This window comes from Rhodanobacter sp. IGA1.0 (genome assembly GCF_040208325.1).
GTDB classification, from domain to species: domain Bacteria; phylum Pseudomonadota; class Gammaproteobacteria; order Xanthomonadales; family Rhodanobacteraceae; genus Rhodanobacter; species Rhodanobacter spathiphylli.
Genome location: NZ_CP157948.1, coordinates 3,400,408 through 3,456,494 on the forward strand (window position 1 = coordinate 3,400,408; position 56,087 = coordinate 3,456,494).

General features: G+C 66.7%; 53 protein-coding genes (2 of these 53 only partly in view). 33 read left to right on the forward strand and 20 right to left on the reverse strand.

Annotation, left to right across the window (positions count from 1 at the left end):
- Together purH and ABNK63_RS15340 are read left to right on the forward strand one after the other, a co-directional pair.
- A protein-coding gene (gene purH, locus ABNK63_RS15335) for a bifunctional phosphoribosylaminoimidazolecarboxamide formyltransferase/IMP cyclohydrolase (protein ID WP_007806620.1) crosses the window boundary here: on the forward strand, window positions 1-896 show its 3' portion. It extends 715 nt beyond the left edge of the window; 896 of the gene's 1,611 nt are visible here — the last part of the coding sequence; the start codon falls outside the window, past its left edge; its stop codon occupies window positions 894-896.
- A gap of 81 nt (window positions 897-977) precedes the next feature.
- Window positions 978-1,688: a glutathione S-transferase gene (locus ABNK63_RS15340; RefSeq protein WP_007806621.1), complete on the forward strand. Its 711-nt coding sequence runs from the start codon at window positions 978-980 to the stop codon at window positions 1,686-1,688.
- A gap of 115 nt (window positions 1,689-1,803) precedes the next feature.
- Here the strand turns inward: ABNK63_RS15340 and ABNK63_RS15345 are convergent, their stop codons facing one another.
- A complete protein-coding gene (locus ABNK63_RS15345; protein ID WP_350016117.1) occupies window positions 1,804-2,334 on the reverse strand; it encodes a DUF2782 domain-containing protein in 531 nt (176 codons plus the stop codon).
- 159 nt (window positions 2,335-2,493) lie between these two features.
- Here ABNK63_RS15345 and polA point away from each other — a divergent pair, with 159 nt between their 5' ends.
- The 3 genes from polA (at window position 2,494) to ABNK63_RS15360 (ending at window position 8,111) form a co-directional block, all read left to right on the forward strand.
- On the forward strand, window positions 2,494-5,256 hold the full coding sequence (gene polA / locus ABNK63_RS15350; RefSeq protein ID WP_007806623.1) for a DNA polymerase I: 2,763 nt from the start codon (window positions 2,494-2,496) through the stop codon (window positions 5,254-5,256).
- Window positions 5,257-5,570: 314 nt separating this feature from the next.
- The gene (locus ABNK63_RS15355) at window positions 5,571-5,789 is read left to right on the forward strand and encodes a hypothetical protein (protein WP_350016118.1); all 219 of its coding nucleotides are present in this window, start codon (window positions 5,571-5,573) and stop codon (window positions 5,787-5,789) included.
- Window positions 5,790-5,861: 72 nt separating this feature from the next.
- Window positions 5,862-8,111, forward strand: coding sequence for an ATP-dependent DNA helicase (locus ABNK63_RS15360; RefSeq protein ID WP_350017229.1), 2,250 nt, complete (start codon window positions 5,862-5,864; stop codon window positions 8,109-8,111).
- Between the two features lie 5 nt (window positions 8,112-8,116).
- Here the strand turns inward: ABNK63_RS15360 and ABNK63_RS15365 are convergent, their stop codons facing one another.
- From ABNK63_RS15365 to ABNK63_RS15375, 3 genes are read right to left on the reverse strand one after another with little or no spacing between them, the layout of a single operon-like run.
- Window positions 8,117-9,373, reverse strand: a complete 1,257-nt coding sequence (locus ABNK63_RS15365; protein WP_350016119.1) for a heme biosynthesis HemY N-terminal domain-containing protein — start codon at window positions 9,371-9,373, stop codon at window positions 8,117-8,119.
- Window positions 9,370-10,521, reverse strand: a complete 1,152-nt coding sequence (locus tag ABNK63_RS15370) for a uroporphyrinogen-III C-methyltransferase (protein ID WP_350016120.1) — start codon at window positions 10,519-10,521, stop codon at window positions 9,370-9,372. The genes ABNK63_RS15365 and ABNK63_RS15370 overlap by 4 nt, the downstream gene beginning before the upstream one ends.
- 58 nt (window positions 10,522-10,579) lie before the next feature.
- The gene (locus ABNK63_RS15375; protein WP_007806633.1) at window positions 10,580-11,350 is read right to left on the reverse strand and encodes a uroporphyrinogen-III synthase; all 771 of its coding nucleotides are present in this window, start codon (window positions 11,348-11,350) and stop codon (window positions 10,580-10,582) included.
- Between the two features lie 375 nt (window positions 11,351-11,725).
- Here ABNK63_RS15375 and ABNK63_RS15380 point away from each other — a divergent pair, with 375 nt between their 5' ends.
- The 3 genes from ABNK63_RS15380 to ABNK63_RS15390 all read left to right on the forward strand — a co-directional run bounded on the left by ABNK63_RS15380 (window position 11,726) and on the right by ABNK63_RS15390 (window position 13,354).
- Window positions 11,726-12,196 carry a YiiD C-terminal domain-containing protein gene (locus ABNK63_RS15380; protein ID WP_350016121.1) on the forward strand — a complete coding sequence of 157 codons (471 nt, stop codon included), beginning with the start codon at window positions 11,726-11,728 and terminating at the stop codon, window positions 12,194-12,196.
- A gap of 56 nt (window positions 12,197-12,252) precedes the next feature.
- Window positions 12,253-12,669 carry a hypothetical protein gene (locus ABNK63_RS15385; protein ID WP_007806638.1) on the forward strand — a complete coding sequence of 139 codons (417 nt, stop codon included), beginning with the start codon at window positions 12,253-12,255 and terminating at the stop codon, window positions 12,667-12,669.
- A 238-nt stretch (window positions 12,670-12,907) separates the two neighbouring features.
- The gene (locus ABNK63_RS15390) at window positions 12,908-13,354 is read left to right on the forward strand and encodes a rhodanese-like domain-containing protein (protein WP_007806640.1); all 447 of its coding nucleotides are present in this window, start codon (window positions 12,908-12,910) and stop codon (window positions 13,352-13,354) included.
- Between the two features lie 61 nt (window positions 13,355-13,415).
- On the opposite strand, the gene ABNK63_RS15395 is transcribed toward ABNK63_RS15390, so the two are convergent.
- A complete protein-coding gene (locus ABNK63_RS15395; protein WP_350016122.1) occupies window positions 13,416-14,477 on the reverse strand; it encodes a 2Fe-2S iron-sulfur cluster-binding protein in 1,062 nt (353 codons plus the stop codon).
- 62 nt (window positions 14,478-14,539) lie between these two features.
- Between ABNK63_RS15395 and ABNK63_RS15400 the strand changes: the two genes are divergently transcribed.
- From ABNK63_RS15400 to ABNK63_RS15430, 7 genes are all read left to right on the forward strand, one after another.
- The gene (locus tag ABNK63_RS15400) at window positions 14,540-14,980 is read left to right on the forward strand and encodes a hotdog fold thioesterase (RefSeq protein ID WP_007806642.1); all 441 of its coding nucleotides are present in this window, start codon (window positions 14,540-14,542) and stop codon (window positions 14,978-14,980) included.
- An 88-nt stretch (window positions 14,981-15,068) separates the two neighbouring features.
- Entirely contained in the window at window positions 15,069-16,013 is a 945-nt protein-coding gene (locus ABNK63_RS15405; protein WP_007806645.1) for a serine/threonine protein kinase, read from the forward strand.
- A gap of 102 nt (window positions 16,014-16,115) precedes the next feature.
- Complete coding sequence (locus ABNK63_RS15410; RefSeq protein WP_007806646.1) at window positions 16,116-16,655, forward strand: DUF1190 domain-containing protein; 540 nt, start codon at window positions 16,116-16,118, stop codon at window positions 16,653-16,655.
- The gene (locus ABNK63_RS15415) at window positions 16,655-17,833 is read left to right on the forward strand and encodes a glutathionylspermidine synthase family protein (protein WP_350016123.1); all 1,179 of its coding nucleotides are present in this window, start codon (window positions 16,655-16,657) and stop codon (window positions 17,831-17,833) included. The genes ABNK63_RS15410 and ABNK63_RS15415 overlap by 1 nt, the downstream gene beginning before the upstream one ends.
- 221 nt (window positions 17,834-18,054) lie before the next feature.
- Window positions 18,055-18,489 (forward strand): hypothetical protein, encoded by a 435-nt coding sequence (locus tag ABNK63_RS15420; protein WP_007806653.1) that lies wholly within the window; start codon window positions 18,055-18,057, stop codon window positions 18,487-18,489.
- 174 nt (window positions 18,490-18,663) lie between these two features.
- The gene (locus tag ABNK63_RS15425) at window positions 18,664-18,999 is read left to right on the forward strand and encodes a VOC family protein (RefSeq protein ID WP_007806655.1); all 336 of its coding nucleotides are present in this window, start codon (window positions 18,664-18,666) and stop codon (window positions 18,997-18,999) included.
- Between the two features lie 52 nt (window positions 19,000-19,051).
- A complete protein-coding gene (locus ABNK63_RS15430) occupies window positions 19,052-20,224 on the forward strand; it encodes a class I SAM-dependent rRNA methyltransferase (protein WP_007806657.1) in 1,173 nt (390 codons plus the stop codon).
- Window positions 20,225-20,243: 19 nt separating this feature from the next.
- On the opposite strand, the gene ABNK63_RS15435 is transcribed toward ABNK63_RS15430, so the two are convergent.
- Window positions 20,244-21,437, reverse strand: coding sequence for an FAD-dependent oxidoreductase (locus ABNK63_RS15435; protein ID WP_007806659.1), 1,194 nt, complete (start codon window positions 21,435-21,437; stop codon window positions 20,244-20,246).
- A 123-nt stretch (window positions 21,438-21,560) separates the two neighbouring features.
- Between ABNK63_RS15435 and rmuC the strand changes: the two genes are divergently transcribed.
- Complete coding sequence (gene rmuC / locus ABNK63_RS15440; RefSeq protein WP_350016124.1) at window positions 21,561-23,006, forward strand: DNA recombination protein RmuC; 1,446 nt, start codon at window positions 21,561-21,563, stop codon at window positions 23,004-23,006.
- A 28-nt stretch (window positions 23,007-23,034) separates the two neighbouring features.
- Here the strand turns inward: rmuC and ABNK63_RS15445 are convergent, their stop codons facing one another.
- Window positions 23,035-23,232 carry a helix-turn-helix transcriptional regulator gene (locus ABNK63_RS15445; protein ID WP_202946795.1) on the reverse strand — a complete coding sequence of 66 codons (198 nt, stop codon included), beginning with the start codon at window positions 23,230-23,232 and terminating at the stop codon, window positions 23,035-23,037.
- Window positions 23,233-23,243: 11 nt separating this feature from the next.
- A complete protein-coding gene (locus ABNK63_RS15450) occupies window positions 23,244-23,591 on the reverse strand; it encodes a hypothetical protein (protein ID WP_350016125.1) in 348 nt (115 codons plus the stop codon).
- 232 nt (window positions 23,592-23,823) lie between these two features.
- On the opposite strand from ABNK63_RS15450, the gene folE reads away from it, so the two are divergent.
- Window positions 23,824-24,426: a GTP cyclohydrolase I FolE gene (gene folE / locus ABNK63_RS15455; RefSeq protein WP_007806666.1), complete on the forward strand. Its 603-nt coding sequence runs from the start codon at window positions 23,824-23,826 to the stop codon at window positions 24,424-24,426.
- A gap of 29 nt (window positions 24,427-24,455) precedes the next feature.
- Window positions 24,456-24,758, forward strand: a complete 303-nt coding sequence (locus ABNK63_RS15460) for a hypothetical protein (protein WP_350016126.1) — start codon at window positions 24,456-24,458, stop codon at window positions 24,756-24,758.
- A 160-nt stretch (window positions 24,759-24,918) separates the two neighbouring features.
- Here the strand turns inward: ABNK63_RS15460 and ABNK63_RS15465 are convergent, their stop codons facing one another.
- From ABNK63_RS15465 to ABNK63_RS15495, 7 genes are read right to left on the reverse strand one after another with little or no spacing between them, the layout of a single operon-like run.
- Window positions 24,919-26,124 carry an ABC transporter permease gene (locus ABNK63_RS15465; RefSeq protein ID WP_350016127.1) on the reverse strand — a complete coding sequence of 402 codons (1,206 nt, stop codon included), beginning with the start codon at window positions 26,122-26,124 and terminating at the stop codon, window positions 24,919-24,921.
- Window positions 26,121-26,855, reverse strand: coding sequence for an ATP-binding cassette domain-containing protein (locus ABNK63_RS15470; RefSeq protein ID WP_007806673.1), 735 nt, complete (start codon window positions 26,853-26,855; stop codon window positions 26,121-26,123). The genes ABNK63_RS15465 and ABNK63_RS15470 overlap by 4 nt, the downstream gene beginning before the upstream one ends.
- A complete protein-coding gene (locus ABNK63_RS15475; protein ID WP_040673002.1) occupies window positions 26,852-28,411 on the reverse strand; it encodes an alpha/beta hydrolase in 1,560 nt (519 codons plus the stop codon). The genes ABNK63_RS15470 and ABNK63_RS15475 overlap by 4 nt, the downstream gene beginning before the upstream one ends.
- A 9-nt stretch (window positions 28,412-28,420) precedes the next feature.
- Entirely contained in the window at window positions 28,421-28,615 is a 195-nt protein-coding gene (locus tag ABNK63_RS15480) for a helix-turn-helix transcriptional regulator (RefSeq protein WP_007806678.1), read from the reverse strand.
- The gene (locus tag ABNK63_RS15485; RefSeq protein ID WP_007806679.1) at window positions 28,608-29,018 is read right to left on the reverse strand and encodes a hypothetical protein; all 411 of its coding nucleotides are present in this window, start codon (window positions 29,016-29,018) and stop codon (window positions 28,608-28,610) included. The genes ABNK63_RS15480 and ABNK63_RS15485 overlap by 8 nt, the downstream gene beginning before the upstream one ends.
- A gap of 43 nt (window positions 29,019-29,061) precedes the next feature.
- A complete protein-coding gene (locus tag ABNK63_RS15490; protein WP_007806681.1) occupies window positions 29,062-29,679 on the reverse strand; it encodes a hypothetical protein in 618 nt (205 codons plus the stop codon).
- A gap of 8 nt (window positions 29,680-29,687) precedes the next feature.
- Entirely contained in the window at window positions 29,688-30,509 is an 822-nt protein-coding gene (locus tag ABNK63_RS15495) for an alpha/beta hydrolase (RefSeq protein WP_350016128.1), read from the reverse strand.
- Window positions 30,510-31,077: 568 nt separating this feature from the next.
- On the opposite strand from ABNK63_RS15495, the gene ABNK63_RS15500 reads away from it, so the two are divergent.
- From ABNK63_RS15500 to ABNK63_RS15515, 4 genes are all read left to right on the forward strand, one after another.
- On the forward strand, window positions 31,078-31,626 hold the full coding sequence (locus tag ABNK63_RS15500) for a fimbrial protein (protein ID WP_350016129.1): 549 nt from the start codon (window positions 31,078-31,080) through the stop codon (window positions 31,624-31,626).
- 78 nt (window positions 31,627-31,704) lie between these two features.
- Window positions 31,705-32,451 carry a fimbria/pilus periplasmic chaperone gene (locus tag ABNK63_RS15505; protein WP_350016130.1) on the forward strand — a complete coding sequence of 249 codons (747 nt, stop codon included), beginning with the start codon at window positions 31,705-31,707 and terminating at the stop codon, window positions 32,449-32,451.
- A complete protein-coding gene (locus tag ABNK63_RS15510) occupies window positions 32,451-35,213 on the forward strand; it encodes a fimbria/pilus outer membrane usher protein (RefSeq protein WP_350016131.1) in 2,763 nt (920 codons plus the stop codon). The genes ABNK63_RS15505 and ABNK63_RS15510 overlap by 1 nt, the downstream gene beginning before the upstream one ends.
- A 55-nt stretch (window positions 35,214-35,268) precedes the next feature.
- Window positions 35,269-36,333: a fimbrial protein gene (locus ABNK63_RS15515; RefSeq protein WP_350016132.1), complete on the forward strand. Its 1,065-nt coding sequence runs from the start codon at window positions 35,269-35,271 to the stop codon at window positions 36,331-36,333.
- 303 nt (window positions 36,334-36,636) lie between these two features.
- Here the strand turns inward: ABNK63_RS15515 and ABNK63_RS15520 are convergent, their stop codons facing one another.
- Window positions 36,637-36,978 carry a hypothetical protein gene (locus ABNK63_RS15520; RefSeq protein WP_350016133.1) on the reverse strand — a complete coding sequence of 114 codons (342 nt, stop codon included), beginning with the start codon at window positions 36,976-36,978 and terminating at the stop codon, window positions 36,637-36,639.
- Between the two features lie 857 nt (window positions 36,979-37,835).
- Here ABNK63_RS15520 and ABNK63_RS15525 point away from each other — a divergent pair.
- From ABNK63_RS15525 to ABNK63_RS15545, 5 genes are all read left to right on the forward strand, one after another.
- Complete coding sequence (locus ABNK63_RS15525) at window positions 37,836-38,729, forward strand: hypothetical protein (protein WP_350016134.1); 894 nt, start codon at window positions 37,836-37,838, stop codon at window positions 38,727-38,729.
- Window positions 38,730-38,739: 10 nt separating this feature from the next.
- Window positions 38,740-39,234 (forward strand): DUF11 domain-containing protein, encoded by a 495-nt coding sequence (locus ABNK63_RS15530; protein WP_083845953.1) that lies wholly within the window; start codon window positions 38,740-38,742, stop codon window positions 39,232-39,234.
- Window positions 39,235-39,576: 342 nt separating this feature from the next.
- Window positions 39,577-40,710, forward strand: coding sequence for a hypothetical protein (locus ABNK63_RS15535; protein ID WP_007806695.1), 1,134 nt, complete (start codon window positions 39,577-39,579; stop codon window positions 40,708-40,710).
- Window positions 40,711-40,788: 78 nt separating this feature from the next.
- On the forward strand, window positions 40,789-46,632 hold the full coding sequence (locus tag ABNK63_RS15540) for a hypothetical protein (protein ID WP_350016135.1): 5,844 nt from the start codon (window positions 40,789-40,791) through the stop codon (window positions 46,630-46,632).
- The gene (locus ABNK63_RS15545) at window positions 46,629-49,442 is read left to right on the forward strand and encodes a CshA/CshB family fibrillar adhesin-related protein (RefSeq protein ID WP_350016136.1); all 2,814 of its coding nucleotides are present in this window, start codon (window positions 46,629-46,631) and stop codon (window positions 49,440-49,442) included. The genes ABNK63_RS15540 and ABNK63_RS15545 overlap by 4 nt, the downstream gene beginning before the upstream one ends.
- A gap of 29 nt (window positions 49,443-49,471) precedes the next feature.
- Here the strand turns inward: ABNK63_RS15545 and ABNK63_RS15550 are convergent, their stop codons facing one another.
- Window positions 49,472-50,233, reverse strand: a complete 762-nt coding sequence (locus ABNK63_RS15550) for an FAD-binding oxidoreductase (protein WP_350016137.1) — start codon at window positions 50,231-50,233, stop codon at window positions 49,472-49,474.
- A 105-nt stretch (window positions 50,234-50,338) separates the two neighbouring features.
- Here ABNK63_RS15550 and ABNK63_RS15555 point away from each other — a divergent pair, with 105 nt between their 5' ends.
- From ABNK63_RS15555 to ABNK63_RS15565, 3 genes are all read left to right on the forward strand, one after another.
- Complete coding sequence (locus tag ABNK63_RS15555; protein WP_350016138.1) at window positions 50,339-51,301, forward strand: ABC transporter ATP-binding protein; 963 nt, start codon at window positions 50,339-50,341, stop codon at window positions 51,299-51,301.
- Window positions 51,298-52,074 carry an ABC transporter permease gene (locus tag ABNK63_RS15560; protein WP_350016139.1) on the forward strand — a complete coding sequence of 259 codons (777 nt, stop codon included), beginning with the start codon at window positions 51,298-51,300 and terminating at the stop codon, window positions 52,072-52,074. Before ABNK63_RS15555 ends, ABNK63_RS15560 begins: the two co-directional genes overlap by 4 nt.
- 163 nt (window positions 52,075-52,237) lie before the next feature.
- Window positions 52,238-52,957, forward strand: a complete 720-nt coding sequence (locus tag ABNK63_RS15565) for a pseudouridine synthase (RefSeq protein ID WP_007806707.1) — start codon at window positions 52,238-52,240, stop codon at window positions 52,955-52,957.
- 171 nt (window positions 52,958-53,128) lie between these two features.
- Here the strand turns inward: ABNK63_RS15565 and tsaD are convergent, their stop codons facing one another.
- Window positions 53,129-54,160 carry a tRNA (adenosine(37)-N6)-threonylcarbamoyltransferase complex transferase subunit TsaD gene (gene tsaD / locus ABNK63_RS15570; protein WP_007806709.1) on the reverse strand — a complete coding sequence of 344 codons (1,032 nt, stop codon included), beginning with the start codon at window positions 54,158-54,160 and terminating at the stop codon, window positions 53,129-53,131.
- A 101-nt stretch (window positions 54,161-54,261) separates the two neighbouring features.
- Between tsaD and rpsU the strand changes: the two genes are divergently transcribed.
- Together rpsU and ABNK63_RS15580 are read left to right on the forward strand one after the other, a co-directional pair.
- The gene (gene rpsU, locus ABNK63_RS15575) at window positions 54,262-54,477 is read left to right on the forward strand and encodes a 30S ribosomal protein S21 (RefSeq protein ID WP_007081639.1); all 216 of its coding nucleotides are present in this window, start codon (window positions 54,262-54,264) and stop codon (window positions 54,475-54,477) included.
- Window positions 54,478-54,679: 202 nt separating this feature from the next.
- Window positions 54,680-55,126: a GatB/YqeY domain-containing protein gene (locus ABNK63_RS15580; protein WP_007806711.1), complete on the forward strand. Its 447-nt coding sequence runs from the start codon at window positions 54,680-54,682 to the stop codon at window positions 55,124-55,126.
- A 24-nt stretch (window positions 55,127-55,150) separates the two neighbouring features.
- Here the strand turns inward: ABNK63_RS15580 and ABNK63_RS15585 are convergent, their stop codons facing one another.
- Window positions 55,151-55,447, reverse strand: coding sequence for a hypothetical protein (locus tag ABNK63_RS15585; RefSeq protein WP_007806713.1), 297 nt, complete (start codon window positions 55,445-55,447; stop codon window positions 55,151-55,153).
- 145 nt (window positions 55,448-55,592) lie between these two features.
- Between ABNK63_RS15585 and ABNK63_RS15590 the strand changes: the two genes are divergently transcribed.
- Window positions 55,593-55,763, forward strand: a complete 171-nt coding sequence (locus tag ABNK63_RS15590; RefSeq protein ID WP_040673033.1) for a DUF1328 domain-containing protein — start codon at window positions 55,593-55,595, stop codon at window positions 55,761-55,763.
- On the opposite strand, the gene ABNK63_RS15595 is transcribed toward ABNK63_RS15590, so the two are convergent.
- A protein-coding gene (locus tag ABNK63_RS15595) for an N-acetyltransferase (RefSeq protein ID WP_007806715.1) crosses the window boundary here: on the reverse strand, window positions 55,760-56,087 show its 3' portion. It continues 311 nt past the right edge of the window; only the last 328 of its 639 coding nucleotides appear in the window; its start codon lies beyond the right edge, outside the window; the stop codon is at window positions 55,760-55,762. The two genes, ABNK63_RS15590 and ABNK63_RS15595, sit on opposite strands and share 4 nt — an antisense overlap.

Consider the following 56,087-nt stretch of genomic DNA (forward strand, 5'->3'; position numbering starts at 1 on the left):
TCTACAGCGACCTGCACCCCGCTGCCGGCACGCTGGCCACCTTCCGGCAGCTGCAGGGCAAGGAGCTTTCGTTCAACAACATCGCCGATGCCGATGCTGCGTGGGAATGCGTGCGCAGCTTCGTCAAGCCGGCCTGCGTGATCGTCAAGCACGCCAACCCCTGCGGCGTGGCGGTGAGCCTGGACGGCATCGGCAAGGCCTACGACCTGGCCTTCCAGACCGATCCCACGTCCGCCTTCGGCGGCATCATCGCGTTCAACCGCGAAGTGGATGGCGCCACCGCGAAGGCGATCGTCGAGCGCCAGTTCGTCGAGGTGGTGCTGGCGCCGGCGTATGCGGACGAAGCGCTCAAGGCGTTCCACAAGAAAGGCAACGTGCGCGTGCTGGTCATTCCGATTCCCGAGGACGGCAACCTGCTCGGCGCGCATCCGGGCGGCCATTCCAAGCGCGTGGGTTCGGGCCTGCTGATCCAGAGCGCCGACACCGGCATGATCACCGCCGCCGACCTCAAGGTGGTGACCCGCAAGGCGCCCACCGAGGCGCAGATCCACGACCTGATCTTCGCCTGGAAGGTGGCCAAGTTCGTCAAGTCCAACGCCATCGTCTACGCCCGCGATCGCCAGACCATCGGCATCGGCGCCGGCCAGATGAGCCGCGTGTACAGCGCGAAGATCGCCGGCATCAAGGCCGCCGACGAGAATCTCGAAGTGCGTGGTTCGGTGATGGCATCGGATGCGTTCTTCCCGTTCCGCGACGGCATCGACGCGGCGGCCGCCGCCGGCATCAGCGCGGTGATCCAGCCGGGCGGCTCGATGCGCGATGCCGAAGTGATCGCCGCTGCCGACGAGCACGACATGGCGATGGTGTTCACCGGGATGCGCCACTTCCGTCACTGAACATGACGGAAGCAGATCCGGCATTGAGTCCGGGCGCGGACGGGCGCACGCTCGGCATCCACCCTCACGCGGGAGGCTGCCATGCATTATCAGCTGTTCTACTGGAGCGGCATCCAGGGTCGCGGCGAGTTCGTGCGGCTGGCGCTGGAGGATGCCGGCGCCCCGTATGACGACATCGCCCGCGAGCAGGGCGACGACGTCATGGTGCAGTATCTCGACGGTGTCCACGACGGTCCACTGCCGTTTGCACCGCCCTTCCTCAAGGCCGGCCGATTGCTGATCGCGCAGACGGCGAACATCCTGCACCATCTCGGGCCGCCGCTCGACCTGGTGCCGGACAGCGAGAGCCGCCGGCTGCTTGCGCAGCAGTTGCAGCTGACCATCGCCGACCTGGTCGCCGAAGTGCACGACTCGCATCATCCGATCGCGGGCAGCCTGTACTACGAAGAGCAGCGCAGCGAAGCCGTCCGCCGTGCCGCGGACCTGCGCGAGACCCGGCTGCCGAAATACCTCGACTACTTCGAACAGGTGCTGGAACGCAGCGGCGGGCATCACCCCCTGCATGCGCACTCGTACGTCGACCTGTCGCTGTTCCAGCTGATGAGCGGGCTGGAGTATGCGTTTCCGCGGGCGATGCTGCGCATCGGCCGGCAACTGCCGCTGTTGCGGGCACTGAAGGAGCGGGTGGCGCAACGACCTCGCGTCGCCGCGTATCTCGCCTCGCCACGACGCCTGCCGTTCAACGAGAGCGGCATCTTCCGGCACTATCCGGAACTGGACGACCCGGCCTAGGCGACCCGGGCGAACAGCGCCGAGCCCGGTGCGAACAGCAACCAGCCTTCACGCAGCTGCCCAGGACATCCTCACGACCGGCACCGGCCTGGCCGGGTGCCGGTGGAGCGCGCCGTCAGTGACCGCTGTCGTTCGGCGTGGCTTCGTCCGACTCTGCCGGGGGCCGCGCCTTGCCCCACTCCAGCACCTTGTACATCACCGGGCCCACCGGTTTCTGGCCATGCTCGTCGACCAGCCGACCCTGCGGGTCGACCATGTAGGTCTGGGCGATGCCGCTTTTCGGCGTGATCACCACCATGTAGACACGGCCGTTGCGGCTGTATTCCTGGATGCTGTTGTCGCCTTCCTGGTGCACCCGCACTTCCGGCGTCACTTCGTCGCGCGGATGCCGCGCGCCGTCGTCGTGCATCGCCGGCAGGGCCTGCGGCTTCAGGTTGAGGGACTTTGCGGGCGCGCTGGCGGCAGCGGCGCTCTTCGTCGCGGTCTTTTTTGCCGTCGGCGGACTGACGGCTTTCACTCCCGGGTCGTTGAGGCCAGGCGGCGGTGGCACGTTCGTCGATGGAGCGGATTGCGCCAACGCACTCGAGCCCGGCAGGCTCACTGCGAACAGGAAGCTGGCGGCAGCCAGCACGGCAACGGTCTTCATGGCGGCAACCTCGTTCGGGGAGGGCAGCATAGCAGCGCGATGCACCCGCTTTCGTGAAGCGCGGCGTTTCGCCCTGCATGCGAGAATGGCCGGCACTCTTCCCCGGGCCCGCCGGCCTGCAACGCCGGTGCGGCTGTTCCGCCCAGGTCACCATTGCCCATGCCCAAGCTCATCCTCATCGACGGCTCTTCCTATCTGTACCGCGCCTTCCATGCGCTGCCGCCGCTGACCAATGCGCAAGGCGAGCCCACCGGCGCGCTGTTCGGCGTGGTCAACATGCTGCGTGCCACGCTGAAGGCGAAGCCGGAGTACCTGGCTTTCGTCAGCGACGCACCCGGGCCGACCTTCCGCGACGCGCTGTACGACCAGTACAAGGCGAATCGCCCGCCGATGCCGGACGACCTGCGCGCCCAGGTCGAGCCGATGCTGGCAATCGTCGGCGCGCTGGGCTTTCCGATCCTGCGCGTGGGCGGGGTCGAGGCCGATGACGTGATCGGCACGCTGGCGATGCAGGCGCATGAGCTGGGCATCGAGGTGGAGGTGTCCACCGGCGACAAGGACATGGCCCAGCTGGTTGGCCCCCACGTCACCCTGGTCAACACCATGAGCAACACGGTGATGGACAGCAACGGCGTGATGGAGAAATTCGGCGTGCGGCCGGATCAGATCATCGACTTCCTCGCGCTCACCGGCGACGCCATCGACAACGTCCCGGGCGTGCCCAAGTGCGGCCCCAAGACCGCCGCGAAATGGCTGGCCGAATACGATTCGCTGGACGGCGTGATCGCCAACGCGGACAAGATCGGCGGCAAGATCGGCGAGAGCCTGCGCGAAGCGCTGCCGCGGCTGCCGCTGTCGCGGGAGCTGGTCACCATCAAGACCGACGTGCCGCTGGAATTCGGTCCCACCGAACTGGCCCAGCGCGACGCCGACGTGGCGCAGCTGCGCGAGCTGTACACGCGCTACGAGTTCAAGGCCGCGCTGAAGGAGCTGGATGGCCAGGAGCCGGGCATCGGGCATCCCGCAGGGGGACTTCCTGACGGTCGCCCGGCACCCGGCATCGATCAAGCCACGGCCGCCGGGAGCCCTGCCGCGCCTGATGCGGCATTGTCCGCGCCGGGTGACTACGAACTGGTCACCACCCGGCCGCAGTTCGACGCCTGGTTGGAAAAACTCCGCGGTGCCGAACTGATCGCCTTCGACACCGAAACCACCAGCATCGACGCGATGCGCGCGGACATCGTCGGCATCAGCTTGGCGGTGGAGCCGGGCAAGGCCTGCTACATCCCGCTGGGCCACGACTATCCCGGCGCGCCGAAGCAGCTCGACCGCGAAGAGGTGCTGGCTGCGCTGAAGCCGGTCTTCGAGGATCCATCGCGGCCCAAGCTCGGCCAGCACGCGAAGTACGACATCAACATCCTGGCGCACTACGGCATCGCGGTGCAGGGGCTGGCGCACGACTCGATGCTCGAATCCTACGTGTGGAACGCCACCGCCACGCGCCACGACATGGACTCGCTGGCGAAGAAATACCTGGGCTACGAGACGATCAAGTACGAACAGGTCGCCGGCAAGGGCGCGAAGCAGATTTCATTCTCCCAGGTGGACCTGGACACCGCCTGCCGCTATGCCGCCGAGGATGCCGACATCACCCTGCGCCTGCACCATGCGCTGTGGCCGAAGCTGGAGAGCGTGCCGTCCTTGCGCGACGTGTACCGGGACATCGAGATTCCGCTGGTGCCGGTACTGGCCGAGATGGAACGCCGCGGCGTGCTGATCGACGGCGACGAACTGCGTCGGCAGAGTCAGCAGCTGGGCAAGCGCATGCTGGAATTGCAGCAGCAGTCGTACGCGCTGGCCGGACGCGAGTTCAACCTGGATTCGCCCAAGCAGTTGCAGGCGGTGCTGTTCGACGAGCTCGGCCTCGAAGCGAAACTGAAGACGCCCACCGGCCAGCCTTCCACCAATGAGGAAGCGCTGGAGGCGATCGCCGAGACCCACGAGCTGCCGCGGCTGATCCTCGACTACCGCGGCCTGGCCAAGCTGCGCAGCACGTACACCGACAAACTGTCAGGCATCGTCAATCCGCGCACGGGCCGCGTGCACACCAGCTACCACCAGGGTTCGGTGGCGACCGGTCGGATCTCTTCCTCCGACCCGAACCTGCAGAACATCCCGGTGCGTACCGAAGAGGGCCGGCGCATCCGCCAGGCCTTCATCGCGCCACCCGGCTGGAAGGTGATGGCGGCGGACTATTCGCAGATCGAGCTGCGCATCATGGCCCACCTGTCCGGCGACGAAGGCCTGCTGCGCGCGTTCCACTCCGGCGGTGACGTGCATCGCGCCACCGCGGCCGAAGTGTTCGGCGTGGCGCCGGAGGAGATCACCACCAACCAGCGCCGCGCGGCCAAGGCGATCAACTTCGGCCTGATGTACGGCATGAGTGCGTTCGGCCTGGCCCGCCAGCTCGGCGTGGAACGCGGCGAGGCCGGCGACTACATGGGCCGCTACTTCTCGCGCTACCCCGGCGTGCGCGCGTTCATGGATGCCACCCGCGAACAGGCCCACCGCGACGGCTACGTGGAAACCATCTTCGGCCGCCGGCTCTATCTGGAGAACCTCAACGCTCGCAACGCAGGCTTGCGCCAGGGCGCCGAGCGCGCCGCGGTGAACGCACCGATGCAGGGCAGCGCGGCCGACATCATCAAGCGCGCGATGATCGCGGTGGCCACGTGGCTGAAGGATCGCGACGACGCACACATGCTGATGCAGGTGCACGACGAACTGGTGTTCGAGGTGCGCAGCGAGGCGATCGAGGAAGTGCGGGCGGCCGTGGTCGAACGGATGTCCGGCGCCGCGGCACTGGCGGTGCCGCTGCTGGTCGACGTGGGCGTGGGCGCCAACTGGGACGAGGCGCATTGAGCGGCGTTCCCGTTAATTTTCCATGAGACTGAATCGCTCGTAAATTTCTCTGCAACCCTTGCAACTTTTTCGATCCACCCCACTCTAATCCCACGGATGCACGCAACGGCATCCGCGGCGCGCTCACCTCCCTGAGCCGCCACAGGCACGAACCTCTCCCCTGGGTCTTCGTGTCTGCCCCGCCCCGGAGGCTCCCCCTAGCCTCCGGGGCTTTTTTTGCCCGCCGTCCATCCGCCGGCCTGCCGCCTCGCCTGTACGTTTCATGCACACCGGCGCACGGCATACTCCCGGGCACACTCACCAAGGGGAACACCATGCGCACAGGTCTGATCATCGTCGGCATCATCCTCATTGCCGCGGGTATCTGGGTGGTGGCCGGCCATGCCTTCTACCAGGACACCGACACCCTGGTGCAGGTCGGTTCGGCCAAGCTCACCGCCACCCACGACAAGGGCGTGCCGCAATGGATCGGCATTGCCGGCATCGTGGTCGGCGCGTTGCTGGCGCTTGGCGGCTTCATGCATAAGCGCTGACGGCGACCATGCGCCAGCCGGAAACCGCCGCCTTCGCGGCGGTTTTCCTTTGTGCCCACTACAATGGGCACGATGGATGTCTCGTACCTGATCGACCCGCTCAACGACGCGCAGCGCGAAGCCGTCTGCGCCCCTCCCGGCCATTACCTGGTGCTCGCCGGCGCCGGCTCGGGCAAGACCCGCGTGCTGACCCACCGCATCGGCTGGCTGACCCAGGCCGAACGCGTGCCGCCGTGGGCGATCCTCGCCGTCACCTTCACCAACAAGGCAGCGGGCGAGATGCGCGCGCGGCTGGAGGCGCTGATCCCCGGCGGCACCCAGGGCCTCACCGTGGGCACCTTCCACGGCATCGCGCACCGGCTGCTGCGGCGGCACTGGCGCGAGGCGGGCTTGCCGGAGACGTTCCAGATCCTCGATTCGGACGACCAGCTGCGGCTGGTGAAACGGGTGGTCGCCGGGCTGGGCCTGGATGACGCGAAGTACCCGCCGCGGCAGGCCATGTGGCAGATCAACCACTGGAAGGACGAAGGCAGGCGCCCGGACGGCATCGAGCATCGCGATCACCCGGTCACGCAGACCTTCGTCAACATCTACAAGGCCTACGAGGACGCCTGCCGCCGTGCCGGCCTGGTCGATTTCGGCGAGCTGCTGCTGCGCGCGCACGAATTGTGGCTGAAGCATCCCGCCGTGCTGGAGCACTACCAGCAACGCTGGCGCCACCTGCTGGTCGACGAGTTCCAGGACACCAACACGCTGCAATACGCCTGGATCCGCGTGCTGGCCGGCGCCACCGGCCAGGTCTTCGCGGTCGGCGACGACGACCAGTCGATCTACGGCTGGCGCGGCGCCAGGGTGGAGAACATGACGCAGTTCCTGCGCGACTTCCCTGGCGCCCGCACGATCAAGCTGGAACAGAACTACCGCTCCACCTCGACCATCCTGAAAGCCGCCAACAGCGTGATCCAGCGCAACGGCAGTCGCCTGGGCAAGGAGTTGTGGACGGCCGGCGACGACGGCGAACGCATCGCGCTGTACGCGGCGTACAACGAGCAGGACGAGGCGCGCTTCGTGATCGAGCGCATCCGCGAGTACATCGACGAGCACGGCTCGGCGAAGGACTGCGCGATCCTGTATCGGTCCAACGCGCAATCGCGCAACTTCGAGGAACAGCTGGTCCAGCGCAACATCGGCTACCGCGTCTACGGCGGCCAGCGCTTCTTCGAGCGCGCCGAGGTCAAGGACGCGCTGGCCTATCTGCGCCTCACCGCGAACCGGCACGACGACGCCGCGTTCGAGCGCGCGGTGAACACCCCGCCCCGTGGCATCGGCGATCGCACGCTGGATGTGCTGCGCCGCCGCGCCCGCCACGATGATACGTCGATGTGGGAAGCGGCGCTGCTCGAATTGGCCGGCGGCAGCGAACTGGCCGGGCGGGCGAAGAACGCGGTGAAGGCGTTCCTGGCGCTGGTCGACGGGATGGCGCGCAGCTTCGCGGGAATCGGAGAAGCCGATGCTGCGCTTCCCGCTGTTGATCCTCCCATGCCCGACTCCCCATTGCCGATTCCCGGCCTCACCCTGGCCGAACAGATCGACCACGCGATCACCCACACCGGCTTGCGCGATTTCTACGAGAAGGACTCGCGGGGCAACGCCGAGTCGCGGGTGGAAAACCTGGACGAACTGGTCAACGTGGCCAGCCGCTTCGAGCGCACCGCCGAGGACATCGACGCGGGCCTGAGCGAACTCTCCGCGTTCCTGTCCCACGCCACCCTGGAAGCGGGCGAGAACCAGGGCGAAGCCTGGGACGATTGCGTGCAGCTGATGACGCTGCACTCGGCCAAGGGGCTGGAGTTCCCGGTGGTGTTCCTGGTCGGCATGGAGGAAGGCCTGTTCCCCAGCCAGCGTTCGGTCGACGACGAAGGCCGGCTGGAGGAGGAACGCCGGCTCGCCTACGTCGGCATCACCCGCGCCCGCGAAAGGCTGGTCGTCACCCACGCCGAATCGCGTCGCATGCACGGCACCGAGATGCTGGCGCGACCGTCGCGTTTCCTCGGCGAGATGCCGGCCGAACTGATCGACGAAGTGCGCCCGCGCGTGCACGTGACCCGACCGATGTACAGCGGCCGTCCGCGCGAAACATCGTCCTCGCTGGAAGAAACGCTGCCGGTGAAGCTCGGCCAGCGCGTCAGCCATCCCAGTTTCGGCGAAGGCGTGGTGGTCAGCGCCGAGGGCAGCGGGGCGCACACCCGTCTGCAGATCAATTTCGAAGGCGTGGGCAGCAAGTGGCTGGTGGCCGCCTACGCGAATCTGACGGCGCTGTAGCGGCGTTACCCGGGCAAGCGCGGCAGCCCGTGCGCGTCACGCTCCTCGATCGCGACCGGATGCGTGTCCGGCTGCATCGGATTGGCGGTCTGCGCCAGCGGCGTGACGACGTCACCACGGGTGAACGCCAGCGCGTTGCGATAGCAGCGTTGCGCCTGGGCGGGGTCGCCCTGGCCGGCGAAGGTGTCGCCCAGGGCTTCCCACGCGGCGGCGCCCGGCGCCAGCGCCAGGGAGCGCTGCAGGTACTGATGGGCCTTGCCCCAGACTTTCAGTCGCACGCACATGCGGCCCAGCGTGAGCAGCAGGTTGGCGTCGTTCGGATGCGCATCCAGCCAGCCTTCGGCGCGACGCAGGCGCGCCTCGACGTCATCGCCGGACAGGCTGCCGTAGGTTTCGATCAGCAGCGGCGACCACTCGCGGCGCAGCGCGGATTCCACTTCATCCATGGCCGGCAGGGTCAGGCCGAAGCCGGCGGCGCGACGCGCGTAGGCATCGATCACGGCCGGCACCCGCCGCTGCGGCTTGGGCCATTGCGACCACATCGCGTTCAACGTGGCTCCGTCGGGCGCGGCGTTCAGCGTGGCAACCAGCACCTGCGCCTCCAGCACGGCGTAGGCACGATGGCCCAGCGCGCCGCTCTTCTGCAGCGGCGCCAGCGCCTCGCGGGCGCGCCGGGTGTCGCCGGTGGCCAGCGCGGCCTGGACCAGTTCGCGCCAGCCGCCGGGAGTCAGCGTGCCCTTGTCCGACTCGGGCAGCAGCAGGGCCAGCGCTTCGGCCGGCTTGCCTTCGCGACGCAGCACGCGGGCACGCAGCACGCGCGCGGCCTGCGGTACCGACTGCGCCGCCTGGTCCAGCGCCTCCAGCGCGCGGCCGGGTTCGCCGCGGCGCGAAGCGGCTTCGGCCGAGGCGAGCAGGGCCGGACCACGCAGGCTGTCCAGCCGCGAGGCACGATTGAGATCACGTTCGGCATCGCCGTGGCGACCTTCGATCAGCGCGATCAGACCCGCGCCGAGGCGCTGCTGGCTGAGCCGCCGATGCCGCCGCGAGAGCGCACCGAACGGCCAGCGCAGCAGCCGCCACAAGCTGGTCAGCACGGCCCACGCCAGCAGCAGGATCACCAGTGCGGCGACCACCGTGGTTTCGATCCTCCAGCCACGCAGGCGCAGCAGCACGTAGCCGGGGTCCTCCGCCACCCAGTGCCAGCCGAATGCGGCCAGCGCGGCGGCGAGCACCGCCAGCAACACCCCGTACCAGAGCCTCATGGCTGGGCCTCGGCCGGCGCTGCGCTGCTGGACGGTGCCGGGCCCAGTGCATGCACCGCGCGCAGGTTGCGCAGTTCGGTCAGCGCGGCGCCGAGCTGCACCGACGGCTTCGCCGGCAATTGCGCCGCCAGTTGCCGCAGCGTGGCGCGCGCCTGCTGCACGGCAGGCGCGGCGGCGTCGAACTGGCTGGCCAGGGTGGCGTCCGCGCGCTGCAGGGCCGCAGCATAGTCCTTGCTGTCGTAGGCCAGCAGCGCCGCCTGTGCCTGGGCCAGGTCGAGCGTCGCCAGTTCGCGGGCAAGACGCGCGTCGGCGACGGCCAGCGGTGCGCCGTTGTCGCGCTGCACGCTGACCACGCTGGCCAGCGCGCGACGAATCCGCGACCAGGTGTCGGTGCCGCCGGCGGTGCCGCTGTCCAGCGGCTTCAGCGGCAGCGTGGCCAGCTCGCCACGCAAGGCCAGCAACTGTTGCAGGGCGGCGGCCTGGCTGGCCGGCTGGCTCCTGGCCAGGGCCTCGCGCTCGGCCTCGATGCTCTGGCGCAGCCCACCGAATGCGCCATCGTTGACCGCGGCCAGGGTCTGGTCGGCCAGCGCATAAGCCGCCGCCGCGCCCTGCGCGTCGTGGAACAGCGTGTAGCGTTCGCTGGCCATGCGCAGCAGCGATTCGGTTTCGTCCAGCAGCATGCCGTCATGGCCACTGAGGCTCTTCTCGGCAAGCCTGGCCACTGCGTCCTCGACATGGCGGGTGCGTTCGGCCTGACCCAGCAGCTCCTCGCGCAGCGAACGGTTGACCTGGGCTGCATCGTCCAGCCGCTGGTTGAGGCTGCTGCGCTGTTCGCTCATGGCGGTGAGGGAGGTTTCCAGGGTCTCCACGCGCTGCTGCAGGCTGGCCACGTTCCGCGTGTCGACCGCCGCGCCCTGCTCCTGCTGCCACTGGCGCCAGCCGACGTAGCCGGACGCGCCAGCCGCGACCAGCGCCAGCAGGATCGCCAGCGCCAGCGTGCCACTACCGCGGGGACCCGGTGCAGGGCGATGGGAAGCCGGCCGTGACGGACGCAGCGGCGGCTCGACCGGCACCGCATCGGGCGCGACGGGTGCGGAACGGGCGCCCTCGGGCGCGGCGGGCTCGTTGGGCATGTCGTGGTTGCTCATGAGCGCATGCTAGCAGCCCATACGCGCGCGTTCGTAGCAGGCGGATGTGAAGATTCGCTCAACCCGCGGTAGCGGCCTCGGCCAGCAGATCGGCCGACACGGCCGAAGCCGCCACGCGGATGCGCTGGAACCCGGCCGCCCGCGCCGCCTCGGCCAGGCGTTCGCTGCTGACCACCGCAGTGGCCGCGCACAATCGCGCCCATGCCGGCGCCGGCAGCAACTGCTGCAGGTTGTGCAAAGCCTCGGCGCTGGACAGCAATACCCGCGCCGAGGCGGGCAGCTGCAGCAGCGCTTCCGCGTGACGGCGATCGAGTCGCGGCGGCACGCGATGGTAGACCTGCAGCTCGCGCAGGCGCGCACCCCGCGCCGCGAGCTGCTCGCGCAACACGCCGCGTCCGCCCGGCGCGCCGATCAAGGCCACCCGGCGGCCGCGCAACGACTGCAACTGGGAAAGTTCCAGCAGCCCCTCGCTGTCCTGCCGGCGCGGTGCCAGCGGTGCAGCAACACCGTGTCGACGCAGGGCCTGCGCGGTGCCCTGGCCCACCGCCAGGACGCACGCGGTGGTGCGCAGCGGCAGCAGCGCCGCCGCATGGCGGACGGCGGCAGGGCTGGTGAACACGATCAATTCGTCGCCCAGGGCGGCGCACAGGCCGGCGCGTACCGCGTCCGCATCGGGTGCGGCACGCAAGCCCATTCCGGGCAGGCGCAACGGCACGCCGCCCAGCACACGCACCTTCCGCGCCAGCGCGGAAGCGGTGCCCGCCGGACGGGTGATCACCACGATCCGGCCATGCAGGCCTGGGGTTTTCCGGCTGGATGGTCGCTGCATCCGCGCACCGCGCACGCTTACTGTCATGGCTCCAGTGTAGCGGTGGCTCAGGATGTTCTGATCTATTCAGCGCAGGCGGCATGACGTCCAGAAGGCCCCCAGGTGGCAGTGCGCGGTGCCGGCAAGGCTGGCCGCCTTGGCAAGCCGTGCGCTGCCGCCTGGGGGCCTTCTGGACGTCACCCCATCTTTGTATTCAATCGGTTGGGGCCGGCTCTGTCTGCCCGCATCTCCGCGGCGCGCCTCCTCGACAGGCCGACGCCTGTCTTCGTCCGCGCACCACGAATCTGCGGGCAGACAGAGCCGGTGACGCCAGTGCTGAATAGATCAGAGCATCCTTTACACTGCCGGGCTTTCCCCACGCGAATCCCCGATCACGTGAGCAAGACCGAAGCAACCCTGCTGGCCCGACAACTGATCCAGTTCGTCCGCGACGAGATCCCGCTGGCCCATGCGATGGGCCTGGAACTGGCGGACTGCGACGAGCACAGCCTGACCCTGCGCGCGCCGCTGGCGCCCAACGTCAACGACAAGGGTTGCGCGTTCGGCGGCAGCCTGGTCAGCGTGATGACGCTGAGCGGCTGGGCGCTGGTCGAACTGGCGCTGCGCAAGCGCGGCACGGACTGCGACGTGTTCGTCGCCGAGTCCAGCGTGCGCTACCTGGCGCCGCTGTGGGACGACTTCCACAGCCAGGCGCGGCTGGCCGAGGACGCGGACTGGGCGACCTTCTTCTCCACCCTGGACAACCGCGGCCGGGCGCGCATCGCGGTCGACTGCGTGGTGCCCGGCGAGAACGGCGAACCGGCGTGCGCCTTGAACGCACGCTTCGTGGCCAAACGCCGGGCCTGAGTGGACTGCCTGCGCATCAGGCAGAATGGGCGGGATTTCATCGGGGAGCAAACCACATGCGTCGGATCACCAGCCTTCTGATCGTGCTGTTGTCGGGCCTGCTGCTGGCCGGCTGCGCCACCAAGACCCGCAGCGATGCCCTCACCACCACGCTCAAGGCCTACGGCAGCACGCTGCGCTGGGGCGATTTCCAGAGCGCCGCCCAGTTCGTCGAGCCCAAGGTTCGCGCCGCGCATCCGCTGACCTCGCTGCAGCTGGCGCGCTTCCAGCAGGTGCGGGTCACCGAGTACAACGACGATGCGGGCCCGGTGCCGACCGGCGACTTCGACGTGCAGCAGACGGTGGTGATCAACCTGGTCAACATCCACAACCAGTCCGAGCGCAGCGTCGTCGACCACCAGACCTGGCACTACGACGAGGCGACCAGGCACTGGTGGCTGACCAGCGGCCTGCCGGACATCACGCAGGACTGAGAGGTTGTGCGTTTTTCAACCTCTCAGGTCGGCCAGGCATGGCCGACCGCGGATCGGGCACGCCGTGCCTGATTCGCGTGAGCGAGTCCGGGCGTGTACCGGACTCGCGATAGAAGAAACCACAGGATGTGGTTTTCTTCCCAGGCGCTGAGTCGACGCCGCCCGCGCAACTGGCGGCAACTCCGTATAATCGCCGGTTTACCCGAATTGGTGCGATCAAGGCACCTGTGGACTGACGATGAACGATTTCCTGCACAAGCTGCCCGAATTTGTCGGCAACCATGTGGCCCTGGTGGCCCTGTTCGCGATCCTGCTGCTGGCATTGATCGTGATGCAGGTCAGCGCCCTGTTCAGCAAGGTCGGGGAACTGAGCCCGGCCGGCCTGACCCACCTGATCAATCGCGAAAACCCGCTGCTGATCGATCTGTCGGCGATCGCCGAATTCGAGAAGATGCACGTGCCCGGCGCCAGGCACGTGGCGATGAGCCAGTTCGATCCGGAGAACAAGGATCTGGCCAAGGCGAAGGAACTGCCGGTGGTGGTGATGGACAAGGACGGTCGTGGCAATTCGATCAAGGCCGCGCAGCGGCTGGTCAAGGCCGGCTTCGCCAAGGTTCATCGGCTGGACGGCGGCGTGCTGGCCTGGCACGCGGCGCAGTTGCCGGTGGCCAAGGGCAACCGGTAAAGAACCGCTGGCGGGCCACGCTCCCGCCCCGCTGCCCGATCAGACAGCGATCGTCAGGTGTCTACGGCAGCGGCAAGTCATGGATGCCCGCGCGCCCGGCGATGATCTGCGCCAGCACGTCGGGGGCGTATTCGAACGAGTCGTAGTAGAGACGCTCTTCCGGCAGGCCGGCAGCCAGGAAGCGCGGATGCGCGGCATCGATCATCGCCGGCGGCCCGCTCATGTAAAGGTCGTGCCCTGACAGGTCCGGCTGGTCGGCCAGCACCGCCTCGTGCACCAGGCCGGTGCGCAAACCCGCCGCGCCGTCCGCGTCGGACACCACCGCGTGGAACGCGAGGTTCGGCAGTTCGCCCGCCCAGCGTTCGGCCAGCGCGCGCAGGTACAGGTCGCCCGCCACGCGCGCCCCCCAGTAGACCTGGATGGCGCGACGCGTGCCCAGCGCGATGAAGTGCTCGACGATTGCCTTCACCGGCGCAAAACCGGTGCCGCCGGCCATGAAGATCATCGGTCGCTCCGAATCCTCGCGCGGCACGAAGGTGCCCAGCGGGCCCTCCACGCGCAGGTGATCACCCGGCTTCAGCGTGCTGCTCACCCACGACGTGAAACCGCCGCCGGCCACGTGGCGCACGTGCATCTCGATCATGCCGTCGGCCTGCGGACCGTTGGCGATCGAGAACGGACGGCGCTTGCCATCCTCCAGCAGCACGTCGACATACTGGCCGGGCAGGCGCTTCAGGCGACGCTCGCCGCGTGCCGGCAGCAGGCGCAGGCCGGTGACATCCGGCGCCAGCGGCCACTTCTCGGTCACCACCATGCCGAGCTGGCGCCGCGCGATGTCCTCCACCGAGGTGACTTCGCGCGCTTCCAGCAACAAATCCGTCACCGGCACGGCCTGGCACAGCAGCACCGCATGGTGCGCCTGCTCATCCGCATTCAGCGCCAGCGGCGGATTGCGCGGATACTCGCAGCGCCCGTCCAGCAAGGTGGCCTTGCAGCTGCCGCAGACGCCGGCCCGGCACGAATAAGGCAAGGCCACACCCGCCCGTTGCGCCGCTTCCAGCACGGTTTCGCCCGCGACCACCGAAAACTGGCGGCCGGATGTCTTGAGGGTGACCTTGAACACGTGTGCATTGTCGCGGCGATGACCCCGGACGACAATGCGGGTTCGATCCACGGGAATCAACGATGAGCATCTGGAAACAATCCACCGACCTGGACCGCGTCAACGCATGGAGCGCCAACACCATGATGGAGACGCTGGGCATCCGCATCACCGCGATCGGCGACGACTGGCTGGCCGGCACCATGCCGGTCGACCATCGCACCCATCAGCCCTACGGCCTGCTGCACGGGGGCGCCTCGGTGGTGCTGGCCGAAACGCTGGGCAGCACCGCCGCGATGCTGACCTTGGACCCCGCGAAGGAGCTGGCGGTGGGACTGGACATCAACGCCAACCACATCCGCGGCGTGCGCGGCGGCAGCGTCACCGGCACCGCCAAGATGCTGCACATCGGCCGCACCACCCAGGTGTGGGAGATCCGCATCGAAAGCGAGGAAGGGGCTCTGGTGTGCATTTCGCGCATCACCATGGCGGTGATCGCGGCGCGCGGCATGGGCACGCGTTGAACATGCCGCATCTCGATAGAGCGTCCCCTCACCTCAATCCTCTCTCCGACACGGGGAGAGCAGGCGAAAGCAAGAGGCGCGTTTCCTGATGGCGGCTGCGCCGTATGAGAGCCTCACGCCCGATCTCGTGCTCGACGCCGTGAGCGCCTGCGGGCTGTGGCCGGACGGTCGCCTGCTGGCGCTGAACAGCTACGAGAACCGGGTGTGGCAGGTCGGCATCGAGGACGCTGCTCCGGTGATCGCGAAGTTCTACCGGCCGGACCGCTGGAGCGATGCGGCGATCATCGAGGAACACACCTTCGCGCAGGAGCTGGCCGACGCCGAACTGCCCGCGGTCGCCCCGCTGCTGTTCGACGGCCGCAGCCTGCTGCATCACGGTGGCTTCCGCTACGCGCTGACCCCGCGCCGGGGCGGCCGCGCGCCGGAGCTGGAAGCGCTCGACCAGTTGCAGTGGCTGGGTCGGCTGATCGCGCGCATGCACGTGATCGGCGCCCGCGCGCCGTTTGCACATCGCGGCCGGCTCGACCGCGACACGATGGTGCAGCAGCCGATGCATGCGGTGCTCGGCTCGTCGTTGCTGCCGGCCGGCCTGCAGGCCAACTACCGCGTCGCCGCGACCCGGCTGGACGCGGCGATCGGCGCACGCATGGAGGCGCTCGGCCCGCTGCGCCAGTTGCGCCTGCATGGCGACTGCCATCCGGGCAACGTGCTGTGGACCGATGCCGGCCCGCACTTCGTCGACTTCGACGACGCCCGCAGCGGCCCCGCCGTGCAGGACCTGTGGATGCTGGCCAGCGACGAACGCACGATGGAGGCGCTGCTCGAGGGCTACCAGCAGTTCCGCGATTTCGACCACGGCGAACTGGCGCTGATTCCGGTGCTGCGCGCGATGCGCCAGCTGCACTACGCCGGCTGGATCGCCGCGCGCTGGCATGACCCGGCCTTTCCCGTCGCGTTCCCGTTCGCCGCCGAATCGCGCTGGTGGGAACAGCACATCGCCGACCTGCACGAGCTGGCGGACGAACTCGAATAGCCGGACGGCCATCCGCAGCGCCCGCCGCGGTCATTCGCAAGAACTTTCATCCACCCGCCCGAACAGGCATGCTTGAGCGGATTCCCCTGGCCGAGCATCCCCATGAAACGATCCCGCACCGCCGCCCTGCTGCTGATGGGCACGGCCCCGCTGCTGCTGACCGCCTGCGACCGCAACGAGGCGCGCGAAGGCCTGTACACCTCGGTCGAGGCCTGCGTGGCGCAGACCAATGACAGCAGCACCTGCAACCAGGCCTTTGCCAAGGCCGAGCAGGAAGCGGTGGCCACCGCGCCGCGCTTCGCCAACCGCGAGGAATGCGAGGCCAGCTACGGCAAGGAAAAGTGCGCCGAACGCAGCGACGGCAACAACCATTCGTTCTTCGGCCCGCTGATGACCGGCTTCTTCCTGTCGCAGATGATGCGCAACGGCGTGGCCGCCAACGGCTTCAACAGCGCCCCTGCATTCCGCGACAGCAACGGCGGCTGGCAACGGCCGGCGGCGGGCGGCGCCAGTGGCGGCGTCTATCGCGGCGGCACCGCAGGCACCGGCATGGTGCCGATCAACGCCACGCCGAATCGCGCGGTCACCACCAGCCGCTCCGGCTTCGGCCGCTCCAGCGGCAGTCGCGGTTTCGGCAGCTGATGCACCGCATCGCGCTGGCCGAGCGCCCCGACTGGCGCGCCAGGGCCGCGGATTGCGGTTTCGGTTTCCACACCATCGACGATGCGCCGTACTGGGACGAGTCCGCGTACTACGCCTTCAGCCTGCGCGAGATCGAGCACGACATCGAGTCGCCCACCGAAGAGCTGCACGCGATGGCGCTGGACATGGTCGAGCGCATCGTGGGCAGCGAGCAGCTCATGCAGCAGCTGGCGGTACCCGAGCCGTACCGGGACTGGATCGCCGAAAGCTGGCGCCGGCGCGAACCGCACCTGTACGGCCGGCTGGATTTCGCCTACGACGGCCGCGGTCCGGCCAAGCTGTACGAGCTCAACTACGACACGCCGACCTCGCTGTTCGAGGCCGCGTTCTTCCAGTGGCAATGGCTGGAGGACCAGCTCGCGCGCGGCCAGCTGCCGGCCGGCAGCGACCAGTTCAACTCGATCCAGGAATCGCTGGTGGAGGCGTTCGGCACGATCGCCCGCGGCATCGCGCGACCGTTCCATTTCGCCGCCGTGCGTGATTCGAACGAAGACCAGGGCACCATCGCCTACCTGCGGGACTGCGCGCTGCAGGCCGGCATCGAGTGCGGCACACTGGCGATCGAGGACATCGGCATCTCCGAGGACGGCCGCTTCACCGACCTCGACGACCAGGTGATCGGCTGCCTGTTCAAGCTGTACCCGCTGGAAGACCTGTTCCGCGAAACGTTCGGCCCGTACCTGCCGCGCTCAGGGCTGCAGCTGATCGAACCGCCGTGGAAGGCGCTGCTCAGCAACAAGGGCATCCTGCCGCTGCTGTGGGATGCGCACCGCGGCCACCCGAACCTGTTGCCGGCCGAATTCGACCAGGGCGGCGCGCTGCCGCGCGGCTGGGTGCGCAAGCCGCTGCATTCGCGCGAGGGCGCCAACATCGCGATGCACCTGGACGACGGCCGCGAACTGCGCACCGACGGCCCGTATGACGGCCCGTGCATCCGCCAGGCCTGCCATCCGCTGACCGCGTTCGACGGCCACTATCCGCTGATCGGCAGCTGGGTGGTCGGCGACCGCGCCTGCGGCATCGGCATCCGCGAGGACAGCTCGCTGGTGACCCAGGACAGCGCCCGTTTCGTGCCGCATGCCATCGTCGAGGAAGCGCGCGGCGTGCTGATCACCTAGGGCAACGCTGACCAGGTATCGCCGCCGTCATCACCTCGTCATTTCAGGTTCAACAGGTTGAGGCCCACCCTCTCTGTCCGCATGCCTTCGGTCCGTCGTCTCGACAGACGGCCAGTCTGCCTTCGTCGACGCCCCCGTGGTCTGCGAACAGAGAGGTGGGTGACGGTGGTGATACTTGATCAGCGTTGCCCTAAGCTTGCGTTTTTTTGCCAGGGCTACGCATGCGCACTGTTCTGTTCCGCCTGATCGGCGTCCTCGAAATCGCCGGCGGCTTCTACGGGGTGGCGGCGATGCTGCACCGGCTGCTGCCATTCGGCGCCCACGACAGCCTGATCGCCCTGCTCGGCCTGGCGCTGTACGGCTTCGTGCTGGCCGCCGGCATCCAGCTGGTCGCCGGCAGCGAGCAGGGCGTGCGGATGTCGCGCTGGGCGCAGCTGCTGCAGCTGCCGCTGATCGCCCTGCCCGTGTTCAGTTACGGCCTGCATTGCGGCGCCTTCGTCAACGTGTTCGCCACGCTGCAGTCGACGCCGCGGCTGGGCATCGACTGGCACCTCGGCTCGCAGGGTTTCCTGCTGGCGATCGCCGGGCCGTCGGTGTCGCGGATCGGCATCAACCTGCTGGCGCTGCTGTCGTGGCTGGTGCTGCGACTGCGCTGAGGGGTTATGTTTCAACCTCTCAGCCCGGCCATGGACGGCCGGTCGCGGAGCAGCCACGCAGGTGACTGATTCGCGTGAGCACGTCCGGGCACGTACCGGACGTGCGATAGAAGAAAACCACAGGAAGTGGTTTTCTTCACAGGTGCTGACCTGTTCAACCCCGGAGAGTCCGCGATGGCGCGTCCCAACTACATCGAATTGCCGGCCAGCGACATCGCGGCGTCCAAGGCGTTCTACCACCAGGCCTTCGGCTGGGAGCTGACGGATTTCGGTCCCAGCTACGCGGCGACCATGACCGGCGACGTGGACGTCGGCCTGCAGGGCGATCCGACCGAAGCCACCCGCGCGCCGCTGCCGGTGATCGCGGTGGACGACCTCGAAGCCGCCCTGCTCGCGGTGACGGCCGCCGGCGCCAGCATCGTGCGCCCGATCTTTGCCTTCCCCGGCGGGCGGCGCTTCCAGTTCCTCGACCCGCACGGCAACGAACTGGCGGTGGTCCAGGCCGACTGAGCATTCGCCGTCGCAGCGCGGCCGGCGCCCGGCCACCAGCTATCATGGGTGGATGAATACTCCCGCCGCGCTTCCCGTCATCCGCCTGAAATCCGACCGCAGCCCCGGCCACCCGTGGGTGTGGTCGGCACAGATCTACAAGCCCGAGTCGAAACTGCCGCCGGGCAGCGTGGTCGAGGTACAGGACGCGAAGGGCCGCTTCGTGGGCCGCGCGTTCTGGAACGGCCACGCGCGCATCGCGCTGCGCCTGCTCGACACCGATCCGCAGGCCACGATCGACGCCGACTGGATCGCCGCGCGCATCGCCCGCGCCGTGCAGCTGCGCCGCGACTGGCTGCAGCTCGATGCGGTCAGCGACGCCTGGCGCGTGGTGCACAGCGAAGGCGACGACCTTTCGGGCCTGATCGTCGACCGCTACGCCAACGTCATCGTGGTCGAATACTTCGCCGCCGGCATGTGGAAGTTCCGCGAGGCGATCCACGCCGCCCTGCTCGCGCATTTCCCCGGCGCGCAGTTGTACTGGTTCGCCGAGTCGCACGTGCAGAAGCAGGAATCGTTCGACTGCCGCAGCCCCGACGTGCCCGCCGCGTTCGAGGTGCACGAACATGGCCTGCGCTTCCACGCCGCGCCGGGCTCCGGCCACAAGACCGGCTTCTTCGCCGACCAGCGCGACAACCGCAAGCGCTTCGCCGAACTGGCCAGGGGCCGCCGCGTGCTCGACCTGTGCTGCAACGCCGGCGGCTTCGCGGTGCACGCGATGGCGGCCGGCGCGCGCGAGGCGGTCGGCGTGGACCTGGACGCCGGCATCCTCGAAGTCGCCCGCGCCAACGCCGCGGCGAACAACGTCGCGGTGAGCTTCGAGCAGTCCGACATCTTCGACTGGGTGCGCGCCGCGGTAGCCCGCGGCGAACGCTACGACGCGGTGATCCTCGACCCGGCCAAGCTCACCCGCGACCGCAGCAAGGTGATGGACGCACTGAAGAAATACTTCGCGATGAACCGCATGGCGCTGGACATCATCCCGCCCGGCGGGCTGCTGCTGACCTGCTCGTGCACCGGCCTGGTCGGCGAAGGCGAGTTCCTGGAAATGCTGCGCCGGGTCGCGCTCAACGCCGGCCGCGCGATCCAGGTGCTGGAAGTGCGCGGCGCCGGCGCCGACCATCCGTTCCGCACCGACGTGCCGGAAGGCCGTTACCTGAAGGCGGTGTTCTGCCGGGTGGATTGAAGCTGCTTCGACAGGAGGGTCAGGCGCCGCGTGGCAGGCGCCCGCGCAGCGACGCGGCATCGAACGGGCCAGGCTCGGCGATCAGCTCGCGCGCGGCGTCGACCTGGTCCCAGGTGTTCCACAACAGCACGCCGCGCACGCGACCGCCGTCGAGGTAATACACCACGCCTTCCCGATACGGCTCGCGCCAGTCCTCGACCACCTGGAGCCGCGTATCGAGCAGGCCGACGGCTTCGTAACCCAGGTCGAACAGATCCGAGTAGAAGAACGGCTGGACGACGTAATCCTCCGCCACGCCGGCCATCGCGCGTCCCGCATGCCGGCCCATGCTGATCGCGGCGTCCTCGTGCTCCACGCGCATCCGGCGATCCAGCGCGACACTGTGGAAGTTGGCCACGTCGCCAGCGGCCCAGATGTCTGCATCGCTGCTGCGCAGTTGCGCATCGACGACGATGCCGTTGTCGACAGCCAGCCCGGCCTGCTCGGCCAGCGTCACGTTCGGCGTCACGCCAAGACCGGCCACCGCCGCTTCGACCAGCATGATTTCACCGTTGGACAGCTCCAGCTTCACGCCATCCTGGGTGGCTTCGCCGCCGACCACGCGGGTTCCGGGATGCAGGTCCACACCGCGGCTACGGTAGTAGTCGTCCAGGTAGTGCGCCAGCACTTCGGGATAGCGTCCCGCGCCGATCGTCTCGCCGGGAAACAGCAGGCTCACCTTGCAGCCGATGCTGCACAGCGAGGCCGCCAGCTCGCAGCCGATGAAGCCGCCGCCGACCACGGCGACGTAGGCGCCGGGTCGGGCGTAGCGACGTAGCGCTTCGTAGTCGGCCAGCGTGCGGTAGTGGATCAGCCTTTCGCCGCCATCAAACGGCAGCAGGCGCGGCGTGGCGCCGGTGGCCAGCAGCAGCCGGCGATAGCGATAACTGTCGCCCCGGTCGTCGCGGGCCACGTGGGCGACACGATCCAGCGAGGCAATGCGCCGCCCCAGGTGCAGCGTGGCGCCACTCCCTGCGGTGGCCAGGTCGATGTCCGCGAGCGACTTGTCGCCCTTCCACATCGCCTTGCTCAGCGGCGGCCGCTGATACGGCGCCGATGGGTCGTCGCCCACGATGCCGACGTTCGCCGCGCCGTCGACTTCGCGGATGGCCTTGGCGGCAGCGTCCGCGGCCATGCCGCCGCCGATGACCAGGTAATCGTGGACGTGTTCCATGAAGCTCTCCCGGGCTGAACCTCCGCCCATGATGCACCGCCCCGGCGACGGCAACATGAATCCGGGCGCAGTCGATGAGACCGCTCGACGTACACTGGATGCCTGATCCCGGGAAAACGTTCCATGCCGCTCAATGAAACCCTGCTGATTGTCCTCGTCATCCTCGCCGCGCTGGTGTTGCTGCTGCAGGTGGCGTTGCTGCTGCGCCGCCGCGGCGATCCCGGCCTCGAAGCCAAGCTGGACGCGCTGAAGGACGACAGCGCCCGCGTCGAGCGCACCCTGCGCGAGGAACAGCGCGCCGGCCGCGAGGAATTGCAGCAGGGCTTCGACCGCTTTCGCGGCCACCTGGGGGAACAGCTCAACGGCATGTCGCAGCAGCAGTCCGAGCGCATCGACGGTTTCGGCCAGCGGCTGACCCTGCTCACCGAACGTACCGACAACGGCTTGCAGTCATTGACCCAGCGACTGGTCGAGGACGCGCGCAAGGGCCGCGAGGAGATCGCCACCACCCTCAACCGGCTGGGCGAACAACAGCAGCAACGCCTGGCCGCGCTCACCGCGGACAATGAAAAGCGCATGGGCGAGATGCGCGCCACGCTGGAAGCCAAGCTCGGCGCGATCCAGCAGGACAACGCGGCGAAACTCGAACAGATGCGCGCCACCGTGGACGAAAAGCTGCACGCTACGCTGGAAACCCGCCTGGGCGAATCGTTCAAGCTGGTGTCCGAGCGGCTCGAGGCCGTGCAGCGCGGGCTGGGCGAAATGCAGAACCTGGCCACCGGCGTGGGCGACCTCAAGCGCGTGCTAGGCAACGTGAAGACGCGCGGGGTGTTGGGCGAAACTCAGCTCGGCGCGCTGCTCGAACAGCTCCTGACGCCGGATCAATACGCCGTGAACGTGGCCGTGATACCCAACTCCGACGCGCGGGTGGAATACGCCATCCACATGCCCAACGGCGTCGACGGTGCTGCGTTGTGGTTGCCCATCGACGCCAAGTTTCCGCTCGAGGATTATCAGCGCCTGCAGGAAGCGCAAGAGAACGCCAACGCCGCCGCAGCGTTGGATGCCGCCAACGCGCTTGAGCGGCGCGTGCGCGACGAAGCCAAGCGCATTCGGGGCAAGTACGTGGCACCACCGCACACGGTGGATTTCGCCATTCTGTTTCTGCCCACCGAGGGTTTGTTCGCCGAGGTACTGCGGCGACCGGGCCTGTTCGAATCGCTGCAGCGCGACCACCACATCACCGTCGCCGGGCCGACCACGCTGGCGGCGATCCTGACCAGCCTCAAGGCCGGCTTCCGCACGCTGGCGATCGAGAAGCGCAGCAGCGAGGTATGGCAACTGCTGGGTGCGGTCAAAACTGAGTTCAGCAAGTTCGGAGCGGTGCTGGACAAGGTCAAGAAGAATCTCGACCAGGCTAGCAACCAGATCGACGCAACAGGCGTGCGCACTCGCGCGATCGAACGCAGGCTGCGAGGCGTGGAATCCGCGCCGGGCGAAATCGCCCCGCAACTGCTGGATGATGTTCCCGCGCTGGATGACGGTGGTGACGACGCCACCGCGCCGTAGGACGAAAGCGCCTACGGACAGACCGCGCTCACCGTTTCCACTGGAACACGTCTTCCACGCCCACGCCGAACACGCGGGCGATGCGGAACGCCAGCTCCAGCGAGGGCGCGTACTTGCCTGCCTCCAGCGCGATCACCGTCTGCCGGGTGATGCCGCAGGCATCGGCCAGTGCTTGCTGGGTCATCTCGTCATGCTCGAAGCGCAGCTTGCGGATCAGGTTGTCGATCGGCGTCCCGGTCATGCGCCGCGCCGGTCGTGCCAGCAGGTGATGCCCGTCACCGCGGACCCGAGCAGGCAGGAGCCGGTCAGGCCGGCCATCAGCAGGCTGGATATCGCCAGCGGCCTTGCCCAGCCCGGATGACCCAGCGGCGAGAAGACGAACGTCACCGCCAGCGCCAGCGCGAAGATCGACAGTCCTGCCCGCGCCCGGCCACTGGCGCGCGGCCCGATCTGGCGATCGCACTCGGCCTCCACGGTGTCGCGCCAGCGCTTGCGCAACACCTGCATCACCACCAGCCAGGCGACCACCAGCCGGCCGACGGACAGCGGGACCAGGACAAGGTAGCGCAAGGATCGAGGAGTCATGTCATCTCTACAGGACATAATGTAACTTATACATTACGTCATGCGTCGTCAGGAAGACCTTTCGCCTGGGTGTCGCGGTTTTCTCATCCCGTCGCGAGGAGCGCTGCATCCGATATCGGAACGACTCCGTACCTACGGCGCTGCCAAGAGCGGCAACTGCATCAGCTCCGGCGCAACCGGTGAAGACCGGCATCCGGTTAAACTTTCCTTTCGAACGATCCAAGGACCCGGCATGAACGACCGCGCCAAGCACCCCGAAGTCACGCCCGAACAGGCCGAGGAGGCCGTGCGCACGCTGTTGCGCTGGGCTGGCGAAGACCCGTCGCGCGAAGGCCTGCTCGACACGCCCAAGCGCGTGGTGAAGGCATATCGCGACTGGTTCAGCGGTTATGAGACCGATCCAGGCGAGTACCTGCGCCGCACTTTCAAGGAAGTGGCCGGCTACGACGAGATGGTGGTGTTGCGCGACATCGAGTTCGAGAGCCACTGCGAGCACCACATGGCGCCGATCATCGGCCGTGCCCACGTCGGCTACCTGCCGACCAATCGCGTGGTGGGCATCAGCAAGCTGGCCCGGGTAGTCGACGGTTACGCGCGGCGCTTCCAGGTGCAGGAAAAACTCACTGCGGAAATCGCCCACTGCATCCAGGAAACCCTGCAGCCGGCCGGCGTGGCGGTGGTGATCGATGCCAGCCACGAATGCATGACCACCCGCGGCGTGCACAAGCGCGGCGTGTCGATGGTCACCAGCCAGATGCTGGGCACCTTCCGCGATGACGCCAGGACGCGCGCCGAGTTCCTGCAGTTCATCGGCATCCACGGCGGCCACCGCTGAACATCCGGATCATCGCTGCCGCCGCGGCCTTGCTGCTGGCCTCCACGGCGAACCATGCCCAGCAAAGCCGCGAGGCGTACCTGCAGCGCTTCGACGGCAACGGCGACGGCCGGGTCAGCGCGGCGGAATACGTGGCCTACATGAGCGAGGGTTTTCGCAACATGGACAGCAACGGCGACGGCATCATCGAAACTGGCGAACTGCCCGGCGGCCGCGGCCAGCCGATCACGCTGCAGGAAAACCGCGACAACCTGCGCCGCCAGTTCCACAAGCTGGACCGCAACCGCGACGGTTACCTCAACGCCCGCGAACTGACCGCTCCGCCCGGCTGACCCCTTGCCGGAAGAGACGCGCTTCGCGGCGCGAGATCAAAAGCCCCCCAACCTCCCCCTGCACGCAGGGGGATGAGCATGGCGTCGCCAGCTTCCCCCTCCCCGCTTGCGAGCGAAGGAAGTCCCTGTGGGACAGGGGGAGGGCCGGGGAGGGCCGGGCTCAAGCCGAGATCGCCAGCTTCTCGGAGCGATACAACTGGGCGGTCACCAGCACCGCCACCAGCGCCCCCGCCAGACTGCCGGCCAGGCACAGGCCGATCTGTTCGCCGGTGACACCATCGCCGCGCAGCAACTGCATGATGCCGAGGTTCTGGCCCAGCAACGGGATCGCGTACATCCACGCCTGCGCCTTGATCGGCATGAACGACAGCAGCGCACTGGGGATGATCGGCACCAGCATCAGCAGCGAGATGTAGGTCTGCGCCTCGCGATAGCTCTTGGCAAACGCAGCCACCAGCGACTGCAGCGCGGACAGCAGCAGCACCAGCGGCAGCATCAGCAGCAGAACGTAGGTGGCGAAGTGCAGGCCAAGGTCGAGCTCCATGCCGATCTTCTCGGCGGGGATGAAGCGGCCGACCACCGCGAAGCCCAGCAAGGTGATCAGCAGGCTCGCGGTGGAGAACGCGCAGATCGCCGCCAGCTTGCCGCAGAGGATTTTCCAGCGCGCCACCGGGTTGGCGAACAGCGGCTCCAGCGATTGCCGCTCGCGCTCGCCCGCGGTGAGGTCGATCGCCAGGTACATGCCGCCCATGAAGATGGTGATCACGAAGAAATACGGCAGCATCGCGAACATCAGCACCGCGCGCGACTGCGGCGTGGCCTGGTCGCGCCTGGCGACCTGCAGCGGCCACGCGGTGCCGGGCGACAGCCCGCGCGCGACCAGTCGCATCGCCCCCTGTTGCCGGGCATAGTTCTCGACCAGGTCGCTGACCCGCTCCACCGAAGTGTTCGCGTCACGCCGCGAGGAGTCGTAGAACAGCTCCACCTGCACCGGCTCGCCCTTGCGCCAGGCCTTGCCGTAGTCGGGGGCGATGCGCAGGACCACGTCGGCATCCTGCTTGCGCACGGTCTGCGCGGGATCGGCCACCGCCGCGCCCGGCACCACGCCGCCGGCCTTCAGCGCATCGATCAGGTTGGGCGCGTACGCGGCGCCCAGCACCGGCACCGGCAGCGGCTTCTCGGCCTTGTCCAGTTCGCGGTTGAGGGTGACGTTGATCAGCATCACGAACAGCAGCGGGCCCAGCAGCGGGCCGGTGAGGAAGGCGCTCATCAGGGTGCGGCGGTCGCGCAGGTTTTCCTTCACCTCCTTCAGGAACACGGTGAGGAACGCGCCGCTGCGGCGGATTTTCGCGGACATGTCGTTCATGCGGCGAGGCCCTCTTCGCTGCCGATGATCTTCACGAAGGCATCCTCCAGGTTGTTCTCGCCGGTCTGGGCGCGCAGCGCATCCGGCGTCTCGTCGGCCACCACGCGGCCGTGTGCGATCACCACGATGCGGTCACACAAGGCGCCCACCTCCTGCATGATGTGGCTGGAAAACAGCACGCAACGCCCCTCCTCCTTCAGCCGCGTCATGAACTGGCGAAGCGCGCGGGTGGCCATCACGTCGAGGCCGTTGGTCGGTTCGTCGAGGATCACGTTGCGCGGGTCGTGCACCAGCGCGCGGGCGATCGCGGTCTTCACCCGCTGCCCCTGCGAGAAACCCTCGGTGCGGCGGTCGGCGATGTCGCCCATCTCCAGCGCCTTGACCAGCGCTTCGCGCCGGCTCGCCAGCAGTTCTTCGGGCAGACCGTGCAGGCGTCCGAAGTAGTCGATGTTCTCGCGCGCGCTGAGCCGCTTGTACAGCCCGCGCGCATCCGGCAGCACGCCGAGCTGGCGACGCACGGCCAGCGGATCGGCCGCCGCATCGATGCCATCGACCAGCACCTGGCCACGATCCGGCGCCATCAGCGTGTACAGCATGCGCAGCGTGGTGGTCTTGCCGGCACCGTTGGGGCCGAGCAGGCCGGTGATCTCGCCGTCGCGGGCAGTGAAGCTGACGCCGTCGACGGCCTTCACCGCGCCGAACGCCTTGTGCAAATCCCTTACCTCGATCATGGGGTCGCTCCGTTGAAGTCGATGAAGATCGGCGTCGGCTGCAACCGGTCCAGGCAACCCGCGTCCAGCGTCTTCGGGTCGAGCTTCTCGATGAAATGCTGGATCAGCTGCGGCGTGCAGCCGGTCGCCATGACACTGTGCGCCTGGCCCTTGAGGGTCAGCACCCGCGCGTTCGGCAGGCCCTTGGCCACTTCCTCGGCGTAGCGCGGCGGGGTCACCGGGTCGTACTGGCCGGCCAGCAGCAGCACCGGCTTGTCGGTTTTCAGCGGCGCATGGAAGTCGGCCGGGCGCGTGCCTTTCGGCCACACCGAACACACCGCCTTCAGGGCGTCGACCATGCGCGTGCCGAGGATGGTCTGCGCATCCTGCGGGCGCACGGCCAGCAGGTCGGCGTCCTCGCTGCAGATCACCGAATACTGCATGCCGCTGCCCATCAGCTCGGACAGTTCGCCGGACAGCAGCTTGGCCTGGCCCAGCAGCGGACCCACGTCGCCATGCGCCGCCGCGTCGATCGACAGCGGCAGCAGCGCGGCGGTGGCCGGCGTGTACGCGAACATGCGCACCACGCTGGCCAGCGAGTCCTCGTCCAGCATCTGCTTCACCGTCTGGTAGTTCTGCGGGTCGCGAAAACTGACCTGGTGCGGATTGGCCCGCAGCGCATCACGCAGCTGGTACAGGGTCTGGTCCGGATCGCCGAACTGTTTCTTGCAGGCCGGCTCGGCAGTGCAGCGGGCGAACTGCGCCTTCAGCGCGTCGTCCAGGTTGCGGGCGAAGTCCTCGCCCAGGGCCAGCGAATTCGGCACGGCACTGTCCAGCACCACGCTGCGCACCGACTGCGGGAAACGCATCAGGTACTGCTGCGCCATCCGTGTGCCGTACGACACGCCGATCAGGTCGAACTGCGGCGAACCGATGGCCTTGCGCACGTCCTCCAGGTCCTGCGCCGCGATCGTGGTGGTGTAGTAGCGCGGATCGGCGCGACCGGCCAGCAGCTTGAGGCACTGCGCCGCCGCTGCGCGCAGCTTGTCGGCGTCGAAGGTGCTGTCGTCCGGCGGGCTCGTGGCGGCGGATTCCTTGCAGCTGAGCGCATTGGAACCACCGGTGCCACGCTGGTCGAGCAGCAGCACGTGGCGATGGGCCAGCAGCGGCTTCAGCACCGTCGCCACCTGGGCCGCCGAATCGGTGGCCGCCTGTCCCGGGCCACCGGCAAGAAAGGCCAGCATGTCGGGACTGGCCACCTGCGCCCGCGAACGCAGCACCGCCAGCTTCAGCTCGATCGTGCGGCTGTGCGGATCGGCCCGGTTTTCCGGCACGGGGAAGTCCGTGCACCAGGCCGCCGTGCTCAGGCCGCTGTTCGGCGCGGCAAGCTCGCATGCGGTCAGGGTCAGGCTGCCGAGTTTCCAGGTGGCGGCCGGCGCGGGTGCAACGGCCGCAGTCGAGGCCGAAGCCGGTGCCGGTGGCGTCGGTTCCTTCTCACGATGATGGGCGACGCGGTTGGCCGAGATGATCGCCACCGCGACGGCGACCACCACGCCCATGCGTTTTCCGGGTTTCATGCTCACGTGTCACTCCCCAGGTTCAAAAATGGATTCGATCGTTTGCCCGAACAGACGGGCAATCTTGAAGGCCAGCGGCAAACTCGGATCGTACTTGCCGGTTTCTATGGCGTTGACGGTTTGCCGCGAAACATCCAGCCGCTCGGCCAGGTCGGCCTGCGACCAGGCCTGCGCGCCGCGCAGTTCACGCACATGGTTATTCATGACTGCGGTAGCGCCACAGCACCACCAGCTTGGCGATGCCGAAGCTGGCGAACAGGCACGGCATCACCCAGATGGCGACCGCCTGCCCCGACACCGTCCAGCCCGCGTTGGCGCCCATCAGCAGGCCGAAGCTGAAGAAGCCGAAGCCGGTGGCCATGGCGGAGATCGCAAACGCCTCCAGGTCGATGCGCCGCTCCAGTTCGTCCTGGTCGCGGACCACGCGAACCATCGCGCGAATGGCCAGCAGGATGGGCAACAGGGGCAGCAGGGCCAGCACGACGCGCCCGGCCACGCTGTCGACCCGCGCCGATGCCAGCGCCGAAAGGAGGATCAGCACGACATACGCAGCCATGGCCGGCAGGAATTCGCGCAGGTAGCGCTTGTGCACTTCACGCATGGCCATCAGTCATGTCTCCCGGTTGATGGTGTCCCCGACGACACGGGATTCATCGTTGCGCCCTGTCGTCTGCCAGGGCCGCCTTCCGCTGGCGGCGAACCAGCTGCAGCCCTGCAAAAACGATGAATGCCGCCGCCATTCCCGCGAACACGCCCCACAACTGATCGTCGTTCTTCACGTAGGCAAAGACGGCCACCGCCGCCATCAGCACGGCAACCAGCAAGGCACGCACGTAAGCGGGAATCCCGGCATCGCCGGCGCAGGCAAACATGTCGCCGCCGTAGCGCCTGACCAGCAGCGACCGCGTGATCCCGTAGCCGGCCAGCATCACCGGGAACACCCAGATCAGGATCGATCCATCGATGGCGAGCACGTGTGCCGCCGCCAGGAAGCCTCCGATCAGACTGAGCGCCGCCGTCAGCATCGTGGCCACGCCCAGCGCGACCAGATGCATGCGCTGCTCCAGTTCATCGCTTTCGCGGATGCGGCGGGCCATCAGCGCGAACAGATAGAACATCGGCAGCACCGGCGCCAACGCCAGCAAGCCCTTGGCGGCCCAGCCCTCCACCGAGCGCGCCAGCGGCCACACCAGCAACAGCAACGCGACGTAGGCGCTCATGCTGAGCAGGGTCTGCCACTGGTAGCTCTTGTTCGAAAGGCGAGTCATCGAAGGCCTCAAAGTGACTGCAGGAAAGCGCCCAGCGCCTGCTGGAACCTGGCCGGCTGGTCGAGCATCACGAAATGCCGCGACGGCGAGATCGAGACCACCTTCGCCTTCGGCGCATCGGCCAGCAGCGACTGGTAATACGCCGTCTTCTGCGCCTCGCTCATCATCATCGGCGGCTGGCTGAAATCCGGGGCGTTGTATGGCGAGATCTCCAGGATCGGCACGTTCGCATTCTTCAGCGCCGCACGTCCGTCGAACGCGAGATCCTCGGCCATGTACTGCGCACTGGCCTTGATGTCGCTGCGCGCATTCATCGGCGCGTAGCGCGCGGCCAGCTGCGGATCGATCACGCCGATCTTCTGCATGTAGCCCAGTGACTGCGCCTGGAACTGCTCCGGCGTGGCCGCCGACATCTGCTGCTGCATCTGCGCCGCCATCGCCTTGCGCTGCTCCGCGCCCACCCGCTCCATGCCGGGGAAAATCGGCAGGCCGTCCACCGCCACCACACCCGAGATCAGTTCGGGATGCTCGCCGGCAAAACGCAGCGCCAGCGTGCCGCCCAGGCTGTGGCCCACCAGCACCGGCCGGTCGATCTTCCGCTGCTCGATCAACTGCTCCAGCGACGCATCCGCCCGATCGAACAGTTCGCCGCCATCAGCGGGCGCCGGCATGCCATCGAAACCCGCCAGCGTCACCGCGTACACCACATGGTCCTTCTGCAGCTGCTCGATCGTCCGCTGCCACACCCACGGCCCGCCCTGCAGCCCGGGAATCAGGATCACCGCACGACCGTGGTCGCCATGACGCTCGACTTTGAGCGTGCCCGTCACCGTCGGCAAGCTGGGGAATGACCATGCAGCGCCACTCGTCACCACGGCCAAGGCACATCCAAGCAGTCGGGAAAGCGTTCGACCAGTCGTTCTTTTCATGCAAGTTCCCCTTGTCGATGATGTCAAGCGACCTTGACAAGGCAAACAATAAAGATACGCCTGAGCAATGTCAAGCAACCTTTACAAGGGAGTTTCAAAACGTGACTTTCGTGAAATTTGCGTAATCCGCGGCCCGCGGCAAAGGTGACCGAGTTGGCATTTTTTGTGTCAATATTTGTCAGGGAATGCCTCAGCTCCAGCGGAAAACCGTTGCGCAGCCTCATGGAGGGCCCCGTCCGAGGGGAGCAGCAGGCCGGAGTAATCGTTTTCATATTCTTCTTGGCATGGCCATTGCTTAATCCTCAGCGGTAACGGCAGCATGCGCCACTGGCAGTTCGTTCCGGGAGGCCAGGAGGGCGTCAGTCCAACATTCGGAAGCCACGCCGAGGATGCAGATCGCAACCGCCGGCTCATCGTTCTTACGCAGTACCAGTCAAATCCAATCGAAACCCGCTCAAGGAAAACCACAATGAAGAAGACCCTGCTTTCCGCCGCTCTGATCGCCGCCGTGGCCACCATCGGGTTCGTTCCGAAGGCCAACGCCGCCGACGGCACCATCACCTTCAGCGGCAAGGTGTTGTCGTCGACCTGTACCGTCAGCAATGCGAGCAGCGGCGTCGTCGCGGTCACCTTGCCCGATGTACCGGCTACCGCCTTCACTGGAGCGGGCTCCACCGCAGGTACGAAGTCCTTCTCGCTGACGCTGACCGGCTGTCCGACGACGCCGTCCGGGGTCCAGGTAGGTGCGGCGTTTGGCGGCACGTCCATTGACAGCGCGCACGCCGGCACCATCTTGAACTCGACCGGCGCCACCTTCTCCAACGTGAATGTCCAGATGACCGATTCGGCGGGTACCGCCATCAATCTGAGCACGAACTCCAACCCGGTCAGTGCAACCATCGACGGCAGTGGCGCGGCAACGCTGGCCTACCAGGCCCGTTACTACCAGCCGACGGCCGCTGCCGTGACCGCGGGCCTGGTGACGGCTTCGGTGACCTACACGCTGACCTACAACTAAGGCGATTGCACTCAAGCCTGCCGCATTCCCGCGAATGCGGCAGGCCTGCCGTCACCCGACTCCCGTGTAGAGGTGCCCATGAACATCCTGATCCGTGCATTTGGCGCGGCGGTTGTCGCTTTGTGTCTGGCGATCCCCGCAGCCCAGGCCAGTGTTGTCATCGGCGGCACCCGGGTGGTGTTTCCTGGCCAGCAAGGCGAGGTTACCGTGCGCCTGTCCAACGAAGGCGATCACCCCGCGCTGGTCGAGGCATGGATCGACACCGGCAATGCGGATTCGACACCGGACAGTGTCACCACGCCTTTTCTGATCACGCCGCCGCTGTTCCGCATGGAGTCGCACAAGGATCAGAGCCTGCGGATTCTCTACACCCAGGGCTCCCAGCCGTTGCCGACCGACCGCGAGTCGATTTTCTGGCTGAACGTGCTGGAAATTCCGCCCAAACCCGACGGCCACGAATTTGCCGGCCGTAACTATCTGCAGTTCGCGATCCGTTCGCGGGTAAAGCTGTTCTACCGTCCGGCCGGCCTGGCAGGCGACGCGCTGAAGGCTGCGGACAAACTGATCTTCCAGATCGCGCCTGGCCAGGGTGCGGCACTGCAAGTGCACAACCCTACGCCGTATTACGTCACGATCAGCAACCTGTCGCTCGGCGCCGGCAGCAAACCGCTGGCCGCGATTAGCGGCATGGTCGCGCCTTTTGGCGACCTGCGCCTGCCGCTGAAGGGGCTTGCCCAGACGCCTGCCGTCGGCACGCCAATCGTGTTCGTCACCATCAACGACTTCGGCGCGGCTGACACCCACAAGGGCGCCGTGGCGCCGTAATGAAGCGGCAACGCACGCGCTCCAGCCACGCCCCGACGCGCCACGCTGCGCTCGCGCTGGCCTGTGGCATGGCGCTTGCGGGCTCCATGGGATGGCCTCGCCAGACGCTGGCCGCGGCCTCGGGCGCAGCTCCTGGCGGCGCGAGCGCCGATGCCAGCGCGGGAGCCAGCGGCGGCTTCGCCAGTTTCGACCGCAGCATGCTGGCCGGTACCGGCGACAACACCACCGACCTGAGCCGTTTCGAACACGGCAACCCGGTACTGCCAGGCATCTACAACCTGGATGTCTATCTCGGCAAGAACTGGGTCGGCCGCATGGACGTGCGATTCGCCGCGCCATCAACCAATACCAGCGCCGTGCCATGCGTGACCTCCGACCTGCTCGATCGCCTCGGCCTTGAGCCCACCACATCCGTGGCACATCCTGGATCCTCCACCGCCTGCGTGAACCTGGCCGATCTGATTCCCGGAGCCACGCTGTCTTTCGACATGCCGAACCTGCGTCTGGATGCCAGCGTACCTCAGGCATACATGAACCTCAGGCCGCGCGGCTGGATCAATCCGGCATCCTGGGACGCGGGCGTGCCGGCGCTCCTGCTCAACTACAATTTCAACAGTTACCGCACCACCAGCGGCGGACAAGGCCAGACCAGCACTTACTTGGGGCTTCGATCCGGCTTGAACATCGGCCCATGGCAGCTGCGGCAGGACAGCACGGCAACCTGGCAGTCCGGCGTCGCCGGCCGGCCGGCTCAACGCCACTGGCAGAACATTGACACCTACGTGCAGCGGGCCCTTCCCAGCTGGAGTGCCATGCTGAACCTGGGCGACAGCTACACCGATGGCTCCGTGTTCAACAGCTACGGCTTGCGCGGCGTGCAACTGGGTACCGACGATCGCATGCTGCCACAGTCGCTGCGTGGCTATGCTCCGGTCGTACGCGGTGTCGCCTACACCAATGCCAAGGTCACGGTGTCCCAGAATGGCGTGCAGATCTACCAGACCACCGTCGCACCCGGTCCGTTCGTGATCAACGATCTCTACCCCACCGGTTACGGCGGCGACCTGGATGTGGTGGTAACGGAAGCCGATGGTCGCCAGCACAGCCTTACGGTGCCCTACGCCTCGGTGGCGCAGCTGATGCGCCCCGGCGTCACCCGCTTCGACATCGCCGCCGGCCAGTTGCGCGACTCGGCTCTGCACGACAAGCCCGGCGTAATCCAGGCCGCAGCGCAACACGGCTTCAACAACCGCTTCACTGGCTACGCCGGCTTGCAGGGTTCCGTCGGCTACGCCGCGGTGCTGGTCGGCGGAGCGTTGAACACGCGCTTCGGCGCGCTGGCGCTGGACGTCACCCAGGCCCATGCGATCATCCCGGGCGACGGTGCCCACGACGGCCAGAGCTATCGCATCACCTACAGCAAGATCATCCCGGAAACCGACACCTCGTTCAGCGTGGTGGCCAACCGCTATTCCACCAGCGGCTTCCTGAGCCTGAACGATGCCGAGTTTGCACGCGACTACGCGCGGCGCGGCCTGAACGCCCTGCAACACCTGCCGTCCAATGTGCAGACCATTGACGGCGTGCCCGTGCAAAGCCTGCTCACGCCTGCGCAGCTCGCGGCGTTGAACGGCACCGCCTACAACAGCCGTGACCTCTATGTCTCGCGCGGTCTGCTGCAACAGCGCAACCGCTTCACCCTGACGCTCAGCCAGCAGTTGGGGCAAAACGGCAGCTCGCTTTATGCCAATGCCACCGTCAACGATTACTGGAACCGCCGCGGCAGCGACAGCCAGTTCCAGGTTGGCTACAACAGCCATTTCCGCCGCTTGGCCTGGAGCGTGTCCGTCAGCCGTGGGCGCACGGAGTTCAGCGGGAACGACAATCAGATTTTCTTCAACGCAAGCCTGCCGCTGGGTAGCACTTCGCACGCGCCCAGCCTCTCGTTCAACGCCAACCACGACAACAACGCCGGCACTCAGGAACAGGCCACCGTCAACGGTACGCTGGGCCAGTGGAACCAGTTCAACTACGGCGCCTCCGCCTCGCATGGCGACAACGGCAACGCCTTCAGCGTAACCTCCGGCTACAGCAGTCCTTACGCCACATTCAACGCCAGCGTCGGCCACGGCAGGGACTACTCGCAGGCGTCCTTCAACGCCGGCGGCGCAGTGGTCGCCCACCGTGGCGGCATCACCTTCGGCCCACCAACCGGCGACACCGTCGCCATCGTGCACGCACCCGGTGCGGACGGTGCGCACATCACCAATGCGCCAGGCCTCAGCGTCGGCCGCTCCGGCTATGCGCTGGTGCCCTACCTCACGCCCTATCAGCTCGACACCATCCAGATCGACCCGCAAGGCCTGCCGTTGGGCGTCCAGCTGGACGCCACCAGCGCCCAGGTGGTGCCTTATGCTGGCGCGGTGGTGATGGTGGATTTCAAGAGCAAAACCGGCCGTGCGCTGATTGCGCGCATCCGCATGTCCGACGGCAAGCCGGCGCCGTTCGGTGCGGAGGTATTCGACGCCAACGATGAACCGCTTGGCGTGGTCGGGCAAGGCGGCCTGAGTCTGCTGCGCGGCGCCAGGCAAAAAGGTCGTCTCAGCCTAAAGTGGCTGGACGCCCAGGAAGCGGCCCGGGTGTGCTCGTTTGATTACGCGGTTCCTGTCTCGAGTCGGGACGTACAGGATCACCCTCCCATCGATGTAACCTGCTCCCCGGATGGCCAAATCCCGCCGACGCGTGGGGTGAGTACACCGTGACCACTCCTAAGTGCGGCGTGCTGATCCCAGCGGCACCCGATCTCGAGGCCATGACATGCACCTGACCGTCCTATTTTCGCTGGGCCGCGAGTCCTTGGCAAAACGCATGCGTCCTCTGTTCGGCCCCTTCTGGACATGCCTGCTGCTCTTGGCCATGGCCGTCGCGCCGAGCTCGGCTTGGGCAGATTGTTGGTTCACCAGCGGAGCCGCCACCACCGTCACCTTCAACGCTGGCACCATCACCCTGACACCCAGTACGACCGTCAATACGGTACTGTGGACATCGAACACGGCCAATCCAGCCAATCCGCCGGTACTGGCTTGTAATGGCAATACCAACGGCGGCATCGTCAATACCATAGCTGCGTCAACCCCGGTCAACGGCGACTCCACTCTTTTTCCCACCGGCATTCCCGGTATTTCCTATCGCCTGTTGCACCCGGACGCCAGCACCCTGCTGGCGCTGTATCCAAATTACCCCACTGATAGCGGGGCGTTCAGCGTTGCATCCAACCTGCAACTGGTCTACACCGGACCATACCTGCCGCCGAACAACAGCAGCCTGACCGGGCAGCTGTCGCAATGGAAGATCGATATCTGTAACAACCCAAATTTCTGGTTTGGGTACTACTTCGGTTGCAATGGCCCGGTGGCTGCTCGGCCGGTGGAAACCTTCAAAATCAATGCCACCATCCTGATCCAGGTACCCACCTGCAATGTCAGCGCGGGCTCGGTGAGCAAGTTGGTCACCTTGCCGAACATTGCCAGCTCGCAGTTCTCCGGCGTCACTTCCACGGCAGGCACAACGCCATTCAGCCTGCAGCTCACCGGCTGCCCCACCAATCTGGGCGTCGCCATCACCCTCAATACCGGCAGCCCTCAAGCCAATGCTACCGGCGTCATTGCGCCATCAGGGACGGGTTACGCCAGCGGGGTAGGCGTGCAGATCGTCAACGCCGATGGCGTTACGCCCGTCACCTTCGGCACTCCCATTGATACCGGCACCACCACGGCCAGCAACTACGCCATCAACCTGTTCGCTCGTTACTACCAGACGGCGGCAACCGTGTCGGCAGGTCCCGTAAAAGGTGTCGCCACCTACACGCTGAACTACCAGTAGACGTTCAACTTCAGTCGTAATCGCCACGACACCTGGCTACCGGCGTCGCATCTTCGGCACCCGCAGGCCGGGTTCCTTGCGCGTCTTGAAAGCTGCTGCAATCGATTCAGTGGCCTCACGATTCCCGGCATCCCGAAGAGAGCTGCTGCGCAGCCCTGATCGTTGCGGTTCAGCGACACAGCTGAATTGCGCGGTCGCTCGGAGCGATGGCGTTGCAGCGATGCATGCCGACTCCGATCATGAGCTGTCAAGCAACGGGATAATCAGTGGGGACGAAGCATGGCGACGCCCCGCTTGACCTGCTCATTCGTAGGTCTGGATGACCAGCAGCGGATCCGCGGCATCGGCACGGCTGGCGCGCATGTATGTGTGGAAATAACGCAGCACCTTGTCATCGGTGGCGCCATCGATATGGATTACATGCAGCGCGAAGTTGCGCGACGTGCCAACGTTGGCGTCAGGTGAACCGCAGCGGTGACGAAGCTGCACGCCCTGCAGACCCTGCGCCGAGACAGTGACCGGACAAGTCGGTATTACCACTGCCCCCCTGAATGACAGCCGCCCTGCGGCCTCCGCGTCGCAGCAAAAGAACACCCCTGCCAAGCACAGGCAAGCGGTGGCCGAGACGGAAAACAACGCTGACATCTCATCATCCCCCCTTTGGGAGAAGCTGGTTCGACGATCGAACCGTGACAGCCAGATAGTTGGATCAATGTCACGCTTGCGTCGTGACCTGCATCACGTATTGAGCGTGAAAGTCGCGTGAAGGTCTGCAGCTCTCCACACGCATACTTCAGTTCGACCGTCCACCAGGCGAATGCGGTCATTCGGCGCTGCCACTTCGATGGCTCCATCCGACCTTCGGCGGGACGGGGCCCCGTGGCTGTTCCGAACGACGAGGATCTGCACGCCTTCCACCGCGCCACGCCAAAGCCGCATAGGAAACCGTTTGGCGCAAGTGGAAGCGTCATCCGCCTCCCACCGCTTATCGCCTTACCGGCCAGCGTCGGTCGGGCGCGGTCAGGCGATACCCCCAGCCGCGGGCGCATCCGGAAGCGCCGACACCAGTCGCTCCAATGTGACTCAGCCCGGTCTTTTGTGACACAGACCTCATCGCTGATATTCGACTGTCTTTGCGTTGATTGGGCAGATAAGCCACCAAGATGGCTCCAGATGGGGCAATCAAAGGCTTTCAAGACGCTGCCGGCAAGCGGGGCGGCGCATTGGGCGTGATGAACGCGTTACACGTCACGCATACCCACCTCATTTGGCATCTTATTTGCTTAAGCGTGCAACATAGTCTTAACCAAGCACGTTTGGGGTGGTTCATCGTGAATCTGGCAGGGCATCAAAGGGCTGAGCGCAGGGACCATGCGTCCCTGGCCCGCCCGTGCCCGCCGTTTGCCACTTGCAGCAGAAAAGTGCTTTTCGGTGTGCTGTTGCTGTTCGCGTCGGCACTGAGCGCCACCGCGTCAGCGACAGGCGCGGCCGCTGGCACTCAAGTGAAGAACACGGTAGCGGTGAGTTACGTGCAGGGCGGCTCCATGCTCACCGGCACGACCAGCACGAGCTTCGTGGTCGACCAGCTGGTCGACGTGACGACGACCTGGCAGGACGCCAAGCCGGTCCAGGCGGCGGCCGGATCGGCTGCGCAGACCCTGCTGTTCCGGGTGACCAATCCCGGTAACGGCAATGACAGCTACAAGCTGGTGCCGACCGCCCTGCCCGCCAGTGGCAGCGACTTCGCGGTCGACCAGTGCCAGTTGTTTCTCGACCAGGACCACAACGGCATCCGTTCGGCCAACGACCCCGAATACGTGCCCGGCAGCAATGATCCGGTGCTCGCCGCCGGCGACCACATGGACGTTTTTGTCCTTTGTGCCCTGCCTTCCACGGCGAATGACGGCACGTTCGCGCAAGTCAGACTGGCTGCCACCTCGAACACCTTCAGCGGCACTCCAGGGAGCGCGAAGCCGTCTGCCGGCATCCCGGGCATGAACGTGGTGGTCGGCATGAGCAGCGGCAGCTCGTCATCCAATGGCACCTACCAGGCAAGCAGTGTCAGCTACCAGTTCACCTCGACGCAGCGGGTAACGGACAAGTCCGGTGGCAGCGTGGCGACTTCCGGCTCGCACATCCTCTACACCCTCATCGTCACGGCCGACGGCGGCAGCGCCATCGGCCGCAATCTGGTCGTGACGAACCCGATGCCCGAACACACCACCTACGTGCCAGGCAGCCTGACCCTGGACAGCGCCTCGCTGGGCGACAGCAACACCGACAGCGACGCCGGCGATTTCAACATCACCGCCACCAACGCCATCTCCGTCCGGCTGGGCAACGTACCCGGCTCGGCCAGTCCGCACACCATCACTTTCGAAGTCACGATCAATTGAGGTCAAGAGCATGAAATCGATCCGCATTCCCGTTCTTGTGTTTGGCCTGCTTGCCGCATTTGCGCTGCAGGCAGCGCCGGCCAGCGGCAGCATCGAGCTGCAGTCGGTGGCCACCCAGCAGAAGGTCACCGTGGAAAAGGACGGCAGCAAGCACACCGAAATGGTGCCGGCTGCACGCGTGGTGCCCGGCACGGAAGTCACCTACACCATCAACTACCAGAACGTCGGCGCCAAGCCGGCGGACGACGTGGTGATCAACAACCCGGTGCCCGCCCACATGGACTACGTGGCGAACTCGGCAAGCGGCACGAACACCACCATCAGCTACTCGGCCGATGGCGGCAAGACGTGGGCTGGCACGCTGGCGCAGCTGTCGGTGAAGAACGCCGACGGCAGCATGCGCCCGGCCACCGAAAAGGATTGCACCCATGTCCGCTGGGTGGTGAACGGCAAGGTCGCGCCTGGCGCGAGGGGTTCGGTGAGTTTCCGTGCGGTGCTGCAGTAACTCGGGAGTCTGCGGCACGGCAATGACATGACAGAAGGATCAGTTCACAGGTTTTGCTGACCGGGCCGAGCAGGCCCGGTTACTCGGGGAGCATGGCGTTGTGACGTAACCGCCGACGGGGCAAACCCGCACGGCTCGGGGTGTTCACGCACTGCAAGTTAGAGCCGGCCAGACACGACGTGTCTGGCCGCAGCGACAAGTGCGTGCCGAAAACACGCAAGCGACACGGGCCAACGGCGCAAGAACCGGTGTCCCGGCAACACGGCCAGCCAGGCATGGCGACGCCGATCCGCACGGCCAGCGGATCAACAGTCCTGAAAAACCTTTACAGAGGAAACACCCATGAAACATCTCAATCGAGCCAGGCTCGCATCGACCTTGCTGGTCGGCGCGCTGCTTGGGCTGGGGTCGATGGCGGCGAATGCAGCCACCACCGCCGCCGGCACGGATGTCAGCAATACCGCCACGGTGGCGTACAAGGTCGGTACGGTCGACCAGACGCCCATCAGCAGCAACACCGTGACATTCAAGGTCGACGCGAAGCTCGTCCTCAGCGTCATCAAGCAGGACGGCTCCATGGTCGTGCTCAACACGCAGCCGGGCAGCACCACTGCCGTCACCACGTTCAAGGTCCAGAACAACGGCAACCAGGCGCAGGACGCGGTTCTGTCGGCCGTGAACATGGCGTCGGGCACGGCCAATCCGTTTGGCACGCCCGCCAACTCCAACCTGGCGATCGCCACCTCCGCGGTTTACGCGGATACCAACAACAACGGCGTCTACAACCCGGGCACGGACCTTCCCATCACCGTGTTGAGCAACCTCGCCGTCGGTAGCGCCGGGGCAAAGACCGTGTTCGTGGTGGCCACGATTCCCGCCACGGCAACCGATAGCCAGGTGGCCGTGGTTGGCCTGCTCGCCAAGGTCGGCACCGCGGGCTCCGGCACCGCCCTCGCCAGCGACGATCACCTCGCTGCCTGGACCCCCGGCACCGTGCAGAACATTTTCGCGGAAGCGGCGTCGGCCCATCCGGCCACCGGTGACGGCGCGGCGTTCGACGGCGCCGCTTCGGATCTCGACACCTATCTGGTGAAGAGTGCCTCGCTGACGATCGCGAAGACCTCGGCGGTGATCAGCGATCCGACCGGCTCTTCCGCGCCGCATGCGATTCCGGGTGCCGTCGTGGAATACACCATCACGGTGACCAATGCCGCCGGCTCGGGCGCGACCGCGAGCAGCGTCGCCGTTTCCGATGATCTGAGCACCGAAATCGCCAACGGCCACCTGGCTTACAACGCCGGCTCGATCGTGTTGACCGCACCCAACTTGAATGGCGGCGCCGCCACTGGTTGCACCGACGCCACCGACGGTGACACCTGCGCCTACGACAGCACGACCCACAAGGTCTCGGCCGCCGGCATCGATCTGACGGCAGGTCAGGTAGCGACCGCCAAGTTCCGCGTCACCATCCAGTAACGGCGGACTGATCGCACCGTGTTCCACACTCTGCTCAGGATTTCAGGACTGCGCTCGCGCACGGGTCGGCAACGACCCGTGCGCGACGCGTTCCTGCGCCTGCAGCACGCAGGTACGCACGATGAATGCATGGACAAGTCGCGGTTGATGCAGGAAGTTTCCGCATCGACCCGCCTTGCCAAAGCCTCTTCCCCCCGCAAGGGCCGGGCAGGACGTTTTGGCAAGGCGTGGCTGCTGGCCGGCCTCGCCCTGTCGGCACTGCCGGTCGCGTGGGCGGCCACGCCCACGCCGCCGGGCACCATCATCAACAACCAGGCGACGCTCACCTGGCAGGGTCCGGTCGGCTCCGCCGGACTGAACGAAGCACCCACGTTTTCGCTGATCACCACCCAGGCCACGACCGTGACCGGCGCACGCACGCCGTCGAGCGCAGCGTTCCTGGCCTACGCACAGGGCTCCGCCACCGCGCTGATCGGTCCGACCCAGTGCAGCCGCGATGGCGGCGCCACCTTCAACGCCCTGCCGGCACCGTCATCGGCGCAGGGCACCACGCTGGATCCGAACAGCGCGCAGCCGCTGGGTCCGGCGCAGATCTACTACCCGGGCGATCCGGTGTTCGTGCAGATCACCGACCACGACCAGAACCTCAACCCGCTGGCGCGCGAAACGATACTGGCCACCGTGGCGGTCGTCGGCACCAGCCAGTCGCTGACCGTGCGCCTGACCGAGAACGGTCCGGACAGTGGCGTCTTCACCGGCTACGTGTCCAGCAGCAGCGATGCCGGCTCGACCTGCGCGCTGAGCCTGCAGCCGAACCAGCATCTGGAACTGCACTACACCGACATCGCCGACGCCAGCGACACCGCCGCCACGCAGGCGCTGGTGAGCCCGACCAACGTGGTGTTCGACGCCACCACCGGCGCGCGCGTCAATGGCGCGAAGATCACCCTGGTCGACGCGGACACCGGCATCGCCGTGGCCCATGTCACCGGCCGCGACGGCGTCAGCAGCTTCCCGTCGAGCGTGACCTCCGGACAGAGCGCCACCGACAGCTCCGGCGCCACCTACAGCGCCTCCGCCGGCGCGTTCCTGCTGCCGCAGGTGCCCGCGGGTCGCTACCGCCTGCAGGTGGTGCCGCCGGCCGGCTATCGCTACGCATCGACGGCCACGCAATCCACCCTGCAGCAGCTGGCCGGCGCTCCGTATGTGCTGGGGCCGGCCTCGTTCGAGCAGACCTTCACCCTGGCCAGCGCGCAGCCGATCGGCTTCGACATTCCGCTGGACCCGGTTTCCAGCAGCCTGTTCGTGCAGAAGACCGCCTCGGTGAATGTCGCTGCTGTAGGCGACATGATCCAGTTCACCGTGGCGGTGGAGAACAGCGACAAGGTGGGCGTGGCGCAGGCTGTGCGTCTGGTCGACACCTTGCCGCAGGGCTTCCGCTACGTGAAGGGATCGGCGCGCATCGGCACGGGCAAGGCCGCCGATCCGCAGATCAGCGCGAACGGCCAGCAGCTGCAGTTCGACCTGGGCGACATCGACAAGTCCGGCCAGCTGCAGCTGACCTACGTCACCGAAGTCACCGCCGCCACGCCGCTGGGCGCATCGATCAACCGCGCGCAAGGCCTCGCCGATGGTGGCACCGCCTCGAACATCGCCACCGCCCAGGTGGAGATCCGCGACGAGCTGATGCAGGACGTGAACACGGTCATCGGCCGCGTGCTGGTCGGCTGCGATTCACACGAAGGCCTGGCCGGCGCGCGCGTGCTGATGGAAGACGGCAGCTACGTGGTCTCCGACAAGGATGGCCGCTTCCACTTCCAGGCGGTGAAGAACGGCACCCACGTGGTGCAGCTGGACACCGACAGCCTGCCGCAGGGTTACGCGACCGACGACTGCGAACGCAACACGCGCTTCGCCGGGCGCAGCTATTCCCAATTCATCGAGCTGCATGGTGGCGCGCTGTGGCGCGCCGACTTCCACGTCCGCCGGCTGCCGCCGCCGAGCGGCCATGTCGCCGTGCAGCTGGCACAGCAGGCTGACGGCGCGCTGATCCACAACACGCTGACATTGGCGGTCGCACAGGTGCCGGTGAGCAAGCTGAGCGCCACCGTGCTGGTACCGGCTGGTGCACGCTACGTCGATGGCTCGGTCCGGCTCGACGGCCACGCGTCCGCCGCGCCCGACGTGATGGATGGTGCCCTGGTATTCCGCCTCGGCGACCGTGCCGCCGGATGGCAGGGCAAGCTGAGCTTCGATCTGCAGTCGAAGGCCGGTGCCACCGCCACGCGGGTCACCCAGGCACTGACCAATTTCGATACGCCCGGGGCCGCCCACCAGCACACGCCGCCGGCCTCGGTGACGCTCCCGGCGCGCGGCGCCGCCCGCTCCGAACTGCAACAGGTCACCACGCTGGGCCTGGCCCCGTCCGCCGCGAAAGCCGCGACGACGCAGACCGTACCGGACGACAAAAGCGCGGATGGTGACGCTCTGGCTGACCACTTCCAGTTGAACATGCAGCAAGTGGAAAGCGCCGGATCGCGGGCCGGGTTCATCTGGCCCGACAGCAGCTATTCGCCGTCCGTGCCCAGCATCAAGGTGGCGGTCAGGCATGGCCCGAAGCAGCAGGTGCGCCTGTCGGTGAACGGCACGCCGGTGTCGTCGCGCAACTTCTCCGGCACCCGGCTCAATGAGAGCCACACCGTTGCCGCCAGCGAATGGCTGGGCGTGCCGCTGGTGGAAGGCGACAACATCCTGCTCGCGGACATCATGGAAGGCGACAAGGTGGTGCAAAGCGTGGAGCACCGCGTGCACTACTCCGGCGTGCCGGTGCGCGCCGAGCTGGCGCCGGAAAAATCCAGCCTGGTCGCCGACGGCAAGAGCCGCCCCCGCGTGGCCATCCGCCTGTTCGACCGCTGGGGCTATCCGGTGCGTCGCGGCATGACCGGCCGCTACACGCTGCAGTCGCCGTACCAGCCGTACCAGAGCCAGCAGGAACTGCAGGACAACCAGCTGCTGGCGATCGCGCCGCGCGAACCGAAGTACACCGTCACCGATGACGGCATCGCGTATCTGGAACTGGCGCCGACCACCGTGTCGGGCCAGGTCATGGTGAGCATTCCGCTGCAGAACGACACCCGCCAGGACCTGCGCGCGTGGATGCAGCCGGGCAAGCGCGACTGGATCCTGGTCGGCTTGGCCAACGGCACCGCCGCGTTCAACGGCGTGCGCGGGCATATCGAGAACGTGTCAGGCAACGATCCGAACCGCGACCTGTTCCAGGACGGCCGCATCGCGCTGTACGCCAAGGGCATGATCAAGGGCCAGTACCTGCTCACCGCCGCCTACGATTCGGCCAAGGCCAGCGGCGCCGATCGCGCCACGCTCAACGGCCTGCAGCAGAGCGTCGATCCGAACCAGTACTTCATGCTGTACGGCGACGCCGCCGAACAGGGCTATGACGCATCCAGCGCCAGCAAGCTGTACCTGAAGATCGAACGCGGCCAGTTCTACGCGATGTTCGGCGACTTCGACACCAACCTCAACGTCACCGAGCTGTCGCGTTACGACCGTCGCTTCAACGGCGTGCAGAGCGCCTACGAAAGCACGCACCTGGGCTACACCGCGTTCGCCGCGCGCAACGCGCAGTCCTATGTGCACGACGAGATCCAGGGCAACGGCACCTCGGGCCTGTACCACCTGGCGCACCAGCAGATCCTGCTGAACTCCGAGCGCATCCGCCTGGAGACGCGCGACCGTTACCACAACGAGCGCGTGATCAGCACGCAGCAGCTGAGCAGCTACCTCGACTACACGCTGGACTATTACAGCGGCGCGCTGTTCTTCAAGCAGCCGGTGCCCGGCTTCGACGAGAACATGAATCCGGTCTACATCGTGGCCGAGTACGAGGTGATGCGCGCCGGCGACCAGTCAATCACCGCCGGCGGCCGGGTGGCGGTGAAGGCCGCCGGCGACCGGCTGGAGCTGGGCGTGACCATGGTCAACGAGGGCGCCGACACCGGCAGCAACCGGCTGGGCGGCGCCGACCTGCGGGTGAAGCTGACCCGCACCAGCGAGCTGAAGGCCGAGGTGTCGCATACCTCGTCGGCGGCCGGCACCGCCAACCTGCTGACCGGTTTCAACAACGTGTCCGGCGCCAGCACCTCCGGCACCGCGCAAGGTTCCGGCACGGCCTACCTGGTGACCCTGCAGAACCATGGCAAGCGGCTGGAAAGCGAGCTTTACCTGCGCCAGCTCGGCGTGGGTTTTGGCCTGGGCCAGCAGTCGCTGGGCCAGGGTGGCACGCGCAAGTCCGGTGGCAACGCCCGCTACCTGCTGAACCAGCACTGGTCGTTGCAGATGGAAGCCTATCGCGAGCAATCACTGCAACTGGCCAGCACGCGCACCGTGGCCGACGCAGGCGCGCATTACCAGTCCGGCAACCACGCGCTGACGATGGGCTTGCGCCACGTCAGCGACGACTATCCGCAGGCAGGTGCGACGGTGGCCGACGCCGGCAACGGCGGCGTCACCAGCGGCATCCTCGGCAGCGGCCAGCTCGGCAGCGGCCAGCTCGGCAACGGCTTGGGCAGCTACGGCAGCGGCAGCGCCGACCAGGTCTACCTGGGCGGCAGCACCGGCATCTTCGACAACAAGGTGACCCTGCACGGCATCACCAGCCAGAACATCGCCGGCAACGACCCGGCCTACCCGGCCAGCACCTTGCTGGGCGTCGACTACAGGATGACCGACGCGGCCACCCTGTTCGTCAACCAGCAGTTCAACGACGGTGCGCAGCAGCAGTACAGCCGGATGACCGAACTGGGCGTGCGGGCCACGCCGTGGCAGCGCGCGCAGCTGACCAACTCGATCGGCCAGCAGATGACCGAATACGGTCCGCGCACGTTCTCCACCTCCGGGCTCACCCAGGGCTGGCAGGTCAGCAAGTCGCTGACCCTCAGCGCCGGCCTGAACCAGGTGAAGTCGCTGCATCGCCCGGAAGCACCGACCACCGGCAGCACCGCCGACGGCCAGGCCGTCCCGGTGGCGGGCGCGCTCAACGCGGCCACGCCCTCGATCGCCGGCTCGGCCACCGAAGACTTCACCTCGATGTTCCTCGGCAGCACCTGGCGCCAGAAGGACTGGTCGTGGACCAGCCGCGTCGAGTCGCTGCGCTCCACCAGCGAAAAGCGGATCGGCCTGTTCGGCGGTTTCTACCGCGACCTGTCCGCCGGCAACGCGTTCTCCAGCACCTTGCAGGCGTTCGACAGCCGCTTCAGTCCCGGCGGCAAGTCCAGCAATGCGACCTTGCGTTTCAGCTTCGCGCACCGCCCGGACGACGGCCGCTGGTCGCTGCTGGAACAACTCGACCTGAGCTGGAACAACCAGCAGGGCCTGTCCGTGTCGCCGTTCCTGCAGCAGGGCAGCACCGGCATCGCCGCCAGCCAGCAGAGCCCGCAGCAGCTGGCCGGCGCGCTGGGCAGCTCCGGCACCTTCGGCATCAACCAGCAGACCGCCAAGCTGGTCAACAACCTGCAGGCCAACTACCGCGGTGACCATTCGCAGTGGTCGATCTACTACGGCTCCAAGTACGCTCGCTACAAGTTCGACAGCGGCAGCTACGCCGGCTACACCGACCTGATCGGCAGCGAGTTCCGCTACGACGTGTCCGAGCACTGGGACGTGGGCGTGATCGCCAGCCGCATGCACTCGTACCGCTCCGGCGTATCCAGCAGCAGCCTCGGCCTGGAAACCGGCTGTGACGTCGGCACCAACATGTGGCTCAGCGTGGGCTACAACTTCAAGGGCTACTACGACCAGGACTTCACCGCCGCGCACTACACCGCGAAAGGCATGTTCCTGCGCTTCCGCTTCAAGTTCGATCAGGATACGGTGAAGGCCATGGCGGAAGGAATGAGCCGATGACACTGCGTCCCGCTTCGATGACAGATCGCCCCTTGCCGGAAAAGCCGTCCGTTATGCGCTCGCAGGCCGCGCTGATGCGCAGCCTGCAGAAGCTTGGCCTGGCGCTGTTGCTGCTTTGCGGCTGGCTGCTTGCGGCACCTGCCATGGCGGCCAGCTGTGGTCCGGCCACGGGACAAGGCAGCGCGCCGGCCGATTACTCTACCTACTGCTGGCTGGATTTCTCCACCTACAACGACGCCACGGCGCGCAGCAGCGCGGGGCAGAACTTTGTCTTCAACCTGCCTGGCGGTGCGACGCTCAGTTTCAACGTCAAGGCTTCAGGAACCAACATGGCCGCCGTGGCATCGCCTTCGTGGAGCGGCGCCGCTTTTGGCTATGCAGCTTTCAACGGCATTCCCGGGCGACCCGTGCTGTATGGCACAGGCACCGGCACCAGCAACTTCAGTTTCACCAACATCGTCCTGTCAGTTAACGGCGCCACCAATGTCCCGTACGCCCTTGTGGCGGCCGACGGCGAATCGAGCAACAGCGGCGAGAGCTTGAAGTTCACCACCAATGGCAATCCGTGGACGCAACTGGCGCAGATGTCGAATGGCGGCGCGATCTATCCCACGCTGACTGGCGTGGGCACCGGCACCGTGACCGAGACCGGTGTGGACGGCACCGTTGGCAGTTACGCGTTCGCCACCACCGGCAGTCCAACCACCATAACAACGACGATGGTCAACGGTGGCCTGCAGGGCGCACTCTTCGGGGTGAAGTTCTACGCTGCCGACCTGATCATCACCAAGTCCCATACCGGCGACTTCATCGCCGGCGGCACCGGCAGCTACAACCTGCTGGTGCACAACAACGGACCCGATGCGGCGCAAGGCGTCACCACCGTCACCGACACGCTGCCTGCCGGACTCACCTATGCCTCGGCCAGCGGCAGCGGCTGGAGCTGCGCCGGCGCGGGTCAGCTGGTCACCTGCACCAGTTCGAACACGGTCGCCAGCGGCGCCAACCTGCCGGCGATCACGCTGAATGTGAACGTCGCCGCGAGCGCGGCGGCGTCGATCAGCAACACCGCAACGGTCAGCAACGCGAACTACAACTACAACACCAGCAATGACAGCAGCACCGACCCGACCACCATCATCCGCTCGGACCTATCCACCTCGACCAAGACCGTGCTGGACACCAACGGCGGCGACACCAACCCCGGCGACACGCTGCGCTACACGATCACCCTGACCAACAGCACGGCCGCCACGGCCACCGGCGTCAGCGTCAATGACGACATGCCTGCCGATGTGGGCGGCCTCAACGTGATCAGCACGCCTTCCGGCAGCACCAACAGCAGCACTGTCAGCGGCGGCACCAACGGCACCGGCAAGGTCAGCGTGAGCGGCATCAGCGTGCCTGCCAACGGCAGCGTGACGATCGTCTACGAGGTCAACGTGTCGGGCGGCGCGGGCAGCACCATCGATAACACCGCAACGATCAACAACCCGAACGGTACGGGCGGCAATCCGGCCGCGCCGACGGTGACGGTATCGCAGTCGCAGGTGGCGGCCACTGGCAACAAGGTGCTGTATGTCGCCTACGACGGCAGCGATATCAATGATGGCAGCATGTCCCGCACCTTGCAGTTACAGAACAACAATGGCAACACTCTGACCAGCAGGAACGGCTCGAAAAGCTGGGTACTGACGCCGGCCATCGCCACCGGCAAGAGCCTCGTGCTGAGTGCTGGCACAATTGTCGTACAGATGGATATGGCGCGATCCGGAACGAGTGGGACCCGCACGGTACGCGCGCAACTCTTTGACGGCGTCAATTCGGTTGGCCTGGCGACGACAACCTTCAACGTCAATACCCCTACACAGCAAACGCTGAGCATCACACTCAATTCTCCCGTCACCATTTCAGCCGGCCATACACTGACACTTGTCCTGACCAATACGACGACGACGAGTAACCGATCGATCATCGTTTACCCATACCGCAACACTCGGGGGACGATTTCGTTCGATACCACGACCGTCATCAACGTCGACAGCGTCAACATCTACTCCGCGGCCTACGGCTCGACCGCGACGAAGACCACCTACGGGCCAGGCGACACTGTCTACGTGCGTGCGGTGATCAGCGACCCGTTCGGCAGCTATGACGTGAACCACGCCACGATCACGCTGACCGACCCCAACGGCGCAGCGGTGACGACCAATGCCGGCATGACCCAGGTAGCCGATTCGGGAGCCGCCACGCGTACCTACGAATACAGCTACACCCTGCCGAACAACGCCCCGACCGGTTACTGGACGGCCAGTGTCACCGGCTATGAAGGCACCGAGAATACGGTGCAGCACACCGCCAACGCGGCCTTCAACGTCGGTGTGCCCAACCTGCTGGTGATGAAGTCGGTGTCGGTGATCTCCGATCCCGTCGAAGGCACCACCAAACCGAAATCGCTGCCAGGTGCAGTGATGCAGTACCAGATCACGGTCAGCAACAACGGCGCGGGTCCGGCGGACAACAACAGCCTGGTGATCACCGACCCGATCCCGGCCAACTCAAAGTTCGTGCTGGGCAGCGTTGCTTTCACCGACGGCACGCCCAGCAGCGGGCTGACGTTTGCGCCGGCCAACGTGACCTACTCCGGCGTGGGCAGCGCCGGGCCATGGACTTACACCCCGGCCAATGACGGCAGCGGCGCGGATGCCGGCGTGAAGGCGCTGAGGATCGCCCCGCAGGGCATCATGGCCGGCAAGAGCGGCGCCACCGCACCGAACTTCTCGGTGACGTTCCGCGTGATCATCCTGTAGCCGGACGTGCCGAACCCCTGACGACCGTTTCAACGCGACGAAATGTACTTCTCCCGCCTGATCTGTTTCACCGGCAGGCCAAACTCCTGCAGCGCGGCGAAGGCGGCGTCGACCATGTTCGGGTTGCCGCACAGGTAGGCGATGTCGCGGTCAGCGTGGGGGCCGAGTTCGGCCAGGACGTGCTGCACGTGGCCGCTGCGGTCGCTGCTGCGGGGCACGGCGCGGGCTTCGCGGCTGAGGCAGCCATGGAAGTGGAAGCCCGGATGGGCCTGGGCGAAGGCCTCGAACTCCTCGCCGTAGAGCAGCTCGGTTTCGTTGCGGGCGCCGTACAACAGCACCACTTCGCGATCACCGGCGGCCAGCAGCTTTTCGATCTGCGGCAGCATGGCCCGGTACGGGGTGACGCCGGTGCCGGTGGCCAGCAGCAGGTAGCGCGGATGGGTGTCCGTTTCCTGCAGGCAGAAGCGGCCGTACGGGCCGCTGGCGTCGATCACGCCGCCGTGCGGCAGCTCGCCCAGCAGTTTCGTCGCCGCGCCGCCTTCCACGTAGCTCACCGCGATCTCGATGCGACCGACTTCCGTCAGTGCGGTCGGCGAGCTGCCGTCGCCGACGCTGCCTACCGAATAGCTGCGCTTGGTCGCGGTGCCGTCGTCATAGTGGAAGTGCACCTGCAGGAACTGGCCGGGCTGGAAGGCCAGCGGCTGGCCGTCGACGCGCTCGAACACCAGATGGCGCACGGTGGGCGCCAGCATGACGCTGTCGACAAGACGGAGCTGGAAATGATCGGCCATGGCATCCCTGAAACGGTACGTGCGGAAACAGTGTGTGCCGCCAGACAGGCTCGGGCGGTGCGGCTTGGCCCGCTATAATAAGGGCTAACCCTCTCGGTGCAGCCCATGTCCCCGGAAATCCGCCCCACGGCACCCGCACTTGTCGTCGACAATCTGCGCAAAACCTATCGCAATGGCGTCGAAGCGCTGAAAGGCATCAGCCTGACCGTGCAGCCCGGCGATTTCTTCGCCCTGCTCGGCCCCAACGGGGCCGGCAAGTCGACCCTGATCGGCATCCTGTCGTCGCTGGTGAACGCCACCGACGGTGACGCCCGGGTGTTCGGCGTGTCGGTGAACAAGCAGCGCAGCGAGGCGATGAAGCTGATCGGGCTGGTGCCGCAGGAGATCAACTTCAACCAGTTCGAGAAGCCGTTCGACATCTGCGTCAACGAGGCGGGCTTCTACGGCATCCCGCGCAAGCTCGCTGCGGAGCGCGCGGAAAAGTACCTGAAGGAACTGCGGCTGTGGGACAAGGCGTTCCACCAGGCGCGCGAGATGTCCGGCGGCATGAAGCGGCGGCTGATGATCGCCCGCGCGATGATGAACGAGCCGAAGCTGCTGATCCTGGACGAGCCCACCGCCGGCGTCGACATCGAGATCCGCCGCTCGATGTGGCAGTTCGTCAGCGCGATCAACGCGGCCGGCACCACGGTGATCCTGACCACGCATTACCTGGAGGAGGCCGAGTCGCTGTGCCGCAACATCGCGATCATCGACCACGGCACCATCATCGAGAACACCAGCATGAAGCGCCTGCTGGCCACGCTGGACGTGGAGACCTTCGTGCTCGACGTCAGCGAGGTACCGGCCGAGCTGCCGCAACTGGACGGCATCGGCTTCCGTCGCATCGACGAGCGCACGCTGGAGGCGGAAATGGCACGCACGCAGAACCTCAACGCGCTGTTTGGCGCACTGACCGCCGGCGGCATCACGGTGAACTCGATGCGCACCAAGACCAACCGACTGGAGGAGCTGTTCGTGCGACTGGTGGAGCAAGGCCGTGCGCCGGCCCGGGAGAAAACGGCATGAACGCCTCGACCAACCTGGTCGCGCTGTACACCGTGGCACGCCGCGAAGTCGTGCGGATCGTGCGCATCTGGACGCAGACGCTGATCCCCCCCATCATCACGATGACGCTGTACTTCATCATCTTCGGCAAGCTGATCGGCAGCCGCATCGGCATCGTCGAGGGCGGCTTCAGCTACATGCAGTACATCGTGCCTGGCCTGGTGATGATGAGCGTCATCAACAACAGCTACATGAACATTTCCAGCTCGTTCTACGGCGCCAAGTTCCAGCGCTCGGTGGAGGAAATGCTGGTGTCGCCGATGGCCAACTGGGCGATCCTCTACGGCTACGTGATCGGCGCGGTGGCGCGCGCCCTGGTGGTCGGCGCGCTGGTGCTGCTGGTGGCGCTGTTCTTCACCTCGCTGCACGTGGCGCACCCGCTGGTGGCGCTGGCCGCGGTCACCCTGGGCGCGGTCATCTTCGCGCTGGCCGGTTTCATCAATGCCGTATTCGCGAGCAAGTTCGACGACATCGCGCTGGTGCCGACCTTCGTGATCACCCCGCTGACCTACCTCGGCGGCGTGTTCTATTCGATCAACATGCTGGGCGAGCCGTGGCGCGCCATCTCCCACGCCAACCCGATCCTGTACGTGGTCAATGTATTCCGTTACGGCGTGCTGGGCATCAGTGACGTGTCGGTGGGTGGCGCGTTTGCGGTGATGCTGGTGTTCATCGCCGGACTGACCATCGCCGCGCTGCAGTTGCTCAAGCGCGGCGTGGGGCTGAGGTCGTAGGGCGAGAAGTGAGTGGGGGGAGTGAGAAACGAGAGAACGGCACCTCCGCTCACTTCCACCTCTCGCTCCGCTTTCCCGAGTCACCGTCCTGTACATTTGCGTGAGTCGCAGGATCGCCCTGGCTCTCTCTCATTTCTCACTCCTCCACCCTCACTCCTGCCCTATGCGCGTCAACAAGTACATCAGCGAAGCCGGCCTGTGTTCGCGCCGCGAGGCGGACGAGTTGCTGCTGGCCGGCCGGGTCAGCATCAACGGCGAAGTCGTCTCCACCGGCGCCAAGGCGCTGGAGGGCGACGAGGTACGCGTCGATGGCGAGATCGTCAAGGCGCGCGTGCTGGCCGCCACGCCGGGCGCGAAGAAGGCGATCTACATCGCGCTGAACAAGCCGGTCGGAATCACCTGCACCACCGACCAGGGCGTGGACGGCAACATCGTGGACTTCATCGACCATCCGCAGCGGATCTTTCCGATCGGCCGGCTGGACAAGGATTCCGAGGGGCTGATCCTGCTGACCAGCAACGGCGACATCGTCAACGAGATCCTCCGCGCGGAGAACCACCACGAGAAGGAGTATCTGGTCGGCGTGAACAAGGCGGTGACCGACGAATTCCTGGCCGGCATGAGCAAGGGCGTGCGCATCCACGGCCAGATGACCCAGCGTTGCCGCGTGCGCCGGATCGCCAAGTTCGGCTTCTCGATCGTGCTGACCCAGGGCCTCAACCGCCAGATCCGGCTGATGGCCGCCGCGTTCGGCTACCGGGTGACCCAGCTGCGCCGCGTGCGCATCGACAACGTCAAGCTGGCCCACCTGAAACCCGGCCAGTGGCGCAACCTCACCGAAGCGGAACTGAAGGGGCTGTTGCCGGGGCGCACGCAGTGGTGAGTCGCCGCCGGATGCCACGTTTCAACAGCCGCCGTTCCCGCGAAAGCGGGATGCGCTTTGTCAACAGCGAAGCTGGTCATCCATCTTCCACCGTGCCGAAACATCAAGATGGATTCCCGCTTTCGCGGGAATGACGGCAAAAAGGCGGTAGCCGCCCGTCGCCATGCCGCGCTATGCCGCCGGCAGCGTCTGCAGATCCCAGCGGGGGCGGACCTGGATGGTTTCGTCCTGGTGCTGGCCGCTGGCCAGGCGGATCGCGCCGGCCAGCGCGATCATTGCGCCGTTGTCGGTGCAGAAATCCAGCCGCGGGAAATACGCCCGGAAGCCGTCCTTCTCGCCGGCCCTGGCCAGTTCGCTGCGCAGATGCCGGTTCGCGCCCACGCCGCCGGCGATCACCAGCCGGCGCGCGCCGCTGGCTTCCAGGGCGCGGCGGCACTTGATGATCAGCGTGTCGACGATCGCCTCCTGGAAGGCACGGGCGATGTCGGCGCGGGTCTGTTCGCTCTGGTCGGATTTCTGCCAGGCCAGCAGCACCTGGGTCTTCAGGCCGGAAAAGCTGAAATCCAGTCCGGGCCGGTCGGTCATCGGGCGGGAGAAGCGGTACGCGCCGGCACTGCCCTGCTCGGCCAGTTTCGCCAGCGCCGGGCCGCCCGGATATGGCAGCCCCATCAGCTTGGCGGTCTTGTCGAACGCCTCGCCGGCCGCGTCATCCAGGGTGTCGCCCAGGATCGTGTACTGGCCGATCGCCTTCACCTCGACCAGCAGCGAATGGCCGCCGGATACCAGCAAGGCCACGAACGGCGGCTCCGGCGGGTTTTCCTCCAGCAGCGGCGCCAGCAGGTGGCCTTCCATGTGATGCACCCCGATCGCGGGCACGCCCAGTGCCCAGGCCAGCGCCCGGCCCAGCGACGCGCCGACCAGCAGGGCGCCGACCAGGCCCGGCCCGGCGGTGTAGGCGACCCCGCCCAGGTCCTGCACGGTCAGCCCGGCCTCGGCCAGCGCCTCGCGGATCAGCGGCACCAGCTTGCGCACGTGGTCGCGGCTGGCCAGCTCCGGCACCACGCCGCCGTAATCGGCATGCAGCTTGATCTGGCTGTACAGCGCATGGGCCAGCAGGCCCTTCCCGGGCGCGTCAGGCTGCCAGCGCAACAGCGCCACGCCGGTCTCGTCGCAGGAGCTCTCGATGCCCAGAATCGGCTTCATCGGCCCGGCCTTTGAAAATTCTTCTTCATGCACGGTATAATTCCCGGCTCACCACATTCCACTGTCCTGCAAGAGCAGGCAGATTACCACCCGGAGTTTCCATGCCCAACGTAAAAGTTCGCGAGAACGAGCCGTTCGAGATCGCACTGCGTCGTTTCAAGCGTACCTGCGAAAAGGCCGGCGTCCTGGCCGAAACGCGCAAGCGCGAGTTCTACGAGAAGCCGACCCAGGAACGCAAGCGCAAGCGCGCTGCCGCCGTGAAGCGTCACCTGCGCCGTCTGTCGCGCGACGTTTCGCGCAAGGTTCGCCTGTACTGAGTTTCCCGACCTGTCGCCCGGCAGGTCATGCGGCGCCCCGGCGCTGCGCACCCGGAAACACGGTCGGCGCCAGCTCTTCGACGAGAGCCGCTCGCAGCCACCGCAGGCACAGCCGATACGACATGGCCGGTGTTGTCCCCAGGGGCAACGCCGGCTTTGTCGTTTCCGTAGAATGGTCCATTCATCCCATAAGGCCCCGTCCATGACGCTCAAGCAGCAGCTCACCGAAGACATGAAGAACGCCATGCGCGCCGGCGAAAAGCACCAGCTGGGCGTGATCCGGCTGATGCTGGCCGCGATCAAGCAGCGCGAGGTCGATGAGCGGATCGAACTCGACGACGTCCAGGTGCTGGCCACGCTCGAGAAGATGATGAAGCAGCGCAAGGACTCGGTCAGCCAGTTCGACGCGGCCGGTCGCGACGACCTGTCGGCGATCGAGCGCGCCGAGATGGTGGTGATCGAGACCTATCTGCCCACCAAGCTGGACGAGGCCGAGATCGACGCGCTGATCACCGCTGCCATCGCCGAAACCGGGGCCAGCTCGCCGCGCGACATGGGCAAGGTGGTGGCTGCGGTGAAGGAGAAGGCCGCCGGCCGCGCCGACATGGGCGTGGTGTCGGGCCGCATCAAGAGCCGCCTGGCCGGCTGATCTCCGTTCGCGGCATGCGCTGCCTCAGCCCTGTCGCAACAGCACCATCAACGCCAGCAGGCCGAGCAGGATCGCCAGCACCACCAGCGCCACGCGCTGGCGACGTCGGCGCAGCCGCTGCCAGTTCGCCACGTCCAGGAAATAACGCCCCTCGCCGGGGCAGCGCAGCACCGCGTGCTGCACCAGCGGATACCAGGCCACGCCCTGTTTCAGGCCCAGCTGTTCCGGGCGGCACGCGGTGGCGGGCGTGGTCGCCGCCGCCCGTTCGAAGGCGCGGACAATCTTCCGCTGCATCACCATCATCACCGCGTTGATCACCACGATTCGTCACTCCCGGCTGGCCCGGCAGCTTGCCGCGGCCAGACGGCGCGGGCAAGCGGCGTGATGCATCGGCTTCACGCCACTCACGTTACAAAGCGTGCCGAGGCGGTGGAATCCCACCGCACAACCGTTGCAGGAGATCGTCATGCTGAAGTGGGCCATCATTTTCGCCATCATCTCGCTGGTCACCGGCTGGCTCGGCTTCGGTGGCGTGTCGGGCGCCAGCGCGACCATCGCCAAGGTGCTGTTCGCCTGCTTCGTGATCCTGTTCCTGCTGGCCTTGCTGGCGGTGATCGGCGTCTTCCACATCCTCTAGTCGTGCTCCGCCGGCGCCTGCCATTGCATGCGCCGGTGGCCCGGCACGAGGCCCTGCGGATTGGCCAGCTTCGATGGGCGCTCGGCGGTCACCACGAACCCCAGCCGCTGATAGAGGCGCTGGGCATCGGGATTGGTCACGGCCACGTCCAGCACGACGGGGCCGAGCGCAGCCGCCGGCCGCTGCGCCAGCAGGTGGGCGACCAGGGCGGTGCCCGCACCCTTGCCGCGCAGGGCCGGGCTCACACCCAGATGCCCCAGGTAATACAGGTCACCGGCCGGCGGCGGGATCACCGATTCCGTGCGCAGGCCACGCCCGATCACC

What these genes read in the sequence shown, in the direction of transcription:
- ABNK63_RS15480 (WP_007806678.1), bottom strand. Translation starts at nt 28,615, where the DNA reads ATGAATAACCATGTGCGTGAACTGCGCGGCGCGCAGGCCTGGTCGCAG.
- ABNK63_RS15500 (WP_350016129.1), top strand. Translation starts at nt 31,078, where the DNA reads ATGAAGAAGACCCTGCTTTCCGCCGCTCTGATCGCCGCCGTGGCCACC.
- ABNK63_RS15375 (WP_007806633.1), bottom strand. Translation starts at nt 11,350, where the DNA reads ATGCAGCGACCATCCAGCCGGAAAACCCCAGGCCTGCATGGCCGGATC.
- tsaD (WP_007806709.1), bottom strand. Translation starts at nt 54,160, where the DNA reads ATGAAGCCGATTCTGGGCATCGAGAGCTCCTGCGACGAGACCGGCGTG.
- ABNK63_RS15590 (WP_040673033.1), top strand. Translation starts at nt 55,593, where the DNA reads ATGCTGAAGTGGGCCATCATTTTCGCCATCATCTCGCTGGTCACCGGC.
- ABNK63_RS15415 (WP_350016123.1), top strand. Translation starts at nt 16,655, where the DNA reads ATGCACCGCATCGCGCTGGCCGAGCGCCCCGACTGGCGCGCCAGGGCC.
- ABNK63_RS15490 (WP_007806681.1), bottom strand. Translation starts at nt 29,679, where the DNA reads ATGACTCGCCTTTCGAACAAGAGCTACCAGTGGCAGACCCTGCTCAGC.
- ABNK63_RS15580 (WP_007806711.1), top strand. Translation starts at nt 54,680, where the DNA reads ATGACGCTCAAGCAGCAGCTCACCGAAGACATGAAGAACGCCATGCGC.
- ABNK63_RS15470 (WP_007806673.1), bottom strand. Translation starts at nt 26,855, where the DNA reads ATGATCGAGGTAAGGGATTTGCACAAGGCGTTCGGCGCGGTGAAGGCC.
- ABNK63_RS15340 (WP_007806621.1), top strand. Translation starts at nt 978, where the DNA reads ATGCATTATCAGCTGTTCTACTGGAGCGGCATCCAGGGTCGCGGCGAG.
- rmuC (WP_350016124.1), top strand. Translation starts at nt 21,561, where the DNA reads ATGCCGCTCAATGAAACCCTGCTGATTGTCCTCGTCATCCTCGCCGCG.
- ABNK63_RS15405 (WP_007806645.1), top strand. Translation starts at nt 15,069, where the DNA reads ATGGCGGCTGCGCCGTATGAGAGCCTCACGCCCGATCTCGTGCTCGAC.
- ABNK63_RS15385 (WP_007806638.1), top strand. Translation starts at nt 12,253, where the DNA reads ATGCGTCGGATCACCAGCCTTCTGATCGTGCTGTTGTCGGGCCTGCTG.
- ABNK63_RS15430 (WP_007806657.1), top strand. Translation starts at nt 19,052, where the DNA reads ATGAATACTCCCGCCGCGCTTCCCGTCATCCGCCTGAAATCCGACCGC.
- ABNK63_RS15505 (WP_350016130.1), top strand. Translation starts at nt 31,705, where the DNA reads ATGAACATCCTGATCCGTGCATTTGGCGCGGCGGTTGTCGCTTTGTGT.
- ABNK63_RS15510 (WP_350016131.1), top strand. Translation starts at nt 32,451, where the DNA reads ATGAAGCGGCAACGCACGCGCTCCAGCCACGCCCCGACGCGCCACGCT.
- ABNK63_RS15400 (WP_007806642.1), top strand. Translation starts at nt 14,540, where the DNA reads ATGAGCATCTGGAAACAATCCACCGACCTGGACCGCGTCAACGCATGG.
- ABNK63_RS15390 (WP_007806640.1), top strand. Translation starts at nt 12,908, where the DNA reads ATGAACGATTTCCTGCACAAGCTGCCCGAATTTGTCGGCAACCATGTG.
- ABNK63_RS15345 (WP_350016117.1), bottom strand. Translation starts at nt 2,334, where the DNA reads ATGAAGACCGTTGCCGTGCTGGCTGCCGCCAGCTTCCTGTTCGCAGTG.
- ABNK63_RS15520 (WP_350016133.1), bottom strand. Translation starts at nt 36,978, where the DNA reads ATGTCAGCGTTGTTTTCCGTCTCGGCCACCGCTTGCCTGTGCTTGGCA.
- ABNK63_RS15365 (WP_350016119.1), bottom strand. Translation starts at nt 9,373, where the DNA reads ATGAGGCTCTGGTACGGGGTGTTGCTGGCGGTGCTCGCCGCCGCGCTG.
- ABNK63_RS15435 (WP_007806659.1), bottom strand. Translation starts at nt 21,437, where the DNA reads ATGGAACACGTCCACGATTACCTGGTCATCGGCGGCGGCATGGCCGCG.
- ABNK63_RS15485 (WP_007806679.1), bottom strand. Translation starts at nt 29,018, where the DNA reads ATGGCCATGCGTGAAGTGCACAAGCGCTACCTGCGCGAATTCCTGCCG.
- ABNK63_RS15545 (WP_350016136.1), top strand. Translation starts at nt 46,629, where the DNA reads ATGACACTGCGTCCCGCTTCGATGACAGATCGCCCCTTGCCGGAAAAG.
- ABNK63_RS15565 (WP_007806707.1), top strand. Translation starts at nt 52,238, where the DNA reads ATGCGCGTCAACAAGTACATCAGCGAAGCCGGCCTGTGTTCGCGCCGC.
- polA (WP_007806623.1), top strand. Translation starts at nt 2,494, where the DNA reads ATGCCCAAGCTCATCCTCATCGACGGCTCTTCCTATCTGTACCGCGCC.
- ABNK63_RS15360 (WP_350017229.1), top strand. Translation starts at nt 5,862, where the DNA reads ATGGATGTCTCGTACCTGATCGACCCGCTCAACGACGCGCAGCGCGAA.
- folE (WP_007806666.1), top strand. Translation starts at nt 23,824, where the DNA reads ATGAACGACCGCGCCAAGCACCCCGAAGTCACGCCCGAACAGGCCGAG.
- ABNK63_RS15355 (WP_350016118.1), top strand. Translation starts at nt 5,571, where the DNA reads ATGCGCACAGGTCTGATCATCGTCGGCATCATCCTCATTGCCGCGGGT.
- ABNK63_RS15420 (WP_007806653.1), top strand. Translation starts at nt 18,055, where the DNA reads ATGCGCACTGTTCTGTTCCGCCTGATCGGCGTCCTCGAAATCGCCGGC.
- ABNK63_RS15515 (WP_350016132.1), top strand. Translation starts at nt 35,269, where the DNA reads ATGCACCTGACCGTCCTATTTTCGCTGGGCCGCGAGTCCTTGGCAAAA.
- ABNK63_RS15465 (WP_350016127.1), bottom strand. Translation starts at nt 26,124, where the DNA reads ATGAACGACATGTCCGCGAAAATCCGCCGCAGCGGCGCGTTCCTCACC.
- rpsU (WP_007081639.1), top strand. Translation starts at nt 54,262, where the DNA reads ATGCCCAACGTAAAAGTTCGCGAGAACGAGCCGTTCGAGATCGCACTG.
- ABNK63_RS15555 (WP_350016138.1), top strand. Translation starts at nt 50,339, where the DNA reads ATGTCCCCGGAAATCCGCCCCACGGCACCCGCACTTGTCGTCGACAAT.
- ABNK63_RS15535 (WP_007806695.1), top strand. Translation starts at nt 39,577, where the DNA reads ATGAAACATCTCAATCGAGCCAGGCTCGCATCGACCTTGCTGGTCGGC.
- ABNK63_RS15560 (WP_350016139.1), top strand. Translation starts at nt 51,298, where the DNA reads ATGAACGCCTCGACCAACCTGGTCGCGCTGTACACCGTGGCACGCCGC.
- ABNK63_RS15550 (WP_350016137.1), bottom strand. Translation starts at nt 50,233, where the DNA reads ATGGCCGATCATTTCCAGCTCCGTCTTGTCGACAGCGTCATGCTGGCG.
- ABNK63_RS15425 (WP_007806655.1), top strand. Translation starts at nt 18,664, where the DNA reads ATGGCGCGTCCCAACTACATCGAATTGCCGGCCAGCGACATCGCGGCG.
- ABNK63_RS15410 (WP_007806646.1), top strand. Translation starts at nt 16,116, where the DNA reads ATGAAACGATCCCGCACCGCCGCCCTGCTGCTGATGGGCACGGCCCCG.
- ABNK63_RS15475 (WP_040673002.1), bottom strand. Translation starts at nt 28,411, where the DNA reads ATGAAACCCGGAAAACGCATGGGCGTGGTGGTCGCCGTCGCGGTGGCG.
- ABNK63_RS15450 (WP_350016125.1), bottom strand. Translation starts at nt 23,591, where the DNA reads ATGACTCCTCGATCCTTGCGCTACCTTGTCCTGGTCCCGCTGTCCGTC.
- ABNK63_RS15370 (WP_350016120.1), bottom strand. Translation starts at nt 10,521, where the DNA reads ATGAGCAACCACGACATGCCCAACGAGCCCGCCGCGCCCGAGGGCGCC.
- ABNK63_RS15530 (WP_083845953.1), top strand. Translation starts at nt 38,740, where the DNA reads ATGAAATCGATCCGCATTCCCGTTCTTGTGTTTGGCCTGCTTGCCGCA.